54 protein-coding genes, 1 tRNA gene and 1 pseudogene (1 of these 56 cut by a window edge) are annotated in these 55999 nt (G+C 67.6%); 30 read left to right on the top strand and 26 right to left on the bottom strand.

Annotated elements, in window-relative coordinates; genetic code table 11:
• Positions 1–326, bottom strand: a pseudogene (locus tag J2X37_RS03995) (acyl-CoA dehydrogenase); the annotation flags it as partial.
• 242 nt (positions 327–568) lie between these two features.
• Here J2X37_RS03995 and J2X37_RS04000 point away from each other — a divergent pair.
• Entirely contained in the window at positions 569–1006 is a 438-nt protein-coding gene (locus tag J2X37_RS04000) for a cytidine deaminase (RefSeq protein WP_310018081.1), read from the top strand.
• A 1-nt stretch (position 1007) separates the two neighbouring features.
• Here the strand turns inward: J2X37_RS04000 and J2X37_RS04005 are convergent, their stop codons facing one another.
• Positions 1008–1577: a TIGR00730 family Rossman fold protein gene (locus J2X37_RS04005; RefSeq protein WP_310019479.1), complete on the bottom strand. Its 570-nt coding sequence runs from the start codon at positions 1575–1577 to the stop codon at positions 1008–1010.
• Between the two features lie 5 nt (positions 1578–1582).
• Positions 1583–2581, bottom strand: a complete 999-nt coding sequence (locus J2X37_RS04010) for an adenosine kinase (protein WP_310018083.1) — start codon at positions 2579–2581, stop codon at positions 1583–1585.
• A 163-nt stretch (positions 2582–2744) separates the two neighbouring features.
• Between J2X37_RS04010 and J2X37_RS04015 the strand changes: the two genes are divergently transcribed.
• The 3 genes from J2X37_RS04015 to J2X37_RS04025 all read left to right on the top strand — a co-directional run bounded on the left by J2X37_RS04015 (position 2745) and on the right by J2X37_RS04025 (position 5299).
• Complete coding sequence (locus J2X37_RS04015; RefSeq protein WP_310018086.1) at positions 2745–3422, top strand: queuosine precursor transporter; 678 nt, start codon at positions 2745–2747, stop codon at positions 3420–3422.
• A 126-nt stretch (positions 3423–3548) separates the two neighbouring features.
• A complete protein-coding gene (locus J2X37_RS04020; protein ID WP_310018090.1) occupies positions 3549–4001 on the top strand; it encodes a DNA starvation/stationary phase protection protein in 453 nt (150 codons plus the stop codon).
• Positions 4002–4087: 86 nt separating this feature from the next.
• On the top strand, positions 4088–5299 hold the full coding sequence (locus J2X37_RS04025) for a glycosyltransferase family 1 protein (RefSeq protein WP_310018092.1): 1212 nt from the start codon (positions 4088–4090) through the stop codon (positions 5297–5299).
• Positions 5300–5309: 10 nt separating this feature from the next.
• Here J2X37_RS04025 and J2X37_RS04030 read toward each other — a convergent pair whose 3' ends face one another.
• Positions 5310–5768 (bottom strand): hypothetical protein, encoded by a 459-nt coding sequence (locus J2X37_RS04030; RefSeq protein ID WP_310018094.1) that lies wholly within the window; start codon positions 5766–5768, stop codon positions 5310–5312.
• Positions 5769–5864: 96 nt separating this feature from the next.
• Between J2X37_RS04030 and J2X37_RS04035 the strand changes: the two genes are divergently transcribed.
• The 10 genes from J2X37_RS04035 to J2X37_RS04080 all read left to right on the top strand — a co-directional run bounded on the left by J2X37_RS04035 (position 5865) and on the right by J2X37_RS04080 (position 15188).
• A complete protein-coding gene (locus tag J2X37_RS04035; RefSeq protein ID WP_310018096.1) occupies positions 5865–7181 on the top strand; it encodes a replication-associated recombination protein A in 1317 nt (438 codons plus the stop codon).
• 16 nt (positions 7182–7197) lie between these two features.
• Entirely contained in the window at positions 7198–8076 is an 879-nt protein-coding gene (locus J2X37_RS04040) for a hypothetical protein (RefSeq protein ID WP_310018098.1), read from the top strand.
• A 29-nt stretch (positions 8077–8105) separates the two neighbouring features.
• Positions 8106–8181 (top strand) — tRNA-Thr (locus tag J2X37_RS04045).
• A gap of 314 nt (positions 8182–8495) precedes the next feature.
• Positions 8496–9833 (top strand): amidohydrolase family protein, encoded by a 1338-nt coding sequence (locus tag J2X37_RS04050; RefSeq protein WP_310018100.1) that lies wholly within the window; start codon positions 8496–8498, stop codon positions 9831–9833.
• Positions 9833–11053, top strand: a complete 1221-nt coding sequence (locus J2X37_RS04055; RefSeq protein WP_310018102.1) for a cytochrome P450 — start codon at positions 9833–9835, stop codon at positions 11051–11053. The genes J2X37_RS04050 and J2X37_RS04055 overlap by 1 nt, the downstream gene beginning before the upstream one ends.
• Positions 11053–12261, top strand: a complete 1209-nt coding sequence (locus J2X37_RS04060) for a cytochrome P450 (protein WP_310018104.1) — start codon at positions 11053–11055, stop codon at positions 12259–12261. Before J2X37_RS04055 ends, J2X37_RS04060 begins: the two co-directional genes overlap by 1 nt.
• Positions 12258–13001, top strand: a complete 744-nt coding sequence (locus J2X37_RS04065) for an SDR family oxidoreductase (RefSeq protein ID WP_310018107.1) — start codon at positions 12258–12260, stop codon at positions 12999–13001. The genes J2X37_RS04060 and J2X37_RS04065 overlap by 4 nt, the downstream gene beginning before the upstream one ends.
• Complete coding sequence (locus tag J2X37_RS04070; protein ID WP_310018109.1) at positions 13001–13678, top strand: ThuA domain-containing protein; 678 nt, start codon at positions 13001–13003, stop codon at positions 13676–13678. Before J2X37_RS04065 ends, J2X37_RS04070 begins: the two co-directional genes overlap by 1 nt.
• A complete protein-coding gene (locus J2X37_RS04075) occupies positions 13675–14415 on the top strand; it encodes an SDR family oxidoreductase (protein WP_310018111.1) in 741 nt (246 codons plus the stop codon). The genes J2X37_RS04070 and J2X37_RS04075 overlap by 4 nt, the downstream gene beginning before the upstream one ends.
• Positions 14416–14426: 11 nt before the next feature.
• Positions 14427–15188, top strand: coding sequence for an SDR family oxidoreductase (locus J2X37_RS04080; protein ID WP_310018114.1), 762 nt, complete (start codon positions 14427–14429; stop codon positions 15186–15188).
• Here J2X37_RS04080 and J2X37_RS04085 read toward each other — a convergent pair whose 3' ends face one another.
• Genes J2X37_RS04085 through J2X37_RS04100 form a run of 4 tightly spaced genes read right to left on the bottom strand, consistent with a single transcriptional unit; the run spans position 15189 to position 18850 of the window.
• The gene (locus J2X37_RS04085) at positions 15189–15968 is read right to left on the bottom strand and encodes an SDR family oxidoreductase (RefSeq protein WP_310018116.1); all 780 of its coding nucleotides are present in this window, start codon (positions 15966–15968) and stop codon (positions 15189–15191) included. It abuts the gene before it with no gap.
• Positions 15969–15972: 4 nt separating this feature from the next.
• On the bottom strand, positions 15973–17091 hold the full coding sequence (locus J2X37_RS04090) for an LLM class flavin-dependent oxidoreductase (RefSeq protein ID WP_310018118.1): 1119 nt from the start codon (positions 17089–17091) through the stop codon (positions 15973–15975).
• Complete coding sequence (locus J2X37_RS04095; protein ID WP_310018120.1) at positions 17088–18077, bottom strand: amidohydrolase family protein; 990 nt, start codon at positions 18075–18077, stop codon at positions 17088–17090. Before J2X37_RS04095 ends, J2X37_RS04090 begins: the two co-directional genes overlap by 4 nt.
• The gene (locus J2X37_RS04100; RefSeq protein ID WP_310018122.1) at positions 18074–18850 is read right to left on the bottom strand and encodes an SDR family oxidoreductase; all 777 of its coding nucleotides are present in this window, start codon (positions 18848–18850) and stop codon (positions 18074–18076) included. Before J2X37_RS04100 ends, J2X37_RS04095 begins: the two co-directional genes overlap by 4 nt.
• An 83-nt stretch (positions 18851–18933) precedes the next feature.
• Here J2X37_RS04100 and J2X37_RS04105 point away from each other — a divergent pair, with 83 nt between their 5' ends.
• Genes J2X37_RS04105 through J2X37_RS04115 form a run of 3 tightly spaced genes read left to right on the top strand, consistent with a single transcriptional unit; the run spans position 18934 to position 21251 of the window.
• Positions 18934–19470 carry a VOC family protein gene (locus tag J2X37_RS04105; protein ID WP_310018124.1) on the top strand — a complete coding sequence of 179 codons (537 nt, stop codon included), beginning with the start codon at positions 18934–18936 and terminating at the stop codon, positions 19468–19470.
• A 54-nt stretch (positions 19471–19524) separates the two neighbouring features.
• Positions 19525–20769 (top strand): MFS transporter, encoded by a 1245-nt coding sequence (locus tag J2X37_RS04110; RefSeq protein ID WP_310018126.1) that lies wholly within the window; start codon positions 19525–19527, stop codon positions 20767–20769.
• The gene (locus J2X37_RS04115; RefSeq protein ID WP_310018128.1) at positions 20766–21251 is read left to right on the top strand and encodes a MarR family winged helix-turn-helix transcriptional regulator; all 486 of its coding nucleotides are present in this window, start codon (positions 20766–20768) and stop codon (positions 21249–21251) included. Before J2X37_RS04110 ends, J2X37_RS04115 begins: the two co-directional genes overlap by 4 nt.
• A 17-nt stretch (positions 21252–21268) precedes the next feature.
• Here J2X37_RS04115 and J2X37_RS04120 read toward each other — a convergent pair whose 3' ends face one another.
• From J2X37_RS04120 to J2X37_RS04140, 5 genes are all read right to left on the bottom strand, one after another.
• Entirely contained in the window at positions 21269–21883 is a 615-nt protein-coding gene (locus tag J2X37_RS04120) for a carbon monoxide dehydrogenase subunit G (RefSeq protein ID WP_310018131.1), read from the bottom strand.
• A 19-nt stretch (positions 21884–21902) separates the two neighbouring features.
• On the bottom strand, positions 21903–22688 hold the full coding sequence (locus J2X37_RS04125; protein ID WP_310018134.1) for a xanthine dehydrogenase family protein subunit M: 786 nt from the start codon (positions 22686–22688) through the stop codon (positions 21903–21905).
• Positions 22688–25054 carry a xanthine dehydrogenase family protein molybdopterin-binding subunit gene (locus tag J2X37_RS04130; protein ID WP_310018136.1) on the bottom strand — a complete coding sequence of 789 codons (2367 nt, stop codon included), beginning with the start codon at positions 25052–25054 and terminating at the stop codon, positions 22688–22690. Before J2X37_RS04130 ends, J2X37_RS04125 begins: the two co-directional genes overlap by 1 nt.
• Positions 25051–25527: a 2Fe-2S iron-sulfur cluster-binding protein gene (locus J2X37_RS04135; RefSeq protein ID WP_310018138.1), complete on the bottom strand. Its 477-nt coding sequence runs from the start codon at positions 25525–25527 to the stop codon at positions 25051–25053. Before J2X37_RS04135 ends, J2X37_RS04130 begins: the two co-directional genes overlap by 4 nt.
• A 153-nt stretch (positions 25528–25680) precedes the next feature.
• Positions 25681–27585: a PQQ-binding-like beta-propeller repeat protein gene (locus J2X37_RS04140; RefSeq protein WP_310018143.1), complete on the bottom strand. Its 1905-nt coding sequence runs from the start codon at positions 27583–27585 to the stop codon at positions 25681–25683.
• A 127-nt stretch (positions 27586–27712) separates the two neighbouring features.
• On the opposite strand from J2X37_RS04140, the gene J2X37_RS04145 reads away from it, so the two are divergent.
• A complete protein-coding gene (locus J2X37_RS04145; RefSeq protein WP_310018145.1) occupies positions 27713–30067 on the top strand; it encodes a TonB-dependent receptor in 2355 nt (784 codons plus the stop codon).
• Between the two features lie 187 nt (positions 30068–30254).
• Positions 30255–31232: an asparaginase gene (locus J2X37_RS04150; RefSeq protein ID WP_310018148.1), complete on the top strand. Its 978-nt coding sequence runs from the start codon at positions 30255–30257 to the stop codon at positions 31230–31232.
• Between the two features lie 6 nt (positions 31233–31238).
• On the opposite strand, the gene J2X37_RS04155 is transcribed toward J2X37_RS04150, so the two are convergent.
• The 5 genes from J2X37_RS04155 to queF form a co-directional block, all read right to left on the bottom strand.
• Entirely contained in the window at positions 31239–32024 is a 786-nt protein-coding gene (locus J2X37_RS04155) for a S1/P1 nuclease (protein WP_310018151.1), read from the bottom strand.
• Positions 32025–32127: 103 nt separating this feature from the next.
• On the bottom strand, positions 32128–35562 hold the full coding sequence (locus J2X37_RS04160; protein WP_310018153.1) for a TonB-dependent receptor: 3435 nt from the start codon (positions 35560–35562) through the stop codon (positions 32128–32130).
• 297 nt (positions 35563–35859) lie between these two features.
• Positions 35860–36786, bottom strand: coding sequence for a 2-oxoglutarate and iron-dependent oxygenase domain-containing protein (locus tag J2X37_RS04165; RefSeq protein ID WP_310018155.1), 927 nt, complete (start codon positions 36784–36786; stop codon positions 35860–35862).
• Between the two features lie 66 nt (positions 36787–36852).
• Positions 36853–38169, bottom strand: a complete 1317-nt coding sequence (locus tag J2X37_RS04170) for a nucleoside transporter C-terminal domain-containing protein (RefSeq protein ID WP_310018157.1) — start codon at positions 38167–38169, stop codon at positions 36853–36855.
• Between the two features lie 119 nt (positions 38170–38288).
• Entirely contained in the window at positions 38289–38759 is a 471-nt protein-coding gene (queF, locus tag J2X37_RS04175) for a preQ(1) synthase (RefSeq protein ID WP_310018160.1), read from the bottom strand.
• 79 nt (positions 38760–38838) lie between these two features.
• Here queF and J2X37_RS04180 point away from each other — a divergent pair, with 79 nt between their 5' ends.
• The 8 genes from J2X37_RS04180 (at position 38839) to J2X37_RS04215 (ending at position 46009) form a co-directional block, all read left to right on the top strand.
• Positions 38839–39675 carry a sulfurtransferase gene (locus tag J2X37_RS04180; RefSeq protein WP_310018162.1) on the top strand — a complete coding sequence of 279 codons (837 nt, stop codon included), beginning with the start codon at positions 38839–38841 and terminating at the stop codon, positions 39673–39675.
• A gap of 1 nt (position 39676) precedes the next feature.
• Entirely contained in the window at positions 39677–40897 is a 1221-nt protein-coding gene (metC, locus tag J2X37_RS04185; protein ID WP_310018164.1) for a cystathionine beta-lyase, read from the top strand.
• On the top strand, positions 40894–42009 hold the full coding sequence (locus J2X37_RS04190) for a mechanosensitive ion channel family protein (RefSeq protein WP_404979600.1): 1116 nt from the start codon (positions 40894–40896) through the stop codon (positions 42007–42009). The genes metC and J2X37_RS04190 overlap by 4 nt, the downstream gene beginning before the upstream one ends.
• A 68-nt stretch (positions 42010–42077) precedes the next feature.
• A complete protein-coding gene (gene cobA, locus J2X37_RS04195; RefSeq protein ID WP_310018166.1) occupies positions 42078–42863 on the top strand; it encodes a uroporphyrinogen-III C-methyltransferase in 786 nt (261 codons plus the stop codon).
• Positions 42860–43156, top strand: a complete 297-nt coding sequence (locus J2X37_RS04200; protein WP_310018168.1) for a DUF2849 domain-containing protein — start codon at positions 42860–42862, stop codon at positions 43154–43156. Before cobA ends, J2X37_RS04200 begins: the two co-directional genes overlap by 4 nt.
• 1 nt (position 43157) lies before the next feature.
• On the top strand, positions 43158–44792 hold the full coding sequence (locus tag J2X37_RS04205; RefSeq protein ID WP_310018170.1) for a nitrite/sulfite reductase: 1635 nt from the start codon (positions 43158–43160) through the stop codon (positions 44790–44792).
• Positions 44785–45222, top strand: coding sequence for a DUF934 domain-containing protein (locus J2X37_RS04210; protein WP_310018172.1), 438 nt, complete (start codon positions 44785–44787; stop codon positions 45220–45222). The genes J2X37_RS04205 and J2X37_RS04210 overlap by 8 nt, the downstream gene beginning before the upstream one ends.
• Positions 45215–46009 carry a phosphoadenylyl-sulfate reductase gene (locus J2X37_RS04215; RefSeq protein WP_310018174.1) on the top strand — a complete coding sequence of 265 codons (795 nt, stop codon included), beginning with the start codon at positions 45215–45217 and terminating at the stop codon, positions 46007–46009. The genes J2X37_RS04210 and J2X37_RS04215 overlap by 8 nt, the downstream gene beginning before the upstream one ends.
• Positions 46010–46324: 315 nt before the next feature.
• Here the strand turns inward: J2X37_RS04215 and J2X37_RS04220 are convergent, their stop codons facing one another.
• From J2X37_RS04220 to J2X37_RS04245, 6 genes are all read right to left on the bottom strand, one after another.
• On the bottom strand, positions 46325–46519 hold the full coding sequence (locus tag J2X37_RS04220) for a hypothetical protein (RefSeq protein ID WP_310018175.1): 195 nt from the start codon (positions 46517–46519) through the stop codon (positions 46325–46327).
• 77 nt (positions 46520–46596) lie between these two features.
• Complete coding sequence (locus tag J2X37_RS04225) at positions 46597–46851, bottom strand: cold-shock protein (protein WP_310018177.1); 255 nt, start codon at positions 46849–46851, stop codon at positions 46597–46599.
• Positions 46852–47115: 264 nt separating this feature from the next.
• Positions 47116–48024: an NAD-dependent epimerase/dehydratase family protein gene (locus J2X37_RS04230; protein WP_310018179.1), complete on the bottom strand. Its 909-nt coding sequence runs from the start codon at positions 48022–48024 to the stop codon at positions 47116–47118.
• Positions 48021–49169, bottom strand: a complete 1149-nt coding sequence (gene proB / locus J2X37_RS04235) for a glutamate 5-kinase (protein WP_310018181.1) — start codon at positions 49167–49169, stop codon at positions 48021–48023. Before proB ends, J2X37_RS04230 begins: the two co-directional genes overlap by 4 nt.
• Before the next feature lie 43 nt (positions 49170–49212).
• Positions 49213–50307 carry a GTPase ObgE gene (gene obgE / locus J2X37_RS04240; protein ID WP_310018183.1) on the bottom strand — a complete coding sequence of 365 codons (1095 nt, stop codon included), beginning with the start codon at positions 50305–50307 and terminating at the stop codon, positions 49213–49215.
• 44 nt (positions 50308–50351) lie between these two features.
• The gene (locus tag J2X37_RS04245) at positions 50352–51881 is read right to left on the bottom strand and encodes a glycerol-3-phosphate dehydrogenase (RefSeq protein ID WP_310018185.1); all 1530 of its coding nucleotides are present in this window, start codon (positions 51879–51881) and stop codon (positions 50352–50354) included.
• Positions 51882–51961: 80 nt separating this feature from the next.
• Here J2X37_RS04245 and glpK point away from each other — a divergent pair, with 80 nt between their 5' ends.
• Both glpK and J2X37_RS04255 read left to right on the top strand, forming a co-directional pair.
• The gene (gene glpK, locus J2X37_RS04250) at positions 51962–53458 is read left to right on the top strand and encodes a glycerol kinase GlpK (protein WP_310018187.1); all 1497 of its coding nucleotides are present in this window, start codon (positions 51962–51964) and stop codon (positions 53456–53458) included.
• A gap of 170 nt (positions 53459–53628) precedes the next feature.
• Entirely contained in the window at positions 53629–54201 is a 573-nt protein-coding gene (locus J2X37_RS04255; protein ID WP_310018188.1) for a cytochrome c family protein, read from the top strand.
• Between the two features lie 76 nt (positions 54202–54277).
• On the opposite strand, the gene J2X37_RS04260 is transcribed toward J2X37_RS04255, so the two are convergent.
• Complete coding sequence (locus J2X37_RS04260) at positions 54278–54571, bottom strand: EthD family reductase (RefSeq protein ID WP_310018190.1); 294 nt, start codon at positions 54569–54571, stop codon at positions 54278–54280.
• A 39-nt stretch (positions 54572–54610) separates the two neighbouring features.
• Positions 54611–55189, bottom strand: a complete 579-nt coding sequence (locus J2X37_RS04265; protein ID WP_310018192.1) for a rhodanese-like domain-containing protein — start codon at positions 55187–55189, stop codon at positions 54611–54613.
• 91 nt (positions 55190–55280) lie between these two features.
• Between J2X37_RS04265 and J2X37_RS04270 the strand changes: the two genes are divergently transcribed.
• Positions 55281–55999: the 5' portion of a quinoprotein dehydrogenase-associated SoxYZ-like carrier gene (locus tag J2X37_RS04270; RefSeq protein ID WP_310018194.1), read on the top strand. 46 nt of this gene lie beyond the right edge of the window; only the first 719 of its 765 coding nucleotides appear in the window; it begins with the start codon at positions 55281–55283; its stop codon lies off the right edge, out of view.

The following is a 55999-nucleotide window of genomic DNA, read 5'->3' on the forward strand; positions in this document are numbered from 1 at the left end:
GACCCGACGTGGCCCAGGAGGTACATGTTGCCCTCGTCCGGCGCGTTGGTGTTGCACGCCAGCGGGCCCAGCGGCGACAGCCCCGACTTGATCAGAACATAAGCCGTCTCGAGCTGCGACAGGTGCGAACCGTCCTCCAGGATGTGCGGCGTCAGCACGCCCGCGGCCCGCGCCTTCTCCCGCATCTCGAACATCAGCTCGTCCATCGGCGCACCGTGGTGATCGCGCCGGCCGTCCCGCTCGTAGGCAAACACAATCTCCCGAACGAACGCCTCGACACGCGCGCCTATCGCAAGGGCCCGTTGCGGGATGGCGGGAAAGTTCATGTAATCTGCCCTCCTGAGCGTGCCGACCGCTCGATGCACCCATGCCGAACCGGCAGCCGGGCGCACGCGGTCATATTGCACGTGGTCATGACGAGGTCCAAGCCTTCCGCCCCGCCGCTCCACATCCTTTGCCGCCGGAACCGTGTCTGCGGACCCTAGCAAAAGTGCTGGATTTGCGTCTCGCGGCGGGGAGGAGACAGGTCGGACTTTTCCCGGCACCGGCGGGACGGTAAGGGACGATCATGGCCAGTACCCAGGATCTCGTCGCACGCGCCCGCGAAGCCGCGCAAAGGGCACATGCCCCCTACTCGCGGTTCCACGTCGGTTGCGCGGTGGAGGCGGCGGACGGCACCGTCGTTTCAGGCGCGAACGTCGAGAACGCCTGCTACCGGCTCGGCCTCTGCGCCGAACAGGCGGCGCTGAGCGCGGCGCAGCATGCCTTCGGGCTGCGGGAAGTCGCGCGGATCGCAGTGGCGGGCGGGCCGATGCGCGACGATATCATCGGCGGGGCAGAGCCGATCACCCCTTGCGGCGGCTGTCGCCAGGCAATCCTGGAAGCGGCGGCGCTGTCGGGCCGCGACATCGAGGTGATCTGCGCGGGCGCCGATGGCGACGACTGGGTCGTGACGACGATCTCGGCCCTGCTGCCCGCCGCCTTCGGCCCGGCAGCGCTCGGCTGACTTACCAGACCGGGCCGTCCTGAGCCGCGGCGGCGGCAGCCTCGAGCCGGTCCAGCGCATCCTCGATCGTATCGGCGCTCAGCAACTGGTCGCGGCGCGCCGCGCTCATGAAGCCCTCGTCGCGGACATGGTCGCAAAAGGCCATGAACTTGTCCCAGTAACCGGCGGTGTTGAGCAGGCAGAACGGCTTGGCGTGATAGCCCAGCGCGTTCCACGTCCACGCCTCGAACAGTTCGTCGAACGTGCCGATGCCGCCGGCGAGGCAGAGGAACCCGTCGGCCAGCTGGGTCATCTTGGCCTTGCGCTGATGCATGTCGGCCACCTCGTGCAGTTCGGTCAGGCCGAGATGCGCGACCTCGTGGCTGACGAGGGCCGAGGGGATCACGCCGTAGACCCTTCCGCCCGCGGCCAGCACCGCATCCGCGATCGCCCCCATCAGGCCCAGCTTGCCGCCGCCGTAGACGAGATCGATGCCCCGCGCTGCCATGATCGCGCCCAGTTCATGCGCCGCGTCGAGGTGCGCCGGATCGCGTCCCGCCGCAGCACCGCAGTACACCGCCAGCTTCGTGATGCCGCTCAATCGTTGTCTCCGTCCGCCGCCCCACCCGGCGCGACCGGTCGCGCCCCGATGCGGGTGATGATGTCTGCCGCCGCCGCCGCGCCGGACCGCAGGCTCGCCTCCACGTCGAGGCCCCGCACTTGCGCGGCGATGAAACCGGCGGCGAACTGGTCGCCCGCACCGGTCGTGTCGACGACCTTCTCGACCTGCAAGGCCGGGATCTCGATCCGCTCGCCCGCGTGGATCGCCATCGCCCCTTGCGCGCCGCGCGTCAGCACGAGGGTCGGCACCTGCGGCGACAGCCGGGCAATGGCCTCTTCGACCGTGGCCGTCGCGGCCATCAGGCACGCCTCGTATTCATTGGCGAACAGCACGTCGACGCCGCCGTCCGCGACCAGCGCGGCCAGGCTGTCGCGCCGGCCGGGCAGCGCGATCGAATCCGACAGCGTGAACGCGATGGCGCGGCCTTCGGCATGGGCCAGCTCGATGGCCCGGCGCATCGCGGCGCGCGGCTTATCCGGTCCCCAGAGATAACCTTCAAGAAAAAGCATCCGCGCAGCCCGCACCGCATCCTCGTCGAGCGTCTCCGCGGTCAGGCGGTGGCTGGCCGCGGGGTTGGTCTGCATCGTGCGTTCGCCGTCGGGGCTGACGAGGATGAGACAGCGTCCGGTCGGCACGTTTGCCAGCGGCGGAGTGGCGAAATCAATGTCGAGCGCGTGCATGTGCGCCGCGAACAGATCGCCCAGCCGGTCCGCGCCCGTCTGCCCGATGAAGGCACAGCGCGCGCCCAGCGCCGCGGCCCCTGCCAGCGTGTTGGCCGCAGAGCCGCCGGGCACTTCATCGACCGGCCCGCTGGCGTGCATCGCGGCAACCAGGGTGTCGGCCTCGGCATCGCCGAGCAGGCGCATCGTGCCCTTGACCACGCCGCATTCGTCGAGAAACCTGTCGCTGCGCTTGGCAAGCACATCGACGATGGCATCGCCCAGGGCAACGATGTCATAGGATTCGCGGGCCATCGGGCGGCGGCATCTTTCGGCAAGTGAAGGGGGTGAGAGGCGGTTTCGGCGGCAACTAGACGCGCACGCGAGCGCGGTCAATCGAAGCCGCGTCGCAGGCCTTGGGGACGCCGGCGGCAAAGCCCGCTTGCGGGCGGGCGCAAAGCCGCTATCGCTGCTGCGCATGACCAATTCCGCCACCGACACGACGCCCCAGTCCCTCATCGCCGTACCCCGCGGCCTCTTTGCCCCCGGCCTGTTCGCCATCGCGGTCTTCTACGGCGGAATGTGCACCTTTGCAGGTGTCCTGGGCAACAAGCAGGTCGCGCTCGGCCCGCTGGCGGTGGAGGCCGGGATGTTCGGCTTCCTGTTCCTCGTCGCGATGGGCGGTGCGGTGGCCGAGGTCTACGGCCGGGTCACTGCCAACAAGCTGGTGCTCTGGGGTTTTGTACCGATCCTCTTTTCCATCGTCTTGGCGGCCTTCGTGAAGGCAATGCCCGCCTCTCCGGAAATGGACCCCGACCGGCTCGCGGCGATTGATTCGATCCTGTCGTCGACATGGCGCATCTGGATCGCCGGGCCGATCGCCTACGGCACCTCGCAACTGCTCAACATCACGGTCATCAGCGCGATCAAGACCCGCTTCGGCGGCCCGGTCTGGTTGCGCGCGGGATTGGCCGGCGCGCTGTCGCAGGCCATCGACACCCTGCTGTTCGTGACCATCGCGTTTTACGGCGTCTTTCCTATCGGCGTGCTGCTGGCCGGCCAGATGATCGCCAAGGTTGTCTTGTCGCTCGTGCTGATCCCGGTGCTGGTGACCGGCTTTGCCGCCATCGCCCGCAAGCTCGATGCAAGGGTTTGATGTTGGCGACGATCCCCTGATCGACTGAGCCGAACGCCGTGTCCGGATTAATCGAAGAAACGGACAAAGCCCGATTGTGTTAGTAAGGTGCACACCTTTTCAACTGCGACCTGGAGATATCGGAACATGGGCGACAACGCGAAAAAGGCGCTGGTCGACGGCCTCAACGGCCTGCTGGCCGACCACCTTGCCCTCTACCTGAAAACCAAGAACTTCCACTGGCACGTGACGGGCCGCGAATTCCGCGATCTGCACCTCCTGTTCGACGAGCAGGCGGCCGAGATCTTCGCCAATGTCGACATCATCGCCGAACGCGTTCGCAAGAACGCCGCCGACACGCTCACCTCGATCGGCTCGGTCGCCGCGAAGACCAAGGTGGCGGACGAGGACAGCACCTCGCTCAAACCCCTGCAGATGGTCGAGAAACTGCGTGACGACAACGCCGCGCTGGTCAAGACGCTGAAGGAGCTGAAGGAACTGGCCGGCGAGGCCGGCGACAACGCGACCGACGGGTTGATCGACGACTGGACCGACCAGGCCGAGGAGCGGGTCTGGTTCCTCACTTCGATCCTGGGCTGACCGATCCGACCACGAGAGGCGCGGGCACGCCAAAATTGCCCGCCCCCTCTCGCCAAACCGGACCACCGCGAGTAAGGCCGCTTGCCATGCTCGACGCTGCCCATACCGATACGGCCACCGACGCAGGCGCCGGCACCTCGCCGGTGGCGGGCATGCGTATCGCGCTATTCAGCGGCAACTACAATTACGTCCGTGACGGTGCGAACCAGGCGTTGAACCGGCTGGTCGGTTATCTGCTGCGGCAGGGGGCCAGGGTCCGCATCTATTCCCCGGTCGTTGAAAACCCCGCATTCGAGGCGACGGGCACGCTGGTGCCGGTTCCGTCCGTGCCAATTCCCGGCCGCGCCGAATACCGCTTCCCGCTGGCGCTGGCGGGCGAGGCCAAGGCGGATCTGGAGGCTTTCGACCCCGATATCGTGCACGTCGCCAGCCCCGACGTGGTCGGCCACCGCGCCGTCACCTGGGCGCGCAAGCGCGGCAAGCCTGTCCTCGCCTCGGTCCATACCCGGTTCGAAACCTATCCCCGCTACTACGGCATGGCCTTCATGGAGCCGGTGGTCGAGGCTGGCCTTCGCCGCTTCTACCAGCGCTGCAATGCGCTGGTCGCGCCGTCCGAATCGATGGTTCGCGTTTTGCGGGACCAGGGGATGAACGACGATGTCTCGCTGTGGACGCGAGGCGTCGATCGCACGATCTTCCACCCCGATAAGCGCGACATGGCATGGCGCCGCTCGCTCGGCATCGCCGACAATGCGATGGTCGTCGGCTTCCTCGGCCGGCTGGTCATGGAAAAGGGTCTCGACATCTTCGCCGCCACGATGAAGGCTCTGCGCGACCGCGGCGTAGCGCATCAAGTGCTGGTCATCGGCGAAGGCCCGGCGCGCGGCTGGTTCGAGGACAGCCTGCCGCGCGGCGAGGCCGATGGCGCAGCCGTCTTCGTCGGGCATCAGAGCGGGGCGGACCTCGGCCGCGCGGTCGCCAGCATGGACATGCTGTTCAACCCTTCCGTGACCGAGACGTTCGGCAACGTCACGCTGGAGGTAATGGCCTGCGGGCTCCCGGTGGTCGCCGCGGCGGCGACGGGCAGCGAGAGCCTGGTGGCGGACGGCAAGTCCGGCCGCCTCGTCCCGCCCGCCGACGTCGAGGCCTTCGCCGATGCGCTGGCCGCCTATCTTACCGATCCGGCGCTGGCCCGCGCGCACGGCGCGGCAGGAGAGGCGCGTGCCGCCGAATTCGGCTGGGACCGTATCAACAGCGCGGTCGCGCGTGCCTATGCGCGGCTGGTGAAACGCGGCTGAGCCCGCGCGGTCAGGCGATCACCCGCCGTGCAATCATCTTTCGCGTGTAGAGAACGAGCGCGATCAGCACCGCGAAAAGGATCATGGTAAAGACGATCGGCATCGTCATGTCCGTCTGGCCGGGCAGCGGATCCACGAAGCCCAGGATGCTGGTCACGATCAGCCCGACCAGCGACACCAGGAAAGCGTGCAGCGCGAACCGGCTGCGCGCCAGGAGCAGCAGCGAACCGGCGACGGATCCCCAGACGCCCAGCGCCCAGAATGCATGGCCCCACCACGGCATGGCGCGCACGTGCGCGATCAGTTCGTCGACCGTAACGTTCGACGCCTGCGCCATCGAGGCGAGATAGTCGCGGTTTCCGGTTTGCGTCTGCAGATAGTCGAAGGCTCCGAACCCGTTCCAGATCAGGCTCAACACCGCGACGATCCAGAACATCGTCGGCGTCGGCACGCGTGCGCCGTTCGGCATCGGCTGGTCCCCTTCCCTCTTGTCCGGCGCGGAGCGTAGCGCGGCGGATGCCTGCTGGCAATTCGCCCGGCGCGCCCTAGATTGCGGGTGAACATCATGGCCGACCTCTTCGCAAACGACCCGCCCGCCGCCGCCATTCCGCCGATGGCCGGCGAGGATGCGCCACTGGCCGACCGGCTCCGCCCGGCGACGCTGGCCGACGTCGTGGGACAGGGCCACCTGACCGGGCCGGATGGCGCGATCGGGCGCATGGTGGCGGCTGGGCGGTTGACCAGCATGATCCTGTGGGGGCCGCCCGGCACCGGCAAGACCAGCATTTCGCGGCTTCTGGCCGACAGCGTCGGCATGCGTTTTGCCGCGGTGAGCGCGGTGTTTTCCGGCGTCGCGGACCTGAAAAAGGCCTTTGCCGAAGCCGAAGTCGCACAGAAGGCAGGGCAGCGCACGCTCCTTTTCGTAGACGAGATCCACCGCTTCAACCGCGCGCAGCAGGACGGTTTCCTGCCCTTCGTCGAACGCGGCACGGTCACGCTGGTCGGCGCCACGACCGAGAACCCCAGTTTCGCGCTCAACGCCGCGCTGCTCAGCCGGGCGCAGGTGCTGGTGCTCGAACGGCTGGACGAAGCGGCGCTCTCGGCCCTTCTCGACAAGGCGGAGGCGCTTGTCGGGCCCCTGCCCCTCGATCCCGACGCCCGCGCTGCGCTGGTGGCGAGCGCGGATGGCGACGGGCGGTTCCTGCTCAACCAGGCCGAGACGCTCTACGCCGCGAAGATCGACGTCCCGCTCGACACCGACGCGTTGCGCAAGTTCCTCCAGCGGCGACTGGCCGTCTATGACAAGGATCGCGACGGGCACTACAACCTGATCAGCGCGCTCCACAAATCGCTGCGCGGGTCGGATCCGCAGGCCGCGCTCTATTACCTTGCGCGGATGCTGACGGCGGGGGAGGAACCGCTTTACGTGCTGCGCCGCCTGGTCCGGTTTGCCAGCGAGGATATCGGGCTGGCCGACCCGCAGGCGCTGGTCCAGTGCCTTGCCGCCAAGGACGCCTACGACTTCCTCGGCAGCCCCGAGGGCGAACTGGCCATCGTCCAGGCCTGCCTCTACTGCGCTACCGCGCCCAAGTCGAACGCGGCCTACAAGGCGCAGAAAGCGGCATGGAAAAGCGCAAAGGAGACCGGCAGCCTTGCCCCGCCGCAGAACATCCTCAACGCGCCCACCAAGCTGATGAAGGAACTGGGCTACGGCAAGGGCTATGCCTACGACCACGACGCCGAGGACGGCTTTTCGGGCGACGACTACTGGCCCGAGGGGATGAGCCCGCAGACTTATTACAACCCCGTCCCGCGCGGGTTCGAGCGGCAGGTGATCGAGCGGCTGGAGTGGTGGGACAAGAAGCGCCGCGAGCGCCGATGACCCGGCGCGATCGCTGATGCGACGCTTCGGCACGTTCGTCGCCATCGACTGGTCGGGCGCGGCGGGAGAGCGACTGGGCGGCATCGCCCTTGCCATCGCGAGTGCCGAGGGCCCGCCCCGGCTGCTGGCGCGGCAGGGCGGATGGTCGCGCGCGGACGTGCTGGCGTTTCTTGCCAACGACCTGCCCGGCGATGCGCTGGTCGGCCTCGACCTCGGCATCTCGCTGCCGTTTGCCGATTGCGGAGCGTTCTTTCCCGGCCTTGCCGCAAGCCCTGCCGATGCCCGCGCGCTCTGGGCGCTGGTCGACGATGTCTGCGCGCCCGATTTGCACCTGGCCGCATCGAGCTTCGTCGCGCACCCCAGCTTCAGCCCCTATTTCCGGCGTCATGGCGGGCTGGAAGGGGCGCGCTTTCACGCACCCGGCGCAGCGCACCGCCGTGGGCGTTTCCGGGTGACGGAACGGGCGCAGGAAACCCTCGGTTGCAAGCCCTACTCCAATTTCAACCTGATCGGCGCGGCACAAGTCGGCAAGTCGAGCCTGACCGGGATGCGCGTGCTGCACCGACTTAACGGGCGTGTGCCGGTCTGGCCTGTCGATCCCCTGCCTTCGGACGGTCCGGTGATCGTCGAAATCTACACCGCGCTATCCGCCATCGCCGCCGCCCGCGCGGCGGGGCGCAGCAAGATCCGCGATCATGCCTCGCTCGACACCGCGCTGGCGGCACTGGGCTCGCCTGCGCTGGGCGGCAGCGGCCCGATCGACGATCATGCCTCCGACGCATTGCTCACCGCGGCCTGGCTGCGCACGAGAGCAGGCGACGCCGCGCTCTGGTCGCCGGCAGGCCTTTCGGCGCAGATTGCCGCAACCGAGGGCTGGACCTTCGGCGCGCCGTGAGGCAGAGGCAAAGCCACGCCAATCGGCGCGCCGGCTTAGCTCAGTTGGTAGAGCACCTGATTTGTAATCAGGGGGCCACGGGTTCGAATCCTGTAGCCGGCACCATGTCGCAACATTGCTTCATCACGCTCTGGCGCGCGCTATTGGAACCGAGCAACGGCAACCTGCCTCGCGCCACCGCCGGGGTCTCACCCTTTTTCCTGATGCTCCGGAATGTCGCCGAACCGGTTGTCCATACGCTCGCGCCGCCTTGTCGAAGCCGGTTCGTGCTATCGACCGACCGGCTGGACGGCCGCTGAAGCGCGGCTTTCTGCCGTCGATGAGCTGCCCGCAATCTTCGAGAGCGCGCCACGCCCGACACCCTTGCATAAAATATCGATCTCGATATAAAACTTGCAGGGAGGAGACTGGAAAACCGGATGTCTGATCGCGCGACCTTGATCGAAAACGGGCTGGTGTTCGACGCGACGGGCTCGGCGGCGGTCGTTCAGCCGATAGCCTTCGACGGCGAAATCGCCGCGACGGGACAGGCCGCGCTCGACTGGGCCGACGGTCGCAACGATGTCGTCCGCATCGATGCCCGCAGCTGCACCGTGATGCCGGGCCTGATCGATGCCCACTGCCACATCAGCTTCGACGAACCCCATTCCAACGACGAGCTTTTCTTCCACCGGCGCGAAGGGCTATCGGCGCTGGTCGCCGCCCACAACGTCCGCAAGGTGCTGCGCGCGGGGGTGACCAGCTTCTTCGACGCGGACACGATCTTCAGCGTCTCGCTCGATCTGCGGGACGCCATCGAAGGCGGCGTCTGCGAAGGCCCGCGGATGACCTGCGGCGGCAACGCGCTGTTCACCTCCGTCGGCGGAACGGCGGGCATCCTGGTGCCGGACGAAGGCGCGATCGGCTATCTCAAGGTCACCCGCACGAAGGACGAGATCGTCACCGAGATCCGGCGACAGGCCAAGCGCGGCGTCGACTGGATCAAGATTCACGTCACCGGCCTCATCCCGCGCCAGCGCGCCGAAGGGGAGATCCAGGTCTGGAACCTGGACGAACTCAAGCTCGCAGCGGACACCGCGCACGAACTGGGCCTTCCCATCACCGGCCATTGCCGCAACGCGTCCTCCACTCGCGACGCGGCGCGAGCGGGCTTCGACATGATCCTTCATGCCACCTACATGGATGAAGAGGCGCTCGACGCGGTGATCGAACGCAAGGTGCCGATCGTGCCGACGCTGACGTTGCAGGCGGTGCTCGCCGATCACGGCGACAAGATCGGTTCGAGCGCGTTTCTGAAAGACCTGTTCGCCAAAGAGATCGCCGAAAGCTCGATCCAGCTCAAACGGGCCTACGATGCGGGCGTACCCTTCCTGTGCGGCACCGAAAGCGGGTTCTCGCTCACCCCTTATGGCGAGTGGCATTGGCGCGAACTGCAGATTTTCGTCGAGAACATGGGCCTGACGCCCGAGCAGGCGCTGATCTGCGCGACGCGAGAGGGCGCGCGCGCGATCAAGCAGGAAGGACGGCTCGGCACGCTCAAAAAGGGGCGCATTGCCGATGTCATCGTGGTCGATGGCGACGTGACCCGGGATGTCACCCTGCTCGGGCGGCCTGGCGCGATCCGGCACGTCTTCAAGGGCGGGCGGCCCGTCGATATCGATACGCCCCTGCCCGAGCGTACGGCACTGCCCTCGTGGCGTGTGTCGAACTATTCGGCGATCCCCGCCACCCGCGCGGCGACCCTGGGCTGGCGGTGATGGGCGAGCATTCGGTCCAAACCTACGAAGGCTGCGTCCACGCGCTGAAACAGCCGGACCTGCGCCAATCGCTTTACGATGCGGCGGCGATGATGATGAGCGACGTTCTCGTCAACCTGCACGGCGCCGAACATCGCGCGCGCCGACTGGTCGAAGGGACGATCTTCCGCAAGGACGTGTTCCTCCACTACGAGAAGAACTTCCTTCCGCGCACGCTGGACGAGACGATCCGCCCCTTCCTCAAGGCCGGCCACGGCGATCTCGTCGATATCGGCTACCGCGTCATGATGAACCTGACGGTCGATTTCGCCGGGATCGATCGTCCGCAACGAAGCCCCGAGGAGACCGGAGAGCTGCTCCGCCTGCTCAAGGAATTCAGCCTGGCCCCGGCGCTCGGCCAGTCGCTGGAGGACGATGTCGAGCCGAAGAAGGCCCGCATCCGCGAGGCCATGGCGCAATTCGACGCGCAGTTCCTCGGACCCTCGCGCCGCCGCCGCGAGGGCCTTCTGGCCGAGGTCGAGGCGGGACGCATGGACAAGCGGGACCTGCCCGACGACGTGCTCATGGCGCTCGTGCTGGGGCAGGACAAGTTGCGCCTGACCGACGCGCAGTTCCTGCAGGAAGGCATCTTCTACATGCTCGCGGGCGCGCACACGACCATCCATTCGCTATCCCACGCGGTGCACGAACTGTTCGAGTGGCTGGACGCACACCCCGAAGACATCGCCCTGCTGAAGGACGATCCCTTCTTCATCCAGCGCTGCGTCTTCGAAAGCCTGCGGCTGCATCCGTCCAGCCCGGTCGCCAAGCGCCGCGCGATCTGCCCGCTGACCCTTGCCGAAGGAACCGAGGTCGCGGCAGGCGAAGAGGTCGCCGTCGACTTGCGCCAAGCCAATCGCGACCGCGCCTATTTCGGCGAAGATCCCGACCGCTACAATCCCCACCGAAGCGTTGGCGGCGGCAAGACGCCCTATGGGCTTTCGATGGGCTATGGTATGCACGCCTGCATCGGGCGAAACCTGGCCATCGGCGTGGAGCCGCGCCCGAACAGCAAGGCCGCCGATCACCAGTACGGCACGGTGCCGCTCATCGTCGAGGCGCTGCTCAAGTTCGGCGTGCAGCGCGACCCCGACAAGCCGCCCAGGAAGGACGAGACGATCACCCGGATCACCTGGTCGGAATACCCGGTGATCTTCAGGCCGGAAGAGGCGCTGATCTGATGCCGGCGAACCGTATCGAACGCTATCGCGAGTGCGAGGCGGCGCTGCGCAATCCCGATCTGCGCCAGGCGATGTACGACGCGGGCGATGTCATCACCCGAGGCACCCTGCTGACACTGCACGGCAAGCCGCATCTGAAACGCCGCGAAATCGAATCCCGCGTCTTCCGCAGGAACTTCTTCCGGTATTACGAGACCGAGGTCTTCCCCACCACGCTGGAGCAGACCATCGCGCCGTTCATCGCGGCCGGCGGGGGCGACCTGATCGATCTCGGCTATCGGCTGACGGTCAATCTCACGGCGGACTTTGCCGGCGTCGACCGCCCCTCGAAAACGGGCGAGGAGACCGAGCAGCTCATCCGGCTCACCAAGAAGTTCTCGGAAGCGGCGACGATGGTCCACTCCACGCGCGACAGGCTCGAGCTGGAGGCCGAGGTCCGCGACGCGATGGCCGAGTTCGACGAGGCGTTCCTCTCTCCCTCGATCGCGCGGCGGGCAGACCTGCTTGCCCGGTTCGAGGCGGGCGAGATCGGCGAGGACCAGCTTCCCCGCGACATCCTGACGGTGATCCTGCGCGCGCAGGACGAATTGCAGTTCGACCATGCCCAGCGCGTGCGCGAAGTCGGCTTCTACATGCAGGCCGGGTCGCACTCGACGGCCAACTCGGTCGTCCATGCGCTGGACGAGATCCTGAACTGGGCGGGTGAGGACGATCTTCGCTGGCAGCGGCTACGCGATCCGGTCTTCGTCCAGCATTGCGTGCACGAGAGCCTGCGCCTGCACCCGGCGAGCCCCGAGGCCTGGCGCGAGGCGACGTGCCCGATGCACGTCGACGGAGCGGGGAGCCTTGCCGAGCACGACATGGTCTACCTCGACTTCTTCAAGGCCAATCGCGACCCGGAGGTCTTCGGCCCCGATCCCGAAAGGTTCGATCCCGATCGCATCGCGCCCAAGGGCAAGATGAAGACGGGCCTCAGCTTCGGCTTCGGAACCCATCATTGCCTCGGGCGGGAACTGGACGGCGGTGTCCTTGCCGAACCCGGCACGCCGCCGGAAAAGGTGCAGTTCGGCATTGTCCCGTCCGTCGTCACCCGCCTGCTGGCGGCCGGCGCCCGCAGGATCGCCGAGGATCCGCCCACGCCCGATCCGAAAACCGTCCGCCCCAACTGGGGCCGCTACCCCGTCGCCTTCGTCAAGGAGCGTTCATGAGCCGCAGCGCCATCATCACCGGCAGCGCCAATGGCATCGGCGCCGCGATCGCCGCGCTTATGGCCGCGAACGGCTACAAGGTAGGCATCCTCGATCGCGACGAAGCCGCGGTCGAAGCACGCTGCGCGGCCATCGACGGTGCCGTGCCGCTGAGTTGCGACGTGTGCGACCCGAAGGCCGTCGAAAACGCCTTCGACCGGTTCGGCGGAGCGGTCGACCTCCTCGTCAACAACGCCGGGATCGTGCGCTTCGGGCAACTTGCCGACCAGAGCGACGAGGACATTCGCGCCGCGCTTGAGGTCAATTTGTTCGGCGTGTTCTGGGCAACCCGGTCGGCGGTTCGCCGGATGGCGCCGCGCGGCAACGGTCACGTGATTTCGCTCACCTCGATCAACGCCTACGGCCCCGGGCCGGGGTCCGGCGCCTATCCGGCCAGCAAGGCCGGGGTGAAGCAGCTGATGCGCCAGTTCGCGCTTGAATACGGCGAGGCGGGCCTGCGGTTCAATTCGATCGCCCCCGGCTTCATCGATGGCGGCATGTCGACCCCGATCTACGCCGACCCCAAGATACGCGCCTTGCGCACTGCGGGCGTCCCGCTGGGCAGGCTCGGCACGCCGGAAGACATCGCGCAGGCGGTGCTGTTTCTCGACTCGCCGCAGGGCGCCTACATCAACGGGCATGACCTCGTCGTCGACGGCGGTGTCACCCACGCCGTGCTCAAGAACCTGCCGCGCGAATAGTGGATCCGTCCGCTGTCATCCTGAGCGGCGGTTACTCGCATCCGTTTGCCGAAAGCTCGGCCGCACTGGCGCGGATCATCGGCGAGGCCGGCTATGCCGTCCGCGTCGAGGAGGATATCGACGCGGCCATCGCCTCCCTGCGGGAAAAGCCGGCGCTGCTGGCTGTCAACGCCCTGCGCTGGTCGATGACGCAGCACGAGAAGTACGCAGCGGACAGGGCGCAATATGCCTATGAACTGCCCGACGCGCACATGGATGCCCTCGCCGATTATGTCCGGGGCGGCGGGCGGTTTTTCGTCCTGCACGTTTCGACGATCTGTTTCGACCGCCAGCCGCGCTGGCGCGAGGTAATGGGCGGCGGCTGGGAATGGAACCGCTCGCATCACCCGCCGATGGGTCCGATCGAGATCGCGCTCACGGTCGCGGGCGCGGCCATCTCGCACGGGCCAGACCGTTTCGAACTGTGGGACGAGGCTTATCACAACCTCGATCCGTCCGGCGATTGCGAGGTTCTCGCCACGTGCACGATGGCAGAAGGTCCGCAGCCGGTCGCCTGGGTGCGGAACTACGGCAACGGGAGAGTCGCGGTCGATGCGCTCGGGCACGATGCGCGCTCCATCGGTGCGACGGGCCACCGTGAACTGATCGCGGGCCAGCTCGCGTGGCTGGCGCGATGAGCACGCTCACCGGCAAGACCATCCTGGTCAACGGCTGCACGAGCGGAATCGGCGCGGCGACATTCAGGCTCGCGGCGGGCCTCGGCGCCGAAGTCATCGGCACCGGCAGGAGGCGCGAGGAAGGCGAGGCGCTGGCGCACGAGACGGGTGGGACCTTCGTCTGTCTCGACCTTACCGACGATCCTGCCCTGAAAAACATGTTCGATCGGCTTCGCGATGGCGGGGTGACGCTCCACGGCGCGGTCAACAACGCGGCCATGACCCAGGCCGCCCTGCCCATCAACGCAATAGACGGCGAGCTTTTCGACCGGCTCATGGCGATCAACCTGCGCGCCACGTTCCGCTGTCTCCAACTCGAGATGACAGCGATGCGCGGTCAGGGCGGCTCCATCGTCAATGTCGCCTCGATCGCGGGAAAACGCGGCTTCAAGGGTCTTGCCGCCTATACCGCCAGCAAGCACGCGGTCATCGGACTGACCCGATCCGCCGCGCTTGACGGCGCGGCCGACAACGTGCGCGTGAACGCGGTTCTGCCCGGAACGACGCGAACCGGGATGTTCGACGAACAGATGCGGACGCGTCCCGGCGGCGAGGCCGCGACGGTGGCGGCCATTCCGCTGGGCCGGACGGCACGGCCCGAAGAGATCGCGCAGGCCATCGTTTGGCTTCTGTCCGATGCGTCCGGCTTCGTCACCGGCGAGTGCATCACCGCCGATGGCGGCCGGACGGTTACTTAGGGAGGACGGCCATGCGGGTCATAGAGAACCAGGGCGTGCTGATCACCGGCGGCGGATCGGGCATCGGCGAGGCGACGGCGCGCTACCTGACCGAGCGCGGCGCACGCGTGACGATCACGGGGCGCAGGGCCGACCGCATCGCGGCCAAGGCGTCCGAAATCGGGTGCAACGCGATCGCCGGGGACGTCACCCGTGCAAGCGACCGCGAGGCGATGATCGCCGCGGCACTGGACCATGCGGACGGACGGCTCGACTGCCTGTTCAACAACGCCGGCAACATGCTGAGGGGCCCTGTCGAAACGCTCGACGAACAGGCGGTGCTCGACATTTTCCATGTGAACGTGGTGGCCGGCATGATGCTGACCGGCCTTGCCGTTCCGGCGCTTTCGCGGACCCGCGGCCTGGTCGTGTTCGTCGGATCGGTCCATGCGCAGCGCGCGTTTCCGGGCGCATCGCCCTACGCCGCGACCAAGGCCGCGGTTGAAACGCTGAGCAAGGTCTATGCTGCGGAACTGGGCGACCGGGGCATCCGGGTGAACTGCGTCGTGCCCGGCAGTGTCCTTACCGAGATCAACGTGCGGGCAGGCCTGCTATCGGAGGCGGAGGCCAGGGCCCGTTACGAAACGCTCAATTCGATCCAGACGATCGACCGCCTGGGACAGGGCGAGGACATCGCCCACGCGGTGGCCTATTTCATGGAAAGCGACTTCGCGACCGGGGCGGTGCTCACGGTGGATGGCGGCATGGGGCTCGGCATCACGCGCGGAACCTGATCATTTCCCCTTGCCGGCCACACCGGCGGACACGCCCAGGCCGATCCCGCCATCGACCTCCAGCGCGACGCCGGTGACCCATTCCGCCCGGACGAGATATTCGATGGCTTCGGCGATTTCGCGGGCGGTGCCGATGCGGCCGAGGACATGTTCCTGCGCGATGGCCGCGTAGCGCTCCTCGATGTCCTCGGGCCTCATCACCCCCGCACTGGTGTTGAGCTCGGTAATGACCGCCCCCGGCAGGACGCAGTTGACCCTGACCTTGCGGGGGCCAAGCTCTGCCGCCATCACCCGCGTCAGCCCCTCGACGGCGGCCTTGGTGGTCGCATAAGGGCTGGCCCCGGCAAAGGCGCGGCGCGTGTGGGTCGAGCCGATGAAGATGATCGCACCCTCGCCCCGGGCAAGGTGGTCGAGCGCGATGCTCGACAGCATCATGCCGGAAATGACGTTGGTTTCGAAGGCCTGCCGCAGGTGATCCTCGGTATAGCCCGCGACCGGCTGGCGAAACATCGCCCCGGCATTGTTGACGAGCGCATCGATCCCGCCGCCATGGTCCAGCGCCGCGTCCACCATGGCGATGCGATCGGCCTGCACCGTCACGTCGCCGGCGATGACCCTACAGTTCGGGCCGACTTCGCGGGCAAGGTCGTCGAGCCGGTCCTGCCTGCGCGCCGAAGCGGTGACCCTGGCGCCTTGCGAGGCAAGGTGGCGAACCGTTTCCGCGCCGATGCCGGAGCTTGCCCCCGTCACCAGCACCGACATTCCCTCGATCGCGCGCATCCCGCTACTCCCGCAATCCGGCCTGCCGCATCAGCGGCAGGATCTCCTCGCCGAACTGAGCCAGCCCGGCATCGTAATCGATCCAGCTGAGGGTGATCCCGTCGAGGCCCGCATCGGCGAACCGCAACATGCCCTCGACCACCTGCTCCTTCGTGCCGACCAGCGGGATCGCGCCGTAGCCAGCGATGAGGTTCGCGGCCATCGCCTCCCACCCCTCGCCAAGCGCGCTCTTCGAATTGGGAATCAGCACGTCGAGCAGGTTGCGCACGCCTTCCCAGTCGCCACGCTTCTCCACCGCCTCGCGGATGAAGTCCCGCGCCTCGCGCTCGGTTTCCCGGCAGACGACATAGGCCTGCCCGAACACCTGCATCCTGCGACCGAACTTCTCCCGCGCGAGCGTGCGACCGGCCGCGGCGATCTTGCCGGCCTGGGCGATGTCCTGCGCAACGACGAAATTGACGTCCGTATGCCGCGCGGCGAATTCCTGCCCCCGCGCGCTGTTCCCCGCGCTCATCAGGGCGGGCCACGGCCTCTGCACCGGCTTGGGCTGCGAATAGAGCTGCGGCGACTGGAGATAGGGCCCGTCGTAGTCGAACGGCTCTTCCCGCGTCCACAGCGCCTTGCACATCTCGATCCAGTCGTCGGAGTAGTCGTAGCGATCGTCGTGTTCGCGCTGCTCCAGCCCGAACATGGCGATTTCCTTGTAGTTCCAGCCGGCGACGATGTTGAGCCCGAAGCGCCCGCCGGAGATGTGATCGATCGTCGCGACTTCCTTGGCCGCCCGCACGGGATGAACGGTGGGTACGTGGAACGTGGCGAAGATCGCCGAATAGTCGGTGACGGCCGCAAGCCCCGCCGCCCAGGTGAACGTCTCGAAATTGCGGTGGTTGAAATTGACCTTGCCGCCCATCCCCTTCCACCGCGCCACCGGGATGATCGCCTCGATGCCAAGCCGGTCGACGGTCTGGGCGATGCGCTTGCTCTCTTCCCAAGTGATCTCCAGCGTGGCCGGATCGTCGATCATCGAACAGCCGTTCGACACGTTCAGGCCGAACACCCCGAGCTTCAGGCGGTTGCGGCTCGACAGGATCGGATTGCCGGTGCGGCCTTCGTCTTCGGTCATGCTCTCAGCAACCTCCTCGCGTTGTCGGCAAGCGGCAGGTCCGTCGTCGGCATGTGGAACGTCTCGGGCGCGTCCCAGCCGGCGAAGTTCGTGCCGTAGACGAGCCGCGACGTACCGACCCGCTCCACGAGAAGATCGACCGCCCGGTCGTCGTGCATGTGGATGTCGTACCATATCCGGCGCAGCTGTTCGGCAAAGGCCCCGTCCCGCCGCAGATGGTCCGGCGCCCAGGCCCGCTTCTTCGCCGCCTGCTCCAGCCGGCCCCAGACAAGCGCCACCGCCCCGCCGCCATGGCTGATGCAGATGTCGAGCGCGGGATGGCGATGCAGCACGCCGCCGAACAGCAGGGTGGCGACCGCGATCGACTCCTGCATCGTGAAGCCGAGCATGATGTCGAGCTCGTATTTCGCGAGCGCCGGGCTCGCCGCCGGCCCGTCGATACCGGCAGGTGCGGGATGAATGAAAAGCGGCACGTCCAGCGCGCAGACCGCCTCGTAGAACGGGTCCATGCACGGATCGTCGAGCCCGTGCGGCATGTCGGTGCCGATGTAGGCGGCCACCAGGCCCAGCTCGGTGACGGCCCGGCGCAGTTCGGCGATCGCCGCGGTCACGTCCTGCATCGGCAGTGCCGCCGCCCCGCCGAAACGGTCGGGCCGGGTTCGCACCAGCGCCGCCATGATGTCGTTGTGCCTGCGGCAGAATGCGATCGCCTCGGCCGCCGGGATGAAGTGGAAATAAGTGAGCGGGTTGGGCGACAGCAGCTGCCAGTCGATCCCAGCGCGATCCATCGCCGCGATGCGCACCTCGGGATCCATGAACGCGCTGCCGCGATAGCGGACGCCGCGCAGCTTGTAGCTGCCGATGCGGAAGACCGGCACGCCGTCCTCTTCGGTCAGCGCCGGTCCGTATTCCCCCGCGGTGCCGAACGTCTCCTCCAGCACCGCATGGGCGTGGATGTCGATGACCCTGGCGTCGGTGATGCTCATGCGTAGCCCTGCGATACGCCGCCGTCGACGGCTATGGCGGTTCCGGTCATGTAGGCGGCGGCCTCCGAGCCCAGAAAGACGACGAGGTTGGCCACCTCCTCGGCCACGCCGGTTCGGCGCAGCGGTATGTCCTTGACCAGCGCCGCCTCGATCTCGGCAGGGGTCCTGCCGCTTTCGCGCGACTGCTGCGCCAGCAGCTTCTCCACCCGCGCGGTGCGTGTCCATCCCGGGCAGACGGTGTTGACGGTGATGCCGTCCGGGCCGACCTGGTTGGCCAGAGTCTTTGCCCAGCCCAGCACCGCCATCCGGACGCTGTTGGACAGGGTCAGGTTGGGCACCGGCTGCTTCACGCCGAAGCTGGAGATATTGACGATCCGGCCCCACGATCGCGCCTTCATGCCCGGCAAAACCGCGCGGGCGGCGCGAATTGCGGACATCAGGGTGAGCTCGAACGCCTGCATCCATTGCGCGTCGTCAAGTTCGGAAAACGATCCGGGCGGCGGCCCGCCCGCGTTGTTGACCAGCACATCGACCGCGCCGAAACGGCGCTGCGCGGCGTCGATGAAGGCAGTGATCCCGCCTTCGTCCGTCACGTCGGCGGTCATCGCGAGGCAGCCGGGCATGCTGGCCGCCGCTTCGTCGAGCGCGTCTTGCGAGCGCGCGCAGATGGCGACATTGGCACCCGCCGCGTGAAAGCCCCGGGCCGAGGCGAGCCCGATGCCCTGGCTTGCGGCCATGACCACCGCGGTGCGCCCCTCCAGACCCAGTTTCATGCTCTTTTGCTCTCCCTCACGCCTTTATTGACATCAATCGCCAACGAGGTGAAGTATTGATTTCGATATATCTGGAGGGATGCGTGCGACCGCCACTGAGCAGCCCCGGGCGCCAGCACTTCGTGCAGGTGGCCTACCATGTCGCCAACATCGACGAGGCCATGCCGCGATTTGCCGCGCTGATGGGCATCGGCCCGTTCCTCGTGCGGCGGCACATCGGCCTGTCCCCCGTCTTCTATCGCGGGCAACCCGTGACGCTCGACATCAGCGCCGCCCATGCGCAGGCGGGGCCGGTCCAGATCGAACTGGTCATGCAGCATTGTGCCAACCCGTCGGCCTTTCGCGACATGTACGCACCCGACCAGGAGGGGGTCCACCACCTCGCCCTGTTCCCGGAAAGCTACGACGCGATGGTGCGTCATTACCGCGATCGGGGCTGCGACATCGCGACGGAACTCGTCACCGCCGAACAGCGCGGCGCGGCCTATGTCGATACCGTCGCGAGCCTCGGCCACATGGTCGAGATCTACCGCGTCAACCAGTCGCTCCATGATTTCTACGCCGCCGTGGCCGATGCCGCCCGGACCTGGGACGGCCGCACTCTCGCCATCGAGGTCTAGCCCGATGGATCGGCACCGAACCGGGCGCGCCCGCATGCGGATCGGGGTCGGGCCGTGACCGGCGCCGGCGACATGGGCGAACTGCGCGATGGCTGGCGGCTGCTTGTCGCCTGCGCGGTCGGGGTCGGCCTCAGCGCGATAGCCCTGCCGTTCTATGCGATCGGTCCCCTGACCCGGCCCATCGAGGCCGAGCTTGGCTGGGCGCGGGCCGACATCCAGCTTGCCATCCTGTTCAGTTCCGGGCTGGGCGCGCTGACCGCGCCGGTGACCGGCTGGATGATCGACCGGTTCGGCAGCCGCACGGTCGCGCTGCCAGCCATCGTCGGGGTGTCGCTGGGACTGCTGATCGCGTCCTTCGCCACCAGCCTGGCCGTTTTCTACGCCGGGTTCGCGCTCACCGCGATCCTGGGCGCGGGCACCAACCCGGTGCTCTGGTCACGCGTGGTTTCGGGCAGTTTTGAAAAGACCCGCGGTGCCGCGCTCGGCCTGGCGCTGGTGGGCACCGCGCTCGTCGCACTGCTGCTGCCGAGCTTGATCGTGTGGCTGGTCGAACAGGCCGGCTGGCGCATGGCGATACGCGGGGTCGCGCTCCTGCCGATCGTCGTGTCGTTGCCCCTTGTCTACTTGTGGCTGCGTCCCCGTCGTCGCGACCACGGCGCAAGCGAGGCGCGCGGCGACCTTGTCGGAGCCACGGTATCGGAAGCGCTTCGCGACTATCGCTTCTGGGTCCTCTCGCTCTCGATCCTCCTTGGTTACCTGGCGATATCCGGCACCATGACCAACCTCGTTCCGGCGCTGGTCGATCGCGGCATCGGCGCCCAGGCCGCCGCGGCCTTCGCGGGGGCGGTCGGCATCACGATGATCCCGGGTCGCGTGCTGGTCGGGTTCGTCGTAGACCGAGTCTGGGCACCTGCGGTGGCAACCACGGTCCTGCTGCTGCCCGCCATCGCCAGCCTATTGCTTCGCGACGCGACCGATCCCGCGTTGCTGCTGCTCTCCTGCGCCCTGCTCGGGCTGGCCGCCGGTGCCGAGCTCGACCTGCTCGCCTTCCTGACCGCGCGCTATTTCGGGCTCGCGCACTATTCGAAGATTTATGCCCTTGCCTATGCCGCGCTGGCGACGGGAAGCGCGACCGCGCCGTTCCTGTTCGCCTGGCTCCACGACCTGACCGGAAACTATGCCGCGAGCTTCATGGTGTCGGCGTTATTCTTCGCTGTTGCCGCCGGGCTGATGCCCCTATTGGGCCGCTATCCGAACTTCGCCGCAAAGGGTTGCCCCACAGGGATGGAATCAAGATGACCGAGCCCAGCACTGAGCCTATTACCGAGCCTGTCGCGCTCCCCCCCTTGTTGGAACGGCCGTCGTTTCTCGTCCATCGCATCAACGCGCTGATGATGCGGGCGTGCAATCCCTATTTCCAGCAATGGGGTGTCGACCTGGTGATGTCGCGCATGATGGTCGTGATTCTGGAGGAAGGACCGATACCCGCCGGCAGGATCGTCGAGGTCATGGCCCTGCCGCAATCGACGATTTCGCATCAGATCAAGCGCCTCGAAAAGCTGGGCTACGTGAAGCGGGAGCAGGGCAAGGAGGATTCGCGGATGGTGATCGCCTCCCTGACGGCCAAGGGGCGCAAGGTGGCGACCAAGGCCAATCACCTGAGCCGGCAGGTAAGAGACCGGCTCATGGAAGCCATCGGCGAGGACGATTACGACACCGTCCGCCTGGCGCTGATGCGCGCGGACGATGCGCTCAGGTCGTTCCAGCCCTCGTCCGGCTAATTACGCCTGGACGAGGATCACGCGAGCCAGAGGATAATCAGGACGACCGCCAGAACGGCAAGGCCGACCAGCCACGCCCGGCCCGGGCCGCTCTTGGCTTCCGCCGCGCTCGATGCCGGGACCACCTCGGGCGCATTCGCCGGGGTGGCGGCTTCGGGTGCGGGCGACGCTGCCGCGTTCGTGTCCGCCCGTTCCGCAGCGAGCGCCGCCGAAAACGCGCCGAAGAAATCCTCGGCCATCGATCGCGCCGTACCCTCGACCAGGCGGGCGCCCATCTGCGCGAGCTTGCCGCCGATCTTTGCATCGGCATCGTAGGACAGCCGCGTTCCGCCCTCTGCCTCGTCCAGCGTGACGTCGGCCGAGCCCTTGGCGAACCCGGCAACGCCCCCCTGCCCTTCGAAGACCATCGTGCAACGATGCGGCGCCTCGACGTCGGTCTGGGTCAGCGATCCGTTGAACCGGGCGCTGACCGGTCCGACCCTGGCCTGCACCGTCCCCTCGAAACGATCGTCCGCCGTCTTCTCCAGCCGTTCGCAGCCCTTCAGGCAGCTCTTGAGCAGTTCGGGGTCGTTGAGCGCTTCCCACGCGCGCTGCGGCGTGCACGGCAGAAGATAGGAGCCCTTGATTTCCATGCTTTCTCGATCGTCCCAGTCAGTGGATTTTCGCCAGCGCGCGCTGCGCCATGACGCGGGTCAGGTGCATGCGGTATTCGACGCTGGCATGAAGATCGCCGGTGAAACGGCCCTCATCAAGGGCAGCCTCCGACAGGTCGCCGTTGCCGTCCGCCGCCCGCTCGCCTTCGTGCCAGCGGAACACCCCCGTGCCGCCGCCGGTGACGGCCAGCCGCGTCTCTCCCGCCAGTCGCGCGGCGAAGACCGCGATCAGGGCGAAGCGTGAGGCGGGATTGGGAAACTTCTCGTAATGCGCCCCGCGGCAGGCGGGGAAGCTGACCGCGGTGACGATTTCCCCCGGCTCAAGCACGGTCTGGAACATGCCGGAAAAGAAGTCGGGCGCAGCGATGCGCCTGCGATCGGTCCGGATTTCGGCATCGAGCGCGAGGCACGCGCTGGGATAGCAGGCGGCGGGATCGTTGTTGGCGACCGAGCCGCCGATGGTGCCGCGATGGCGCACCTGCGGATCGCCGATGCCCCCCGCCAGCGCGGCGAGCGCGCGGCAGTGTTCGCGGACCGTGCCGCTCGCCGCGACTTCGGCATGCGTCGTCGCGGCGGGAATGAGGATGCGTCCACCCTCCGCGGCGATGCCCTTCAGTTCGTCCAGCGCGGTGAGATCGACAAGCACGGCCGGCATGGCGAGCCGCGCCCGCAGAACCGGGATCAGGGTCTGCCCGCCGGACAGCGGCTGCGCGCCTTCGTCCCCGGCCAGGATTGCCCTCGCTTCCGCCAGGTCGGCGGGTCGACGATAGGTGAAGTCGTACATCAGCCCGCCTTTCCCTGCCGGCACAGGCGCCAGATCTTTTCCGGGGTCGCCGGCATGTCCACATGCCGGACATCGAGCGCGTTGCAGACGGCGTTGATGATCGCCGGCGGAGCGCCGATCGCCCCCGCTTCGCCGCAACCCTTCATGCCCAGCGGATTGCTCGGCGAAGGAACGCCGCTGAAGACCAGCTTGTAATCGGGCACGCCCTGGGCGCGCGGCATGCCGTAATCCATGAAGCTCGCCGACATCAGCTGGCCGGTATCCGCGTCGTAGAGCGCGTTTTCCCAAAGCGCCTGGCCGATGCCCTGGGTCACGCCGCCATGAACCTGGCCCTCCACGATCATCGGATTGGCGACGTTGCCGAAATCGTCCGCGGCGCAGAAGCTGGCGACTTCGACGGTGCCGGTATCGGGGTCGATCTCCACCTCGCAGACGTAGACACCGGCGGGATAGGTGAATTCCGGCGGATCGAAGAAGCTCGTCGCCACCAGCCCCGGCTCGATCTCGTCGGTCGGGAAACTCGCGGCGGCATGGGCGGCATAAGCCATCTCGGCAAAGGCGATGGTGACGTTGCTGTCCTTGCTCGAGAACAGCCCGTCGTCGAACTCGACCGCGTCGTAGTCGACCCCCATCAGGTGCGCGGCGATCCTCTTTCCCTTGTCGATGATCCGGTCGCAGGCCCGCAGCGTCGCCGACATGCCGACCGATGCGCGCGAACCGTACGTGCCGGTCCCCGCCTGGACCCGCGCGGTGTCACCCTGGATCACCGAGACGTTCTCGATCGGTATGCCGAACCGGTCGGAAACCACTTGCGCGAAAGTCGTCGCGTGGCCCTGCCCGTGCGAATGGGCGCCGGTCAGAACCTCGACCGTGCCGATCGGATGAACCCGCACCTCGGCCGATTCCCACATGCCCGCGCCGCTGCCCAGCTTCGCCAGCTTGGCCGAAGGGCCGATGCCGCAAGCCTCGACATAAGCGGCAAGACCGATTCCGCGCAGTTTGCCATGACGTTCGCTCTCGGCCCTGCGCCCGGCGAAGCCGGCGTAATGGGCCAATTCCAGCGCGGCATCGAGGCTCTTTTCGTAATCGCCGGAATCGTACTGGTAGACGACCGGGGTCTGGTACGGAAATTCGCGGATGAAGTTGCGCCGCCGGATTTCCGCCGGATTGATCCCCAGTTCCCGCGCCGCGACATCGACGATCCGCTCGATCACGTAGGCGGCCTCGGGACGCCCGGCACCGCGATAGGCGTCGACCGGACACGTGCTCGAATAGATCGCCCTCACCCGCGCATGGATGGCAGGGATCGCATATTGGCCCGACAGCATCGTCGCGTACATGTAGGTCGGCACCAGTGAGCCGGAGCTCGACAGATAGGCTCCCACATTGGCCCGCGTGTCCACCCGCAGCGCCAGGAAGCGACCCTGCCCGTCCAGCGCGAGCTCCACGTCGGTCAGGTGATCGCGGCCATGCGCGTCGGTCAGGAACGCCTCGCTGCGGTCGGCGGTCCACTTCACCGGGCCATCGACCAGCTTGGCGGCAAAGGTCACGGCCACCTCTTCGGGATAGTTGTGCGCCTTCGATCCGAACCCGCCGCCGACATCGGGCGATACCATCCGCAGCTTGTGCTCCGCCGCCAGCCCGAAGGCGGCGGCATAGAACATCCGCATGCCGATGGGGTTCTGATGCGTCATGTAGACGGTCAGCTCCTCGCTCGAACCGTCCCAGCCGGCGTTGATGGCGCGCGGCTCGATCGCGTTGGGCACCAGCCGGTTGTTGCGCAGGGTCAACGCTATGCGGTGCGCCGCCCCGGCAAAGGCGGCCTCGGTCGCCGCGGCGTCGCCGATCTCCCAGTCGAAGGCGCAGTTGGCGTCGATCTCGTCATGGATCAGCCCCGCACCTTCCGCCATCGCGTCGAGCACGTCGACCATCGCCGGCAGGTCGTCGTAGTCGACGATCACCGCCTCGGCCGCGTCCTTCGCCTGCGCCTGGGTTCGCGCCACGACCAGCGCGACCGGCTCTCCGACATAGCGGACCTTGTCGAGCGCGAGCGCATGCCGGACGCCGACCTTCATCGGCGTGCCGTCGCGCGAGGTGATCGCCCAGCCGCAGGGGAGCGGAGGCAGCCCGGCCGCGACTAGATCCCGCGCGGTGAGGACGCGTTCGACCCCCGGCATCGAGGCAGCATGATCGGCGTCGATGCCGGTGATCCGGGCATGGGCCATCGGCGATCGCACGAAGGCGGCGTAAAGCTGGCCCGGCAGGATCATGTCGTCGACATACCTGCCCTTGCCGCGCAGGAAACGGCCATCCTCCTGCCGCTTGACCGACTGGCCGAACTTCACGCGCGATGCGGTCAGGTTCATGGCCGGGTCTCCATCCTGCCCGCCCCGTCGACGATGGCCGCGACGATGTTCTGGTAGCCGGTGCAGCGGCACAGATTGCCCTCCAGCTCCGCGCGCACGGTGGACGGATCGGGCCGCGCGTGACGGCGGGCGATGTCGAGGCCGATCATCACCATGCCGGGGGTGCAGAAACCGCATTGCAGCCCGTGATTGTCATGAAAGGCCTGCTGCATCGGATGAAGCGGCGCATCGTCGCTTGCCAGCCCCTCCACGGTGGTGACCCGGCGACCGTCGGCCTGCACGGCCAGCATCGCGCAGCTTTTCATCGCCATCCCGTCGACATGGACGGTGCAGGCGCCGCACTGGCTGGTGTCGCAACCCATGTGCGCGCCGGTCAGCCGCAGGTGATCGCGAAGGGCGTGGATCAGCAGGGTGTTGTCCGGCAGGTCGAGCGTCCTCGCCTTGCCGTTTACCTCCAGCGAGATGGTAGCCATTGCGTCGCCTTCCCGAATGCAGCCTCGTCCCTGCCGGCGACCCTATGGGATGTCGCGGACGATGCCAATACCTATCGATATCGATATAATGCCCGGCGGTCACCCCGCATTTTACGCGCCGCGGCCGGTTCGCAGGCAGCATTTCGCGAACGGCTAGGGCTTCCTGGCGAAGACCAGCAACAGGTTCCCCGCCTCGTGCTGATACAGGCCGTAGCCCGAATTGATCACCAGGAAGCCGTCACCGACCGCCGCGCCCGGCCCCGACATGCTGCCACCGTGCCCCGGCATCGCGTTCGTCGTCGCGAACTTGCGGGCGGTGTCGAACTCCCACAGTCGCGTGCCGGTGTCGCGCGCATAGGCGCGGATCCAGCCGTCCATGTGGCCGGCGATGACGGCGCCGGGCACGGCTGTCACCGCCGCCGAGACGCCGGGATCGCAGAAGGGTCGATCCTTGCCGCAGACGTTGGTCTGGACCTGGCTCCACAGCTTCTTGCCGGTGCGCGCGTCCACCGCGTGCATCCCGGGCCGCGCCAGCGTCGGATCCAGCACGCTGCCGTTGCGGGTGTTGTTCATGTCGTTGATCGGCACGTAGATGGTCGTGCCCTCGGCGGCCATGCCAAAATGCACCCCGCCCTGGATGCTGCCGCGCCCGATCTTCGTTTCCCACAGCACGCGGCCGCCGGCATCCGGGTCAAGGCCATAGACGACCCCGTTCTTGTGCCCGACGGCGAGCACCTCCTTGCCGCCGCCGACATCGACCAGCAGCGCCGAGGACGAGTGATCGAAGTCCGGCCCCCTTTCGGGCGGGCAGTTGGGATTGTCGGCCATCATGCAGGCGACGTTCCACGCATCGCCCTGGATCGTCTGGCGGTGCCACACCCGCCCCCCGGTCTTGAGTTCGATGGCGAAGATCGAATCGCTGTTGGCGTCCGCGGGGGTCGAATAGTTCTCGCCCGTTCCGGCATAGAGCACGCCCCGCCTGGCATCGATCATCGGGCTGGCCCACATCGGCGCTCCGGACGGCGCGATGCTGACGCGGCCGTCGATCTCGGTCCGGCGCGGCTCTTCCGGTATGGCCCAGAACTGCCATTGCCGTTCGCCGGTGGCGGCGTCGATCGCGTCGAGATGGCCGCGGAACGTGCAGCATTCGTAGTCCGGATCCGCGGCAGGCACGACCTCGAGCGAGGAGACCGGCACGTAGAGCATGCCCTCGTGATAGGCAGGCGTGGCGGTCAGTGTCGCGCTGGGATGGTCGTCCATGCGGCGCGACCAGACGAGTTCGCCGGTCAGCGCATCGACGGCATAAAGCTTGCTGGTCAGGTCGCCGAAGTAGGCCATGGGCCGCTGGCCGTCGACCAGCACGATCCCGGTGCGAACTTCGGCCGAAGCCTTGAAGGTCCAGCGCCCGCAGCCGGTTTCGAGATCGAAGGCATAGACCGTTCCGTCGTCGCTGCCGACGAAGGCGGCGCCGAAGCCGATCGCGGGCTGCGAACGGGCCTTCGTGGCATTGGGGAAGGCGTAGGCCCACTTGAGCTGCAGACCATCGATGTCCGCAGCGGTCAGGCCGCCAGGCGATGCCGGAACGAAGCGACGGATGTCATGCCCCCAGCCTGCCTTCACCACCGGCCTGGTGCGATCGAAGGCGGCGGCGCTGCCGCTGCACCGTGCCGCGTAGGCAACCGGCGGCAGGCCGGCGGACAGGTCGACCCTGGTGATGTATTCGGCGACGCGCAGCTTTTCGTCGGCAGACAGCATGGCGCCCTGCTCGGCCATCACCCCAGCGGTCAGCGCCGCCACGATCGAGGCGGGCGACATCATCTCCAGCCACTGGAAGTGCGGTGCCTTGGCGACTCCGCCGTCGTGGCAGGCCGCACAATTTTCGGCGTAGAGTTTTGCGCCAGGCAGGCTGTCACGATCGGCGATCAACCCGGCGGACGTGGCAAAATCGTCGGTCGAGGACAGCGATGCGCCGCCGACGCCAGGTTCGCGACCGGCGCATCCGCTGGTCAGCAAGGCCAGCGCGCCGATCACGATCTGCCCGAGGTGAAATCGCCGCATCGCCCGCCTCTCGCCTGTCCTGCCCTGTCGATCCTGGCGGCATCAAGCCACCATGACGAGCATCATTGACATATATCGAGATCGATATAGTCTTCATCCCAGAAAAGCGTCAATGGGGAGGATTGTCATGCAGTTTCGTGCCTTGGCTCGTTGTACGACCTCGGTTAGCGCAATCGCGCTGCTGGCCATGGCGGCGCCTGGCTTCGCGCAGGACGCGGCGGGGCAGGAAGCCTCGCAATCGGAAAGCGGCTTCGGGCAGATCATCGTCACCGCCAACCGCCGCGCGGAAAACGTCCAGGACGTCGCCGTGCCAGTCACCGCGCTCAACGAGGAACTGATCGAGCAGAAGTTCAGCCGCGACCTCCTCGATCTCGGCAGCATCGCCCCGAACCTGATCGTCGATCCGATCCTCGGCAACGGCACCGCCGCGATCGCGATCCGCGGCATCCAGCTCAACGACGTGGAAAAGAGCTTCGATCCGCCCGTCGGCGTTTTCCTCGACGGCGTCTATCTCGCGTCGACCACCGGCGCCCTGCTGAACATCTTCGATGCCGAGACGATCGAAGTGCTGCGCGGGCCGCAGGGCACCCTGTTCGGCCGCAACACCATCGGCGGCCTGATCCATGTCCGCCGCAACCGGCCCACCGGCGAACTTGGCGGCAAGCTGTCCGTCACCTACGGCCGGTTCGACCAGTTCGACATCAAGGGGGTCCTCAACCTGCCCGCCTTTGCCGATGGCGCGATCAAGGCCAAGGTCGCGGCGGTCCGGCTGGACGGTGGCGGCTATTTCCACAACATCACGCGCGACAAGCGCGAGGGCAACAACGACCTCATCATGGTCAGCCCGATGGTCGAGTTCGGACTCGGCAATCGCGGTGAACTGACCCTCGTCTACGACTACATCCGCGACCGGACCCCGACCCGCCCGGTCACCTCGCTGACGGAAGCCAACGAACTGTTCGGTGGCCTGGGCGGGCTTGGCGCACCGGCCAGCGACGCTTCCTATCATCGCCGCCCGACCACCGCGCTCGACCAGAAGGCGAAACTGGACACCCATTCGATCACGGCCAACGGCCGCTACGAATTCGCCGACGGGCACGAATTCCACGCGGTGTTCAACTATCGCGACACCAGGGAGAACGCGATCCAGGAATTCGACGGGGTGGAGGCACGCCTGTTCGACACGATCAGGCCGCAGGATATCGACCAGATGTCGGCCGAATTGCGCTACCAGGGCGATCTCGGTCCGGCAAAGGTCGTCGCCGGCGTCTATTATTTCGACAGCAATTACAACATCAACCAGCAGACGTTCTTCTTCGGCGGAGAGGTCGGTGGCACCGATTACCAGCAAAGCGCGAAGAGCTACGCCGCGTTTGCCCAGGTCGACTGGGAAGTGGTCAGCGATCTCGTCGTGACGCTGGGCGGACGTTACCTCGTCGACAAGAAGACGGCCTGCGGCGGCCTGGGACAGGGCCCGCGGGACAACCGCACCTATCTCGTATCCTACGGCGATTGCAGCGAAGAGCGGCGCAACGACCCCAGCTTCAGCAATGCCATCCCCGGCGGCGGAACGGCGACCGGGCGCGAAACCTGGAAGAAGTTCACGCCCAAGATCGGGGTGAGCTACGATTTCGGCGACCAGCTGGTCTACGCCTCCTACTCGGAAGGCTTCCGTTCGGGCGGTTTCAACGGGCGCGGCAACGATGTGCTGACACTCGGGCCCTACGATCCCGAAGCGGTCGAGAACTGGGAAGTCGGCTTCAAAAGCGAGTGGCTGGACAATCGCCTGATCGTCAACGGCTCGTTCTTCAACACCAAGTACAAGGACAAGCAGGAGGACGTGGTCTTCCCCGATCCGCGCGGGGCGACCGTTACCATCGTGCAGAACGCCGGGCGCGCCACCTTGCGCGGCTTCGAGCTGGAATCGCGGCTCATGCCGGTCGAGGGTCTGACCTTCGGTCTCGCGATCGGCCATCTCGACGCCAAGTACGACGAGTGGTTCGATCAGGCCCCGCTGCTGTCCGGCCCGAACGCCGGCCAGCTCGCGCCGATCGACAAGTCGGACTTCGAACTGCGCCGCACGCCCGACTGGACCGTCCAGGCCGACGTTAACTACGAATACATGCTCGACAACGGCAACTCGCTGATCTTTGCCGCCGACTATTCGTGGAAGGATGACTATTACATCGTCGCCAACACGCTCAATACCCACACCAACCTGCCCGGCGGCCGGAACCCCGGCCTCATCGACAGCTACGGTCTGCTGAACGGCTCGGTCTCGTACAAGGCGGAGAACTTCAAGGTTTCCGTCTTCGGACGCAACCTGACCGGCACCGACTACTTCCAGCACGTTCTGGACGTGGGCACGACGTTCGGGGTGGAGCCGGGCTCCACGATGCCGGTCCCGACCGGGGCGCTCTGGACGTTCGGGACGATCAACGCGCCGACCACATACGGCGCGGAAGTGACGTTCGAGTTCTGAGCGGAGCGGCCTGTCCAGAGGGGGAGGTCAGGCCGTTCGACGATCCTGCCGTCGTATGAAGACGGCAGAGCGGCGAGTTTCGGATGGAAATCGGGACAAAGCGGCCTAGATGGCATGCCTGGGTACGGGGCATGTCTCCAGACCCTGCGCCCGCATCCCGATCCTGATTCCGCAAAGTGCCCGCTCCATGACCGATAAGCCCGTCCGCATCCGCCTGATCGCCATGGGCGGCACGATCGCCATGCGGAGCGAGGAAGGACGCGGATCGACGCCGCAAGACGGCGCCGAGGAACTGGCCGGCAGCACGCCGTTGCCATCCGGCGTCGTCGTCGAGCGGCAGGACCTGACGCTCAAGCCCAGCGCGAGCGTGACGCTGGCCGATGTCGCCGACTTGTGCCGCGCGATCGCCGGGGCGGAAGCCGAGGGTGTCGCCGGCGTCGTCGTCACCCACGGCACCGACACGCTGGAGGAAACGGCCTTCGCCCTTGGCCTGATGCGCCGCGGGGGCATTCCGGTGGTTGTCACGGGCGCAATGCGCAGTGCCGACAGCATCGGCGCGGACGGTCCGGCCAACCTTGCCAACGCGATCCGCGTCGCCAGCCATTCGCAGGCCGGGCAACATGGCGTCATGGTCCTGTTCGGCGACGAGATCCACGCCGGACATTTCGTGCGCAAGGTGCACAGCGGGCGCCCGCACGCCTTTTCATCCGAACCCTACGGCCCGATCGGCCACGTCACCGAAGACGTCGTGCGCTTCGAGATGGCCTCGCTGGTCGATCTGCCGCACCTGACGTTGGGCGAGGCGTCGGCCCGCATTCCGGTCGTGCCGATCCTGCAGGCGGGGCTGGACCTCGAGCCAGAGGCCATCCGCCTGTTCGAGGCGCCCGAGATCGACGCGCTGGTCATCAGCGGCGTCGGCGGCGGCCATGTCTCGGCGCGCGCGGCGCAGGAACTGGAACGGCTGGCGCGTCTGAAGCCGGTGGTCATGACCAGCCGGGTCGGCATGGGCCCGACCCTCAGCAACAGCTATGCCTATGCGGGCGGCGACATCGACCTTGGCAAGCGCGGCATCCTCAACGGCGGGCGCTGGCGTCCGGCGCAGGCGCGGATCCTGCTGCAACTGCTGATCAGCCGCGGCATGCGGTTCGAGGATATCCCCGTCTGAACCCGTTCAGTCGGCAAAGGCCTTGTCGAGATAGGCGGCAAGGCGGATGCCGGCCTGCGCCATCCGCTCCTCGGCTGCCGGGCGCCATTGCCACTGGTAGAGATAGCCGAGATCGCGCGCGTTTTCGGCGGGGTAGATCCGATCGCGCAAGGCGATGCTCTCGCGGTTCCAGACAAGCGGATCGGCATTCCACCACGCAATCGTCCGGTCCGGGGTCATGCGCCGCTCCAGCCGCGCGACATATTCGGTGTAGCTCAGGCCGTTGCCGTCGATCAGCTTGCTGTCCCAGACGCTGTGCAGGTTGGCCCTTTCGCCGAACCAGGTGACCGCGACTTCGTTGCCGCCGCGATCGTCGCCCTTCCCGTTGTGAAGCGGCTGGTGCAGGTCGCCGACGATGTGGACGATGAAGCGCAGAGCCAGCGCCCTGTCGGCCCGGCTTGCCTTCGGATCGCGCAAGGTGGCGGTGAAGGACTGCAGCGCGGTCATCGCATCGCCCTCCTTCGGCGCGTCGGTGGGGCGCCACTCGGGGTGCCCGGTGACGGTAACGTAGTGCCAGGGGGTAGAGGTCTTCTGCCAGAACGGATCGGGGTCCGACCGCTGCTCGTCGGGCCAGGTCGCCGCTTCGGCCAGTCCCTCGCCGGGGTCGAGAATCAGCGCGATTTGCGCCTTCGTCCGCCCGTTCACGTTGTCGGCGGCGATCTGGCCGACGACGCGGTGGCCGGTCGGACCCCAGGCATGCGCCGGGATTGCGAACGAGATGGCGAGAAGAAGCGAGAGGATGACCTTGTGCATGGTGCGGTCCTGCCGTGGGAACGAGGGAAACGCAAACGGCGGCACCCGTTTCGGGATGCCGCCGCCAGCGCACTCAACGATTGTCGTCAACAAGCGCTATCGATCAGAAGTCGTAGCTGACGCCGATTTTCAGACGCCACACCGAAGCGGTTGTCTTGATCTCGTTGTCGCTGTCGAACGCGCCGGTGTTGAAGGCGGAGATGATGTAGCGGCCTTCGCTGTCGATGCCCGAAAGGCTCGCCATGTCCTGCACGCCCGCGAAGTTGCGGCGACGGCTGACGTTCCAGTCCTTGTCGAGGAAGTTCAGGAAGTTGTCGAACATCGCGTAGACCTTCAGCTTGTCGTCGCGGCCGAAGAGGCGGCCCGGCCCGGGCAGCTCCTGCGACAGCGAGAGGTCGACGTCGAAATACCAGTCGTTCTCGCAGGTGTTGCGAGCGATGGTGCTGCCCGCGTACTTCTTCGCGCAGCCAAGGCCCTGCGTGAATTCGTACAGAGCCTCTACCGCCGAAGCGTTCGACGAGGGCGAGATGTTCGCATCGTTCAAACCTGCCGGGATGTAGAGCAGCGCGTTGTCGTTGCCCGAAGCGGAGTCGTTGAAGACGCCGCCGCCGGTGAAGGTCAGGCTGTACGGACGGCCCGAGCTGGCGACGAACGAGACGTTGAGGCGGGTCGCGAGGTCAGCGAAGAACTCTTCCTTGAACGAGGTGTTGACGCTGAAATTGTGCTTGCTGCCATAAAAGCCGCGTGACACTTCGGGATTCTGGCGATTGAACGCGGCAACATAGTCGTAGTTCGACGTGGCCGTCGAATTGTACATGTTGCGACGATCGTTGCTGTCGGTGAACGCGTAGCCGAAGCTGAAATCAACCGAACCGTTCGGAGTGAACAGGCCGCCTTCGGTATGGCGCGACAGGATGAACGAAGCGATCTGGCTGCTGTAGCTGCCGGCATTGGTCAGCATGATCTCGTCATCGCGCGACGTGCCGAAGCACGAGGCCGTCACGCCTTCCCAGGTGACCGTGCCGGCATCGACCAGCGTCGCGTCGCAGCCCGATCGGGTAGGGTCGATCGCGGCGTAGATCGGGCGGCCGTCGATGGTGTAGCCATCGACGCCGCGCGCCGGGTTCACCGTCTGCGACAGGTCGACGACCGACAGCGGATTGCGATAGCGGCTGTAGATGTAGTCGACGTTGACGTGCCAAGCGCTGAACAGGCCTTCTTCGGCAAAGTCGATGTCCGAGGCGAAACCGAGGTTGGCGCGGATCACCGTGGGCATCTTCAGGTCGGGGTCGATCGACTGCGTATCGGCGAGGCCCGCCGCACCCTGTGCCGCCGCCGAATTGAGCACGCACTGCGGGATGCCGGTGAACTGGCCGCCTTGGAGCACGTTGAGATCCTGGCCGGCGCAGGCGGCATCGTTGCTCGTCGTCTGGCCATAGTTCGCGCCGTTGTTCTGGTAGGCGTTGCCGAACCAGACCAGCGGATCGCCACCCGAGAACACGCCGACACCGGCGCGCAGCTGCGCACGGCTGAACGCACCGAAGTCGTCGAGGTCATACGTCGCGGCAAGGCGGGGCATGATGACCGGATCGAGGTTCGAGAAGCTCGTGGTATTGGGGAAGCCGTAGCGCGCCACGAAGTTGGGGTTCAGGGCCGGCTGCTCGTTGGTGTCGTACCAGTCGACGCGAACGCCGGCGGTCAGCGACAGGGCATCGGTCGCCTGCCATTCGTCCTGCGCGAAGACCGACCAGATATCGCGCTTGAACGCGGCGGCCGCGGTCGTCACGTCGCCGGTCGGGGTGTAGCTGGCGAAGGCACCCGCGGTGTTGCCGGGGATGACGTTGGCCGGCGTGGTCGAGGTGTTGCCGTTGCCCGACAGGCCCGGCGAGATCACGCCGTCGCGCAGATCCTCGACGTTGCGGAAGACCAGCGTGCCGGTCGCGTTGAAGACGTAGAGGTTGTTGATCGCCGCGCGGTTCAGCTCGGCGCCGAACTTCAGCTGATGGTTGCCCGCATCGAGCCTGCCGGCGAAGCGGAACTGGTCGATCCCGGTGCTGAGCGAGTTGGCCGAGCGGTTGAGGCCGGGGCCGGCGAGGATCGTGCCATCAGGGCCGGTCGGGTTGTCGATGCCGACGATGATGCGGGGCGTCGGGTTGCTGCCCTGCGCCTCGTAACCGCCGATCGGGTCCTGCTTGTCGGTCACTTCCGAACGCGAATAGCGCGCTTCGGTCGAGAACATGTCCGACCACTGCGAGTAGAGACGGACCGAGTAATAGTCCGACTTCGTGCCGCTGTTGTAGAAGGTGTTGACGCCGGTCAGCTGCGACGAGCTGGTCGAGGTGAAGAAGTCGTCAGTCTTGACGGTCTGTTCCTCGAGGTGCTGGTAGGTCGCCTCCAGACGGTGATCGTCGTTGATCTGGAGATCGCCGCGCACGAAGTAGCGGTCATTCTCGTAAGGCAGCGAATAGGCGACCGGACCGGTCTCGACGCCGTAGACGCGCGACAGGATCTCGGAAACTTCGTCGAACTGGTCCTGCGAGATCGACCCCAGCTCCTTGGCCGCACCCGAGCCGCGCGGGCCGTATTCCTGCGGGCCGCCGGCCTCCTGGTGCTCGTAAGCGCCGAACAGGAACAGGCGATCCCTGATCACCGGGCCGGAGAGATAGAAACCGTAGCGCTTCTCGGGCTCGATCGCGCCGACGGTCTGGTCGGCGACCTTCTTGCCGCGCATGCCGTTGTCGGAATATTCGAAGAATCCGCCGAAGTGGTAGTCGTTCGAGCCCGACTTGGTGACGACGTTGATCGCGCAGCCGGTGAAATTGCCGTAGTCGACATCGAAGGGCGCGAACTGCACCTGCGTTTCGCGCACCGCGTCATAGGGCAGCGGCGCGGACGAACGCGAGGCGAAGCCGTTGTCGTTGAGGCCGTAGACGTCCGACTGGCTGATGCCGTCGATGGTGAAGGCGTTCGAGCGGTCGTTGCCGCCCAGGCAGGAGATGCGATCCTGCCCCGACAGATCGTCGCGGGCGAGGTTGACGCGCGGATCGAGGCGCAGGACGTCGCGGATGTCGCGGTTGAAGGTGGGCGCGGTTTCCAGCAGCTGCTCGCCAAAGCTGGTGCCGGGGCCGACGGCGAGCTGGGTGACTTGCACGCGCGAGCCGCTGACGACGATGACGTTCTCTTCGCCGGCGGCGGGGGAAAGGCGGAACGTGAAGGCGGTGTTGCCCTGCAGGCTGATGGTCTGGTCGGGAAGGCTCTGGCCCTCGTAACCGGGCGCGGTGACCGTGATCGTGTAGGGGCCGCCGGTGGTCAGCGAATCGGCTCGGAAGCTGCCGGCCATGCTGGTGGTGACGGTGCGCGCGGCGCCGGTGCGCTCGTCCTTCACCACGACCGTCGCGCCGGGGATCGCCGTGCCGTCCTCGGCAAGGACCGTGCCTTCGACGCCCGAGGTGATCTGCTGCGCCATGACCGGCGCGGGGAGCACGACCGCCCCGGTGAAGCCCGCCACCGACGCGGCGAGAAGATACTTGAATTTCATTGCGACACTGTCCCCAGATAGACGATCCGATGGCACCTCGCCGACAATCGCGGCGGTGCTGGCGAGGCCTTTGGGGCGGTATTTTTTCTGTTTCGCGACTGCAATGCCGCCGGTGTCGCGCAAACGCCGCAATCCCGGCCGCATGCGAGAATTAACATCTTGATCTACAAGGTATCGTCTTGATTTATTGACACAAATGCAAGCTGTTGCCGCAATGCAACATGAGCGGCGAAAATGATTTCCACCGAAACCATCTGACAGAATTGTGACCGATCCCGCCGAACCGACCGGTCGATGTCACATCAAGCCGATCTCGCGCAGGCGGATGGCGAGGAAATCGTGCGCCGTCAGCGAATCGGGATACTGGTCCGGATGCGCCGCATCAATGCACGACGGCAGCGTCTCGATCACGAAGTCGGGACGGAAGTGCAGGAAGAATGGCATCGAGTAGCGCGACCGCGTCGCCCCCTCGCCCACCGGATTGCGAACCTGGTGGATGGTGGAGCGCAGCCGATCGTTGGTCAGGCGGCTGAGCATGTCGCCGATGTTGACCGCCAGCGCGTTCTTGGGTGGCTGCACCGGGATCCACTCCCCTTTCTGCGAGAGCAGTTCCAGCCCGGCTTCCTCCGCCCCCAGCAGCAGCGTGATGGTGTTGATGTCGCCATGCGGAGCGGCACGGACCGCGCCGTCGGCATTCTCGATCGGCGGGTAATGCAACAGCCGCATCACCGAATTGCCCTTCTCGATCGTCGGGTCGAACCAGTCGGGCGCAAGGCCGAGGTGAACCGCGATGGCCGACAGGATCCGCGCCCCCGCCTTCTCGAACGCGGCGTAGAGCGTCTCGAAGGTCTCCCGAAAACCGGCGATCTCGGACGGCCAGACATTGGACAGCATGAACGCTTCCAGCGGATCGCCCGCGGGAAGGGTGCGACCGACGTGCCAGAACTCCTTCAGATCCTTCTTGTCGTACCCTTTGGCGACCTCGGTCTTGAACGGGGTATAGCCCCGCGCCCCGCCGCCGCCGGGGATGAAATAGGCACGTTTCACGTCCTCGGGCAGCGCGAAGAAGGCCCGCGACATCGCCTCCGCCCGCTCGATCAGGGCCACGTCGATGCCGTGGTCGGCGACGATGGCGAAGCCGAATTCCTCGAAGCTCGCACCCAGCCGGGCGGCAAGCTGCTCGACCGGTTCGTCGAGGGAGACAGCAGCGATCTGGTCGGTCATGGCAATCGGATTCCGTTGGACTGTCAGTTTCCGGTGAAACTTGTTTCGTGGCGCTTAGCCGCCCCGTCAGGCGATGAAAAGCCCGGCCAGCGCCGCACTCATCAGATTGGCGAGCGAGCCTGCCGCCAGGGCGCGAAGGCCCAGCTTCGCGACGACCGGCCGCTGGCTGGGGGCAAGCCCGCCGATGACCGCGATCTGGATCGCAATCGACGAGAAGTTGGAAAAGCCGCAGAGCGAAAAGGTGACGATGGCCCGCGCCCGGTCGCTCAGCACCCCGGCGCCGATCTGGCCCAGGTCGATGAAGGCGACGAATTCGTTGAGCACGATCTTGGTGCCGAACAGGCCGCCCGCCACCCGCGCCTCTTCCCAGGGAATGCCGAGCAGGAACATCACCGGCGAGAAGATCCAGCCGAGCATCCGCTGAAAGGTCAGCCCCTCCAGCCCGAAGAGCGATCCCGCGCCCGAAAGCAGCCCGTTGGCTAGCGCCACCAGCGCGACGAAAGACAGCACCATCGCGCCGACCGCAACCGCGATCTTGACGCCGGTCTGCGCGCCTTGCGCCGCAGCCATCAGGATGTTGGCGGGCTTCTCCTCGTCGTCATGCGCGTCGGGCACGTCGTGGGCGCGGCCGTCCTCCGGCATCAGGGCGGCTCCCGCTTCCCCCGCGCGGCGCGATTCCGGAAGGGCCAGTTCGCCCTGCTCCGGCTCTGCCGCGTCGTCGAGATCGGGCATGATGATCTTGGCCATCAGGATGCCGCCCGGCGCGCTCATGAACGCGGCGGCGAGCAGGTAGGGCAGGTATTCCTCGCCCAGAAGCGAGGCATAGGCGGCCAGGATCGTGCCGGCGACACCCGCCATGCCGACCGCCATCATCGTGAACAGGCGGCTGGGCGCGAGGCCGGCGAGGTAGGGCCGCACCACGAGCGGGCTTTCCGACTGGCCGACGAAGATGTTGGCCGCCGCCGCCAGAGCCTCGACCCGGCTGATCCCGGTGACCCAGCCGATCGCGCCGCCGACCCAGCGGATCACGAGCTGCATGATGCCGAGGTAGTAGAGCACCGAGACGAGGCTGGCGAAGAAGATGATCACGGTGAGCGCCGCGATGGCAAAGGAATTGCCGCCTATCTGCGGATCGGCGAGCGGTCCGAAGATGAACTTGGTGCCCTCGCCCGCATAACCCAGGAGGTGCGAGACCCCCCGGCTCATCGCCGCGATCACCGCCGCGCCCCACGGAGTGCGCAACACCAGCAGCGCCATCAGCGCCTGCAGCGCGAAGGCCGCGCCCACGACGCGAAGGCGGATGCGCCGCCGCGCGGTGGACAGCGCGAAGGCGATCGCCAGGATGACGACGATGCCCGCCAGGCTGATGATATGGGTCGACATGGACGAAGGGGTGACTCGCGCAGGAGGAGATAGTCGCGGGCGAAACCTTTAGCCGGGTGCGGACGCACCTGCCAACCCGCCATCTGCGCCGGTTGGCGAGCCTTTGAAGGCCGGGCCGGTCAGCCCCGCCCGCGATAGGGCGCGACGCCCTGATCGGGCACCCACAGGCCCGTCGGCGGCGCCGCTGTCTGCCAGAACACGTCGATGGGGATGCCGCCGCGCGGGTACCAGTAGCCGCCGATGCGCAGCCACTGCGGCTTCATCTCGTCGGCCAGCCGCTGGCCGATGCCGACCGTCACGTCCTCGTGAAAGCCGCAATGGTTGCGGAACGAGCCGAGGAACAGCTTCAGCGATTTCGATTCGACGATCTCTTCGCCCGGCGCATAATCGATGACCAGGTGCGCGAAGTCGGGCTGGCCGGTCACCGGGCAGAGCGAGGTGAACTCGGGCGCAGCGAAGCGCACGGTATAGAGCGAGCCGCGGCGCGGGTTTGGCACGTAGTCGAGCACCGCCGCGTCGGGCGAGGCGGGCAGCGCGCTCGCCTGGCCCAGGTGCAGCGGGTTCAGCGGGCTGGTCGGTTCGTCGGTCATGGTCGCTGCCTTTCGCACGGGCGAGCCGCTTGCTCAAGCGGGCAAGGGCGCGCTAACGCTGATGCAAAGGAGGCCGATCATGGCGCAACTCGTTTCCACTGCCTGGCTCGCGGACCGGCTGGGCGATCCCGCCCTCGTCGTGTTCGACGCCAGCTATCACCTGGCCGACACCGGGCGCGATGCCGCCGCCGAACATGCCGCCGGGCACATTCCCGGCGCGCGCTTCGTCGATTTCGCCACCATCGCCGACCCGTCCTCGGGCCTCGACAACACGGTGCCCACGGCAGAACAGTTCGCCCGCCGGATGGGCGAACTCGGCGTGGGCGATGACAGCACGGTCGTCCTCTATGATGACAGCGCGCTCCATTCCTCCGCCCGGCTATGGTTCCTGTTCCGCCTGTTCGGCAAGGATGTCGCGGTGCTCGACGGCGGTCTCGCCAAGTGGAAGGCCGAGGGGCGGCCCGAGAAACAGGGCACGTCACGATGGCAAGCCGCCACCTTTACCGCGCGGCAGAACGATACCCTGCTGCGCGACAAGTCCGACATGCTCGCCAATGTCGACAGCCGCGCCGAACAGGTCGTCGATGCGCGCGGCGCGGCGCGCTTTACCGGAGAGGGCGAGGAAATCCGCCCCGGCCAGCCCGCAGGCCACATCCCCGGCGCGCGCAACCTGCCGATCGGCATGCTCTACGAGGCGGACGGCACGATGAAGGACGCTGGCGGCATCGAGGCCGAGTTCATCGGCGCAGGGCTGGATCTGTCGCGCCCTGTCGTGACAAGCTGCGGATCGGGCGTGACGGCGGCAGTGCTGTCGCTGGCGCTGGCCCGCATCGGCAAGGACAGCGCGCTCTACGACGGAAGCTGGAGCGAGTGGGCCGCCGATCCCGCCACGCCCAAGGCGACCGGCCCGGCGTGACATGGCGAACGACGATCCCGGCCTAAAACCGGCGACCAAGGTTGTCACCGGCGGACGGCGCGATGAATGGACCGGCGTGCCCGGCCAGCCCGGCCGCACCGTCAACCCCGCCGTCTGGCGCGCCAGCACGCATCTTTACGCCGACTGCGCCGCGCTGGCGGAGGGCAAGGGCGCGGCGAACGAGGACGGGCGGTTCTTCTATGGCCGGCGCGGCGGGCCGACGCAATGGGCGCTGGCAGAGGCGCTGACCGCGCTCGAACCGGGCGCTTGCGGCACGATCCTTTACCCTTCCGGCGTGGCCGCCATCGCGGGTGCGCTGATGAGCGTGCTGCGCCCCGGCGACCGGCTGCTGGTCACCGACAACGCCTACGACCCCACCCGCAACATGGGGCTGGGCCTGCTGCGCCAGTTCGGGGTGCGCACGACGTTCTTCGACCCGCTCGACCTCGACGCCTTCCGGGCGCTGGTGGCAGAGGGCGCGCAGGCGGTCTTCCTCGAGGCGCCCGGCTCGCTGTCGTTCGAGGTCTGCGACTTGCCCGCCCTTGCCGCCATCGCCAGAGAGGCGGGCGCGTGGGTCATGCTCGACAACACCTGGAGCGGGCCGACCGGCCTTGCCGCGCTGGCCATGGGGATCGACGGCACGGTCAATGCGCTGACCAAGCATGTCGGCGGCCATTCCGACCTTATGATGGGCGCGGCGACCGGCAACGAGCGGCTCTATCCCCGGTTGCGCCGCACCGCACAGCAAATGGGGCAGGTCGTCTCGCCCGACGATGCGGCGCTGGCCCTTCGCGGCCTGCGCACGCTCGACGTCCGGCTGAAGCGCGAGAGCGAGAGCGCGCTGGCCATTGCCACGTGGCTAGCCGCCCGGCCCGAAATCGCCGCCGTGCTCTGCCCGATGCTACCCGGCGCGCCGGGGCACGACCTGTGGGCGCGCGATTTCAGCGGCGGCTGCGGCCTGTTTTCCTTGATCCTCAAGACCACCGACCCCGCCGCCCGCGCCCGTTTCGTCGACGCGCTGGCGCTTTTCGGCATCGGCTATTCGTGGGGCGGCTTCGAAAGCCTCGCGCTCCCCGTCGATCCGGCCAGGGACCGGTCGGTCAGCCCCTGGCCGCCCGCCGGGGTGGACCCGGCCGCCACCCTGGGGGTACGCTTGTCGATCGGGCTGGAAGATACCGGCGACCTCATCGCCGATCTCGAACAGGCCCTCGACAGGATCTGACCGCGCCCGTGACCATCGCCCCGTCCCTGCCTGCCGCCTCGCCCTCTGCCAGCGCCATCGCCGTCGCCCCAGTCACGCCCGCCGCCACTGCCGCCGCCACCCAGACGGACGATGCGGTAAAGGGCGCGGACCAGATCCGCGACGCGGTGTCCGAACAGTCGATGACGGTGGGCCAGGTCGTCGACTGGCTCGATTCGATGGGCTTCACCATCGGCGACACGCACCTCTCGCTGTGGGGCCTGCTCGTCGTGATCATGGTGATCGCCGCGGTGATCGTTTTCGCCCGCGTCGCCAGCAAGGGCGCGCACATCGCGCTGGGCCGCATGACGCGGCTGTCCCCGACGCAGAGCCTGCTGGTGGAGAAGCTGGTCACGCTCGCCGTCTGGGCCTTTGCCATCCTCGTCGGGGTCGACCTGCTCGGCATCGACCTCACCGCCTTTGCCGTCTTTTCCGGCGCCTTCGGCCTGGCCATCGGCTTCGGCCTACAGAAGACCTTCGGCAACCTGATCGCCGGCATGATCCTGCTGATGGACCGTTCGATCAAGCCGGGCGACGTCATCGCCGTCACCGACATGGCGGGGAACGAGACCTTCGGCCAGATCCGCAAGATCGGCATCCGCGCGATCTCGGTGACCACCCGGGACGAGCGCGAATACCTGATCCCGAACGAGAATCTGATGATCAACCAGGTCGAGAACTGGTCGTTCTCCAGCCGCAACGTGCGCATCCAGGTACCGGTCGGCATCAGCTACCACTGCGACATCCACGTGGCCGAGGACCTGATGCTGGAGGCGGCGAAGGCCTGCAAGCGCGTGCTGGAATTGCCCGCACCCTCGGTCTGGCTCAACGGGTTCGGCGACAGTTCGGTCGATTTCACCATTCACTGCTGGATCCGCGACCCGGAAATGGGCGTCGGCAACGTGAAGTCCGAAGTGCTCAAGAAGCTGTGGGACCTGTTCAAGGAAAAGGGCATCGAGATCCCCTTCCCGCAGCGCGACATCAACCTGCGCGGCAACGAACAGTTCGACCGGCTGGTCGATGCCATCGCGCAGCGGGTCGATGGCCTGAACGCCGCAGACCCGCGGCCAGCGGGCGATGAAGGGGGCGGCTAAAGCGCAGCTAAGCCCCCGCCAAACCATTCTGGCTGGCCTTCGCGCCGGCAAGGGGCCATCTGCCCCCCATGGCACATTCCGGCACCACCCAGCCGTCCGCAAGGATCGGCCGCGTTTTCCTCGTCGGGGCGGGGCCCGGCGACCCAGACCTGCTGACCCTGCGCGCCGCGCGCCTGCTGACCGAGGCGCGGCTCATCGTCCATGACGGCCTGGTCGAACCGGCGATCCTGGCCATGGCGCACTCGCGCGCGCGGCTGGTTTCGGTCGCCAAGCGCCGGGCCCATCACACGATGCCGCAGGAAGACATCTGCGCCCTCCTGGTGCGGGAGGCGCTGGCCGGTAACGACGTCGTCCGCCTGAAGGGCGGCGATCCGCTGGTCTTCGGACGCGGCGGCGAAGAGGCCGAGGCCTGCCGCGCCGCCGGCGTCCCGGTGGAGATCGTGCCCGGCATTTCCGCCGCCAACGCCGCCGGCGCGGCCGCACAAATCGCCCTGACCCACCGCGACCATGCCAGCGTCGTCAGCTTCGTCGCCGGCCAGTGCAAGGGCCTGTCCGACCAGAACTGGTCGGGCCTTGCCGGCGTCGGCCGCACTCTCGTCATCTACATGGGCGTGAAGACCGCGCCGCAGATCGCCGAAAAGCTGATGGCCGACGGCCTCGCCCCGGACATGGCGGTCGCGGTCATCGAAAATGCGGCCCGCCCTGAAATGCGAGTCCTTCGCGGCGTTCTGGCGGGCCTTCCCGCGCTGGTCGAGGGTCACAAGGTCAGGAGCCCCGCGCTCATCGTCATCGGGGAAGTCACCCGCGAACGGGACGCCACGCTCGCCGCCATAGCCGTGAAAGCAGAACAATGAAGATTCTCACCGGAAACGATCTCAAGACCGGCGACGTCACCTGGTGGGACGGCCAGGGCTGGTCGCGCCATGTCAACGACGCCGTCGACGTGGGCGACAAGGCGGACGAGATCATCGCCCGCGAGGAAGCGATGCGCCATGTCGTCAGCGCCTATGCCATCGACGCGACGAGCGACGCGAACGGCGTGCGCCCCGCCCACATCAAGGACCGCATCCGCGCCCTTGGCCCCACGGTCCGCCCCGACCTGACCCTGAAACCCGCCGATCCCGAAGCCGGCAACTGGGTGATCTGACATGTATCGCTACGACAACTACGACCAGCAGATGGTCGACACCCGCGTCGAGGAATTCCGCGACCAGACCCGCCGCCGACTGTCGGGCGAACTGTCCGAAGAGAAGTTCCGCCCGCTGCGCCTGATGAACGGTCTCTACCTGCAGCTCCACGCCTACATGCTGCGCGTCGCGGTGCCTTATGGCACGCTGTCGGGTGCGCAGATGAAGGTGCTGGGCGACATTGCGGACAAGTACGACCGCGGCTACGGCCACTTCACCACCCGCCAGAACATCCAGTACAACTGGATCAAGCTGGAGGATGCGCCCGACATCCTCGCCGACCTGGCGAAGGTCGAGATGCACGCGATCCAGACCAGCGGCAACTGCATCCGCAACATCAGTTCGGACCATTTCGCCGGCGCCGCCGCGGACGAGCTGATCGACCCGCGGCCCTATGCCGAACTGCTGCGCCAGTGGTCGAGCTTTCACCCCGAATTCACCGCCCTGCCGCGCAAGTTCAAGATCGCGGTCATCGCGTCGGATACCGATCGCGCGGCGATGCGCCTGCACGACATCGGCATCCAGATCGTGCGCAATGATGCAAGCGAGATCGGCTGCGCCTTCTACGTCGGCGGCGGCATGGGCCGCACGCCGATGGTCGCCCCGCTGATCCGCGACTTCGTGCCGCTCGACCAGCTGATCACCTATTCGGAGGCGTGCCTGCGCGTCTACAACCGCTACGGCCGGCGCGACAACAAGTACAAGGCGCGGATCAAGATTCTCGTCCACGAGCTGGGCAAGGACGAATACGCCCGCCAGGTCGAGGAGGAGTTCGCGCATCTCCTGTCGCAGGGCATCGAGCCGCCGCAGGCCGAGCTGGAGCGGATCAAGCCCTTTTTCGCGGACCCCGCCTTCAAATCGGGCCTGTCCGAAGAGATCGACCGCAGCGATCCGGACTTCGCGCTGTGGGTCGACAACAACACCGTCGCGCACAAGGCGCCCGGCTACGTCAGCGCGGTCATTTCGCTCAAGCCCGTCGGCGGCATCCCCGGCGATGCCAGCGCCGACCAGATCCGGCTGATGGGCGATCTCGCCACCGAATACTCGTTCGACGAGTGCCGCGTGACGCACACCCAGAACATCGTCCTTCCCCACGTCGAGAAGGCGCGGCTAAAGGACCTGTTCGACGTGCTCGACGCCAACGGCCTTTCGGCGGCCAATCTCGACACGATCGAGGACATCATCGCCTGCCCCGGCCTCGACTACTGCAGCCTTGCCAACGCGCGCTCGATTCCCGTCGCGCAGAAGATCGCGCAGCGCTTCGCGAGCACCGGCAAGACCGGCGAACTGGGCGAACTGAAGCTGAAGATCAGCGGCTGCATCAACGCCTGCGGCCATCACCACGCGGGCCACATCGGCATCCTCGGCGTCGACAAGAAGGGGGTGGAGAACTACCAGCTCCTGCTCGGCGGCAGCGAGGCGGCGGACACCTCGCTCGGCAAGATCACCGGGCCGGGCTTCGACGAGGACGGCATCGTCGATGCGGTCGAAAAGGCCACCGACGTGTACCTCGCGCAGCGGACCGAGGGCGAGCGTTTCCTCGATACCTACCGCCGCATCGGCATGGATCCGTTCAAGGAGGCCATCTATGGCTGAGCTTCTCCGCTTTCGCGACGACGAACCGTCTGAAAGCCCAGCCGTCACCGTCGACAGCTTCGCCGAGCAGACCAATGCGGGCGCGGTCCGGATCGAGCCGGGCGACGACGCGCGCGAACTCCTGCCCCACCTCGCCCACATCAGCCGCGTGGAAATCAATTTCCCCGTGTTCAGTGACGGGCGCGGCTATTCGGCGGCGCGCATCCTGCGCGAAGCCGGCTTCACGGGCGAGATCCGCGCCGTCGGCGACGTTGCGGTGGACCAGCTGGCCGCGATGCGGCGCTGCGGCTTCGATGCGTTCGAGCCGGAAAAGCCGATGAACGACGCCGACGTGAAGACCGCGCTCGAACGCTGGGACAACGTCTACCAGAAGACCACCGACGGCCGCATCCCGATCTGGGACCTGCGCCACGGGAAGGCCGATGCCTGAAGCCGCCCGCCGCCTCGACCGGATCGACACCGGTGCGCGCTTCACGCCGGAGGATGCCGCCGCGCTCAACGCGCGCTATGCGCATGCCTCGGCGCTCGACGTGCTGCGCGCCGTGCTGGTCGACGAGGTCGCGGGGCGCGTGGCGCTGGTCTCCAGCTTCGGCGCGGAAAGCTCGGTCCTGCTCCATCTGGCAGCACAGGTCGACAAGGCCGTGCCGGTCCTGTTCCTGGAAACCGGCAAGCATTTCCCCGAAACCCTGGCCTATCGCGACCGGCTGATCGAGACGCTGGGGCTGACCAACGTCATCAACCTGACGCCCGATGCCGCCGACCTCGCCGCCAAGGACGAGAGCGGGTTGCGCTGGTCGTACGATCCCGACGGCTGCTGCGAGATCCGCAAGGTCATTCCGCTGGCGAGGGCAATGGCGCACTACGATGCGTCGATCACCGGCCGCAAGGCGTTCCAGTCGGCGACCCGCGCCGACTTGCCGATCTTCGAGATCGACACCGCCGACACCGCCGGTCGGCTGAAGGTCAACCCGCTGATCGGATGGAGCCGCGAGGACCTCCTCGCCTACATGGACGAGCAGGACCTGCCCCGCCATCCGCTGGTGGCGCAAGGCTATCCCTCGATCGGCTGCATGCCCTGCACCAGCACCGTCGCGCCGGGCGAAGACCCCCGCTCGGGCCGCTGGCGCGGGTGGGACAAGACCGAATGCGGCATCCACCAAGTGCCCGGCCTCACCCCTGACGGCGACCTGCGGCCGGACTTCGATCCGGTGTTCTGAGGCTGGCTGGAGTGGCGAGCGGGCCGTTATCGGCCATGGGGTTGTCCGCTGTCAGCGTGCATTCGCACAAAAGCCATCGCTGACTGCCGCAGCTGAACCTATCGGGTTTGTCTGCCCGTCTGGCGAGCGTGCTCCGCCAACGCGTCTTCCAGCTTGGAATAGGAGTAATATCCGACGCGATATCGGACGGAGGTGACGGCAACGACTCCGTCGGGCAACGGCGAGGGATCTGGCGCGTTCAACGCACCACCCTCGTTCTCCCATCTGCCCGTTTGCGGCTGGTCGGGAGCTGCTGCGGTTGGCAGGGCGCTCATGTCAATCGTCCTCCTTATCTGAGTTTCGCTCGTCTTGAGGCCAACCGAGACCCGAGAGGCCATTCGCCGTCCGCCAGGTGGCCATTCGCTCTGCACGCCGTCCTATCAGGTCCGCGGCCTCCTTGCGCTCTTCGGCCGTTCCCGAACGGTCGACCTTCATGGCCGCAAGCTGGTGATCGAAGAGAAATCGGTTCATTGGCATGGCAACAATCCTTGGAAGGTGGATCGAGCGTGAGCCGGGGAGTGGTCAGCGCCCCGGCCCCGCGGTCGTGATCAGCCGTGCTGGGTGCGCGCCTGATCTTCGCGCGTTTCGCCAGCGCTCTGCTGATGCTGCAGGTTCACGGCACGCTTCCTGCCACCGTCGACCTCGCTGGTCGCGTAGCTGAACCGCTGATCGACCTTGGGAACCTGACCCTGCTGCTGCAGGTCGGCCTTCTTGAAGCGGAGTGCCTCGCCGCCTTCTTCCGGAGAGATCGAGCCCGTGCCGGAGCTGCTGTCGTAGCTCTTGATCTTGCCAAAATGAGTCATGTTTCATTCCTTCGGTTTGCGTGCAGGGCGCCAGAATTGACCCCGCTGCGACTATGAGGCGAAACTGAAGGAAAGGGCTTCCCGGTGCGGGGAGCGGTGACCGTCGATTGCGACTGGTAGCTACACCTTAAATGGTGTCTGCGGGCAACCATTACAACCGTGGCACGGTGCTATGTTCTCGCGCGTTGCCACGCCCGTTGACGGCTCGGCGTGCAAAAGAGCAGCGGGGACGCGATGGACCGCAAACCGTCATCCGGCCTCGCCCTAAAGCCATCCCTCGCACCGATACCACGCGCCCGTCGCCCTCAACCCCTCGCGCGTATCGATCCGTGCCTGCCAGAACTCCGGCGCGGGCTGCATGCCGGGCGTCGCGACCCAATCGGGATGCACCATGTAGCTGGCCCGATCCGGCGTCAGCTTGGCCTTCGGCCCGCGCAGCAGCCGGTCGATCTTTGCCGCACCCTTGACCAGCGCGGCGGGCATCGACAGCGGCAAGACCTTGCGCCCGACCGCATCGCCGATGGCACGGGCCATGTCCTCGTGCCGCCAGCCGCCTTCGCGCCCGTCGTCCACTTCGTAGACCTGCCCCGCATGCGCGCCGCCGTCAGTGGCGAGCGCCAGCAGCAGTTCGGCCAGGTCCGCGACGTGGATCAGAGAGGCGCGGCCTTCGGGCGGCAGCGGGACCACGCCCCACTTCGCCGCCTTGAACAGCTCGAACATCTCGGTATCGCGCGGGCCGTAGATCGCGGGCGGACGCACGATGGTGGTGGGGATCGGCGACTGCTCCGCCGCGACCTCGCCGCCGAATTTCGACTGGCCGTAATCGGACAGCATCGGCTCGCGCGCGGAGAGCGAGGAGACGTGGACCAATCGCGTCACCTCCGCGCCGGCCGCCGCCGCCAGCACGTTCCTGGTGCCCGTCACGTTGCCCGCCACGAACCCGGCCTTGTCGGGCGCGTTGACCACGCCCGCGACGTGGACCAGCGCTTCTGCCCCCGTCGCCAGCTCGCCCAGCGCCGCGGTATCGGCTAGGTCGCCGCGCACCCAGGTCACGCCGTCCCGCTCCGGTTGTGCGCGGCGCGTCAGGGCGCGGACCGCGTGGCCCCGTTCCAGCGCAAGGTCGAGCAGGGTCGAGCCGACGAAGCCCGTCGCGCCGGTGAGCGCAATGTTCACAAGAGGACCATCTGGTCGCGGTGGATCACCGCGTTGCGCGGGGCATAGCCCAGCACGTCGGCCTGTTCGTCGGTGTGCCGCCCCATGATCGCCGCGCATTCGGCGCCGTCGTATTCGGCCAGCCCCTTCGCCAGCGCCATTCCACCGGCATCGCGCACCTCGACCACGTCGCCGCGCGCGAAATCGCCGGAAACGCCGGTCACGCCCTTGGCCAGGAGGCTTCGTCCCGATCGCAGCGCGCCCGCCGCCCCGTCGTCGACGGTCAGCACGCCCTTGATTTTCATCCGTCCGCCCAGCCACGCCTTGCGCGCAGGATCGCGGCGGCGGGGCAGGAACAGGGTGCCGATGCCCTCCCCTCCACTAAGCCCCAACGCCCTCCCGATGGGCGCATCGTGGGTGCCGTTGATGATGGCGAGCGCGATGCCGGCCCGTTCGGCGATCTCGGCGGCCTGCAGCTTGCTGGTCATCCCGCCGGAGCCGAGACCGGATGCCGAACCGCCGTCGGCCATCGCGTGGATATCGGCGCTGACACCGCGCACCAGCGGGATCATCGTCGCGCCGGGGTCCCTGGGATTGCGATCGTAGAGCCCGTCGATGTCGGACAGCAGCAGCACCGCGTCCGCCCTCCCCGCCTGCGCCACGCGGGCAGCCAGCCGGTCGTTGTCGCCGAAGCGGATTTCCTGCGTCGCGACCGAATCGTTCTCGTTCACCACCGGCACCGCACCAGCCTCCAGCAGGCGATTGAGCGTCGCCGAGGCGTTGAGATAGCGCCGCCGGTCCTCGAGGTCATCGAGCGTCAGCAGCAGTTGCGCCGCGGTCAGCCCGTGTTCGCCGAGCAGTTCGGCCCAAAGCCCGCCCAGCCCGATCTGACCCACGGCGGCGGCGGCCTGCGCGTCGGCCAGCGACCCGCGCCCGCCTTTCGCCAGCCCCAGCCGCGCCGCGCCCAGCGCAATCGCGCCCGAGGACACGACGATGACCTGCTGCCCACGAGCCTGCGCCGCGGCGATCTCGCCCGCCAGCCCCGCCAGCCATTGCCGGCGCGGCTCTCCGCCCTGTACCAGCAGCGCCGAGCCGACCTTGACGACCAGCCGCGCACAGGTCTGCGCGCGCGCGAGGTCGGTGAGCGTGGCGATCGTTCCGGTCATGGGCAGAGCGCCTAGACCAATCGCGCGCCGCAGAAAAGCGGGCTTAGAGCGGCGACCAGGCGTCCGCTTCGGGTGGGCTGTCCTCGTCCCCGTCCGCATCGGGCCCTTCGCGTTCGGCGCCCTTGGTCTCGGTCCGCGTCCGTTCGGGCAGGTATTGCAGCACCTCGTCCATCAGCGCGTCGATGCCGGCGCCGGTCGCGCCCGATATCGCGAAGACCTTTTCCGCCCCGGCCTCGCGCAGTTCGGCGGCGAATTCGGCGGCAAGGTCCGCGTCCGCCAAGTCCACCTTGTTGAGCGCGATCAGGCGCGGCTTGTCCTCCAGCCCCTCGCCGTACGCGGCGAGCTCCTCCTCGACGATCTGCAGCGCCTCGGCGGGGTCCTGCTCGCCGGTGCCCGAAATGTCGATCAGGTGGATGAGCACGCGGCACCGCTCGATATGGCCGAGGAACCGGTCGCCGATCCCCGCGCCGTCGGCGGCGCCCGCGATCAGGCCCGGAATGTCGGCCAGCACGAATTCGCGGTTCTTGTGGCGCACGACGCCCAGCTTGGGCACCAGCGTGGTGAAGGCGTAGTCGCCCACCTTGGCCCGCGCGTTGCTGACCGCGTTGATGAAGGTCGACTTGCCCGCGTTGGGCAGCCCGACAAGGCCGACGTCGGCCAGAAGCTTCAGGCGCAGCCAGACCCACATCTCCTCGCCCGGGATGCCCGGCTGGTGCTGACGCGGGGCGCGGTTGGTGCTGGTCTTGTAGCTGGCGTTGCCGCGCCCGCCCATGCCGCCTTCGAGCAGGACGACGCGCTGGCCGACCTCGGTAAAGTCCGCCAGCACCGTCTCGCGGTCCTCGTCGGACACGATCTGTGTGCCGACCGGGACCTCGATGACGAGCGGCTTGGCCGATGCGCCGGTGCGGTCCTTGCCCATGCCATGGCCGCCGCGGCTCGCCTTGAAGTGCTGGGTGTAGCGGAAGTCGATCAGGGTGTTGAGGCCCTCGACCGCCACGAAGACGATGTCGCCGCCGCGCCCGCCGTCGCCGCCGTCGGGCCCACCGTATTCGACGTACTTCTCCCGCCGGAACGAGACGGCGCCGGGGCCGCCGCCGCCCGACTTCACATAGATCTTGGCCTGGTCGAGGAAATGCATGGGCGCCATGTAGGCGCGCCGGGCCGGAATGGCCAGCCCCGCGGCTACGGCGCGGTTAGCCGGGGCGCCATGGCCAGCGCGCAATAGTCGTCGAGCGCACGCTCGGCCGAGGGCGGCAGGTGCAGGCCGAGCTTGGAGCGCCGCCAGAGGATGTCCTCGCCGCAGGTCGCCCATTCGTGCGCGATCAGGTAGTCGACCTCGGCCTGGTGCAGCCCCCCGCCGAAATCCGCGCCGAGATCGTCCGGCGCGTGCGCATCGCCCAGAATGGTCTCCGCGCGCGTGCCGTAGGCCCGTGCCATCCGCCGCAGCATGGCGTGGGGAAAGCCGGGATAGCGCCGCGCGAGGCCGATCAGGAAATCCTCGAACGAGGCGAAGGCCCCGCCGGGCAGGACCGCCCCGGCCGTCCACGCGCCGCCCCCGGCGCCGATGGCATCGACCAGCCGGTCCATCGCCTGCTCGGCCAGGCGGCGATACGTGGTGATCTTGCCGCCGAAGACGTTGAGCAGCGGCGCCTCGTCCCTATCCCCCAGGTCGAGATCGAGCACGTAGTCGCGCGTCACGGCAGAAGCATTGGCCTTCTCGTCATCGAACAGCGGCCTGATCCCCGAATAGGTCCAGACGATATCGCCGCGCGTCACCTGCCTGGCGAAGACGGCGTTCGCGGCGGCGAGCAGGTAGTCGATCTCCGCATCTGAAATCGCGACCTTGCCGGTCGGCAGTTCGCCAACAGGCACGTCGGTGGTGCCGATCAGGGTATGGGCCCCTTCGTAGGGGATGGCGAAGATCACCCGCTTGTCGGGATTCTGCAGGAGAAAGGCATGGTCGCCCGGATAGAGCCGCGGCACGACGATGTGGCTGCCCTTGACCAGCCGCACCGCGCCCTTGGTCCGCGCCCCCGCGATCGCGCCCGCCACTTCGCCGACCCACGGCCCTGCGGTATTGACGATGGCCTTCGCGGTCAGCGTCTGCGACCCGCCGCCGTCGCCGCCGATCGTGGCCAGCCAGGCCCCGCCCTCGCGCCGGGCCCTTGCGAACCGGGCGTGGGTGCGGATCGCCGCGCCGCGCGCCGCCGCGTCCATGGCGTTCAGCACCACCAGCCGGGCATCGTCGACCCAGCAATCGGAATAGACGAAGGCCTTGCCGCCGCGCCGTGCCAGCCCCTCGCCCTTGGGCGCGTCGGCCAGCCGCACGGTCTGCGTTGCCGGCAGCCGCTCGCGCCCGCCGATGTGGTCGTAGAGAAACAGCCCGGCCCGCACCATCCAGCCGGGCCGCGTCGGCATGGGCGGCACGACGAAGCGCATCGGGCGGATGATGTGCGGCGCCATGCCCCACAGCCGCTCCCGCTCCTGCAGCGATTCGCGCACCAGCCGAAACTCGCCGTATTGGAGGTAACGCAGCCCGCCGTGGATCAGCTTGGTCGAGGCCGAGGAGGTATGGGCGGCAAGGTCGTCCTTCTCCACCAGCGCGACCGAAAGACCCCGCCCGGCCGCATCGCGCGCCACGCCGACCCCGTTGATGCCGCCCCCTACGACCAGCAGGTCGACCGTGTCGGGAAGCGGATCGTGAAGCGGCATCGCATCAGCCTACGCGCAGCCGCGCACCGATGCCAAGGCGGCACTTGACCGCTCGACCGGCGCGGGCAAGTTTCGCGGCCATGACCAGCGGCCCGCGCATCCTCGCCATCGACCAGGGAACCACCTCGACCCGCTCGATCCTCTTCGATGCCCGCCTGGAAAAGCTCGCCACCGCGCAGCAGGACATCGTCCAGCACTATCCGCAACCCGGCTGGGTCGAACACGATGCGGAGGAGATCTGGGCCCGCACCCTCGCCACCGCCCGCGCCGTGCTGGCCGAAACCGGAACGCCCGCCGCCCGCATCGCCGCCATCGGCATTACCAACCAACGCGAAACGACGGTGATCTGGGACCGGGCTAGCGGCAGGCCGATCCATCACGCCGTGGTCTGGCAGGACCGGCGCACCGCCGATGCGTGCGAGGCGCTGCGGGCGGCGGGACACGAGGCCGGGGTGCGCGCCGCGACCGGATTGTTGCTCGATCCCTATTTCTCCGCCACCAAGATCGCCTGGCTGCTCGACCATGTGCCGGGCGCGCGCGAACGGGCCGAACGGGGGGAACTCGCCTTCGGCACGATCGACTGCTTCCTCCTCTGGCGCCTGACCGGCGGGCGGGTCCACGCGACCGACGCGACCAACGCCAGCCGGACGCTGCTCTACGACCTGGCCGCCGGGACCTGGAGCGAGACGCTGTGCGACCTCTTCCGCGTGCCGATGGCGCTGCTGCCGCGCATCGCCGACAACGCCGCGATCTTCGGCGAGAGCGAGCGGGACCTGCTCGGCGCCGCGATCCCGATCGCGGGCATGGCCGGGGACCAGCAGGCGGCGCTCTTCGGACAGGCGTGCTTCGCGCCCGGCATGGTCAAGTCGACCTACGGCACCGGCTGCTTCGCGGTGATGAACACCGGCCCGCAGCCGCTCGCCTCGCGCAACCGGCTGCTGACCACGGTGGGCTATCGGCTGGGCGGAGAGACGACCTATGCGCTCGAGGGGTCGATCTTCGTCGCCGGTGCGGCCGTCAAGTGGCTGCGCGACAGCCTCGGCCTCGTCGCCAGCGCGGAAGAAACGGCACGGCTCGCCGCCTCCATTCCCGACAACGGCGGGGTGGTGATGGTCCCCGCCTTTACCGGCATGGGCGCACCGCACTGGGACCCGCACGCCCGCGCCGCGATCCTGGGCATGACGCTGGGCACCGGCCGCGCGCAACTGGCCCGCGCGACACTGGAATCGGTGGCGTACCAGACGATGGACCTGCTGGCCGCGATGGCGGCGGACGGATCGCCGGCGCCCGATGCCCTGCGCGTCGATGGCGGCATGGCGGCGAACGACTGGTTCTGCGGCTTTCTCGCCGACATGCTGGGCGCGCGGGTGGAGCGGCCGGCGGATCTCGAGACGACCGCGCGCGGGGCGGCGGCGCTGGCCGGGCTTGGCGCGGGGCTGTTCGCCGATCCGGGCGCGATTGAGGAACTGGTGGCGATGGACCGGCGCTTCGATCCGCGCATGGCCGAACCGGCCCGCGCCGATCTCGCCCGCGCATGGCAGGCCGCGCTCGACAGGATCGTCGCGGCCCCGACGTGACCGACTTGGCCGACTTGGCCAGGCGTGGTGCGAAGGCCTTGTCGCTCTTGGCTTTTTGACGAGTGGGACCGGCGCGATCGGGGCTTTAGGGCGATCGACCAAAGTGCAATGGCCCGTCGCGCCGATTCGTTGCAGACCATGCCGCAAAGCCGTCGATCGAGAGGAACGTCATGAAATTCGCGTCCATCACCCTGACCTCCGCCCTTGCCCTCGCTCTCGCGGCCTGTTCCGGCAGCGAGGACCCGGCAGCGGCCCCTTCGGAAACCGAGGCCGCGGCGACCGATGCCGCAACCGGACCAGCTACCGACGCGGCGAGCGAGGCCGCCACGGACGCCGCCACCGATGCGCCCACCGAAGCCGCGAGCGCGACGCCGACGCCGACCGCCGCTGCCTCGGCACCCGCCAAGACGGCGGACGCGAAGCCCGCCGCCGTGGCCGTCGCCGCGGCAGAGCCGCCGTCGTCCTACGCCCGCTGCCAGGCCTGCCACACCTACGAAAAGGGCGGTGAGAACGGGCTCGGCCCCAACCTGTTCAATGTCTTCGGCAAGCCCGCGGGCATCAAGGCCGGTTTCAACTATTCGGATGCGCTGAAGCAGTCGGGCCTGACCTGGAACGAGGCGAACCTCGACAAGTGGCTGGAAAACCCGCGCGCGCTGGTGCCGGGCAACCGCATGAGCTTTCCGGGGCTGAAGGACGCGGCCAAGCGCAAGGAACTCATCGACTGGATGAAGACCAACAGCTGATCGGGAAACGGCAGAACTGCCAGGAACAGGAGCCGGTCGCGGCGAGCGGCCGGATTCCTTGCGCCGGGGCTGCTAATCAGGCCGTGCGATAGACCAGCGGCTGGATGTCGGTGAACCGCGCGACATCGGCCAGCACGCCCGGCGTTGCCGCGCAGCCCAGCGAGGCATCGATGGCAGCCTGATCCGGAAAGTCTATCGCGATCATGCAGGCAAAGGGCTGCGCGTCGTCGATCGGCCACATCACCTCGGCACCGGTCATCCCCATCCCGCCCCACGCGGCATCGACCACGCCCATATGCGTGTCGAGGTAATACTCCCGGTCAAAATGGCAGCCTTCGTGGCGGGGATAGGTGACGATCAGTCGGGGCATGGCGGCATCCTCTTGCTGGTTGTGTATCGCGTGCGGAAACTAACGGGCCGGAACGCGGACGGGAACGGCGGTCACGAGCGGCCGGTCGCGGCGCCAGCCGTCGATCCCTTCCGCCAGCCACCAGACGTTGCCGAACCCTTGTCGCGCCAGCCGCCGGGCGGCGTTCCAGCCCATCCAGCAATCGGTGCGGCAGAACAGGACGACCGGCAGGCCCGGGCGCTGGCGGCGGGCGCGGCGCACCTCTTCCTCCAGCGCGTGCCAAAGGGCCGGATCGGGCGGCGCGCGCCCCGCCTCCGGATGCCAGACCGCGCCAGGGATCGTCTGGTGCTCCTCGCCCAGCCGCCAGCGCCCGGTCTTCGCATCCCGCACGCCGCCCATCGCGGGCAGCACGTCGATGAACAGGGCGTCGCGCCCCGGCGTCAGTCGTTCGGCGGCAGCGAGGGCAAGGCGGTCCGCAGGGACCGGGTCGCGGTCCACCGGCGCGCGGTAGCGAGCGGCGCGATAGCCCTCGGCATCGAAGTCGTCCGTCGTCGATGTAACATCCGAGCCTGCGGCAAGCGGCACCGGCGCGGCGGCGAGCGGCAGGACGGAAAACGCCAGCAGGGATGCGCGCAGCATTCTCGTCCTCATTCCCGCCCTTTCTCACGCGCCTCGTACCAAGGTGCAATGTGGCGCGCCGCGCGGATCGGATACATGGTCCTTTGGTACCATGCGACATTTGGCCGTCCTTTTCCCGCTCCTCGCCCTTGCCGCCGTGCCGGCGGAGGCGAGACTGCCTGCCGATCCGCTCGGCTCCCCGATGTGGGATTACCACGGCGCGAGGCTGTTCGGCGATGCGCCGGTGGTGTTCGATAACCGGGTCAGGGTGATCCTGCCGGTCATCGCCGAGGACCAGCATGTCGTGCCCGTGACCGTCGATGCCCGCGGGCTGGAGGGCGTCGAGCGGATCGTCCTTTTCGCCGACCTCAATCCCATCCCCGTTGCCATCGACTATCGCCCGATTCACGCGGAGCCGTTTGTCGCGACCCGCATCAAGCTCGACCAGCGCACCCCGGTGCGCGCCGCCGTGCTCACCTACGACGGCACCTGGCACGTCGCGGGCGGCTGGATCGACGCGGCGGGTGGCGGCTGTTCGGCCCCGCCGGTCAGCCGGGTGAGGGGCGACTGGGCCGACCACTTGGGCGAAATGCGCGGCGCCAGCTTCGCCAACGGCGGATCGACCCGGCTGCGCTTCGGTTTCCGGCACCCGATGGACACCGGGCTGGTCGAGAACATCCCCGCCTACAACATCGAGGAGCTCGCCGTCACCGACGCGGGCGGCGCGAAAGTCGCAGCGATGAAGGTCTACGGCTCGGTCGCGGAAGACCCGTCTTTCACGCTCGAGCTTCCCGGCGCGCAGGGGCCAATGAACGTGGCCGCCCGCGACAG

The organism is Croceicoccus sp. BE223 (assembly GCF_031457155.1).
GTDB lineage: Bacteria > Pseudomonadota > Alphaproteobacteria > Sphingomonadales > Sphingomonadaceae > Croceicoccus.

What these genes read in the sequence shown, in the direction of transcription:
- J2X37_RS04000 (WP_310018081.1), top strand. Translation starts at nt 569, where the DNA reads ATGGCCAGTACCCAGGATCTCGTCGCACGCGCCCGCGAAGCCGCGCAA.
- J2X37_RS04010 (WP_310018083.1), bottom strand. Translation starts at nt 2,581, where the DNA reads ATGGCCCGCGAATCCTATGACATCGTTGCCCTGGGCGATGCCATCGTC.
- J2X37_RS04015 (WP_310018086.1), top strand. Translation starts at nt 2,745, where the DNA reads ATGACCAATTCCGCCACCGACACGACGCCCCAGTCCCTCATCGCCGTA.
- J2X37_RS04020 (WP_310018090.1), top strand. Translation starts at nt 3,549, where the DNA reads ATGGGCGACAACGCGAAAAAGGCGCTGGTCGACGGCCTCAACGGCCTG.
- J2X37_RS04025 (WP_310018092.1), top strand. Translation starts at nt 4,088, where the DNA reads ATGCTCGACGCTGCCCATACCGATACGGCCACCGACGCAGGCGCCGGC.
- J2X37_RS04030 (WP_310018094.1), bottom strand. Translation starts at nt 5,768, where the DNA reads ATGCCGAACGGCGCACGCGTGCCGACGCCGACGATGTTCTGGATCGTC.
- J2X37_RS04035 (WP_310018096.1), top strand. Translation starts at nt 5,865, where the DNA reads ATGGCCGACCTCTTCGCAAACGACCCGCCCGCCGCCGCCATTCCGCCG.
- J2X37_RS04040 (WP_310018098.1), top strand. Translation starts at nt 7,198, where the DNA reads ATGCGACGCTTCGGCACGTTCGTCGCCATCGACTGGTCGGGCGCGGCG.
- J2X37_RS04050 (WP_310018100.1), top strand. Translation starts at nt 8,496, where the DNA reads ATGTCTGATCGCGCGACCTTGATCGAAAACGGGCTGGTGTTCGACGCG.
- J2X37_RS04055 (WP_310018102.1), top strand. Translation starts at nt 9,833, where the DNA reads ATGGGCGAGCATTCGGTCCAAACCTACGAAGGCTGCGTCCACGCGCTG.
- J2X37_RS04060 (WP_310018104.1), top strand. Translation starts at nt 11,053, where the DNA reads ATGCCGGCGAACCGTATCGAACGCTATCGCGAGTGCGAGGCGGCGCTG.
- J2X37_RS04065 (WP_310018107.1), top strand. Translation starts at nt 12,258, where the DNA reads ATGAGCCGCAGCGCCATCATCACCGGCAGCGCCAATGGCATCGGCGCC.
- J2X37_RS04075 (WP_310018111.1), top strand. Translation starts at nt 13,675, where the DNA reads ATGAGCACGCTCACCGGCAAGACCATCCTGGTCAACGGCTGCACGAGC.
- J2X37_RS04080 (WP_310018114.1), top strand. Translation starts at nt 14,427, where the DNA reads ATGCGGGTCATAGAGAACCAGGGCGTGCTGATCACCGGCGGCGGATCG.
- J2X37_RS04085 (WP_310018116.1), bottom strand. Translation starts at nt 15,968, where the DNA reads ATGCGCGCGATCGAGGGAATGTCGGTGCTGGTGACGGGGGCAAGCTCC.
- J2X37_RS04090 (WP_310018118.1), bottom strand. Translation starts at nt 17,091, where the DNA reads ATGACCGAAGACGAAGGCCGCACCGGCAATCCGATCCTGTCGAGCCGC.
- J2X37_RS04095 (WP_310018120.1), bottom strand. Translation starts at nt 18,077, where the DNA reads ATGAGCATCACCGACGCCAGGGTCATCGACATCCACGCCCATGCGGTG.
- J2X37_RS04100 (WP_310018122.1), bottom strand. Translation starts at nt 18,850, where the DNA reads ATGAAACTGGGTCTGGAGGGGCGCACCGCGGTGGTCATGGCCGCAAGC.
- J2X37_RS04115 (WP_310018128.1), top strand. Translation starts at nt 20,766, where the DNA reads ATGACCGAGCCCAGCACTGAGCCTATTACCGAGCCTGTCGCGCTCCCC.
- J2X37_RS04120 (WP_310018131.1), bottom strand. Translation starts at nt 21,883, where the DNA reads ATGGAAATCAAGGGCTCCTATCTTCTGCCGTGCACGCCGCAGCGCGCG.
- J2X37_RS04125 (WP_310018134.1), bottom strand. Translation starts at nt 22,688, where the DNA reads ATGTACGACTTCACCTATCGTCGACCCGCCGACCTGGCGGAAGCGAGG.
- J2X37_RS04130 (WP_310018136.1), bottom strand. Translation starts at nt 25,054, where the DNA reads ATGAACCTGACCGCATCGCGCGTGAAGTTCGGCCAGTCGGTCAAGCGG.
- J2X37_RS04135 (WP_310018138.1), bottom strand. Translation starts at nt 25,527, where the DNA reads ATGGCTACCATCTCGCTGGAGGTAAACGGCAAGGCGAGGACGCTCGAC.
- J2X37_RS04140 (WP_310018143.1), bottom strand. Translation starts at nt 27,585, where the DNA reads ATGCGGCGATTTCACCTCGGGCAGATCGTGATCGGCGCGCTGGCCTTG.
- J2X37_RS04145 (WP_310018145.1), top strand. Translation starts at nt 27,713, where the DNA reads ATGCAGTTTCGTGCCTTGGCTCGTTGTACGACCTCGGTTAGCGCAATC.
- J2X37_RS04150 (WP_310018148.1), top strand. Translation starts at nt 30,255, where the DNA reads ATGACCGATAAGCCCGTCCGCATCCGCCTGATCGCCATGGGCGGCACG.
- J2X37_RS04155 (WP_310018151.1), bottom strand. Translation starts at nt 32,024, where the DNA reads ATGCACAAGGTCATCCTCTCGCTTCTTCTCGCCATCTCGTTCGCAATC.
- J2X37_RS04160 (WP_310018153.1), bottom strand. Translation starts at nt 35,562, where the DNA reads ATGAAATTCAAGTATCTTCTCGCCGCGTCGGTGGCGGGCTTCACCGGG.
- J2X37_RS04165 (WP_310018155.1), bottom strand. Translation starts at nt 36,786, where the DNA reads ATGACCGACCAGATCGCTGCTGTCTCCCTCGACGAACCGGTCGAGCAG.
- J2X37_RS04170 (WP_310018157.1), bottom strand. Translation starts at nt 38,169, where the DNA reads ATGTCGACCCATATCATCAGCCTGGCGGGCATCGTCGTCATCCTGGCG.
- queF (WP_310018160.1), bottom strand. Translation starts at nt 38,759, where the DNA reads ATGACCGACGAACCGACCAGCCCGCTGAACCCGCTGCACCTGGGCCAG.
- J2X37_RS04180 (WP_310018162.1), top strand. Translation starts at nt 38,839, where the DNA reads ATGGCGCAACTCGTTTCCACTGCCTGGCTCGCGGACCGGCTGGGCGAT.
- metC (WP_310018164.1), top strand. Translation starts at nt 39,677, where the DNA reads ATGGCGAACGACGATCCCGGCCTAAAACCGGCGACCAAGGTTGTCACC.
- cobA (WP_310018166.1), top strand. Translation starts at nt 42,078, where the DNA reads ATGGCACATTCCGGCACCACCCAGCCGTCCGCAAGGATCGGCCGCGTT.
- J2X37_RS04200 (WP_310018168.1), top strand. Translation starts at nt 42,860, where the DNA reads ATGAAGATTCTCACCGGAAACGATCTCAAGACCGGCGACGTCACCTGG.
- J2X37_RS04205 (WP_310018170.1), top strand. Translation starts at nt 43,158, where the DNA reads ATGTATCGCTACGACAACTACGACCAGCAGATGGTCGACACCCGCGTC.
- J2X37_RS04210 (WP_310018172.1), top strand. Translation starts at nt 44,785, where the DNA reads ATGGCTGAGCTTCTCCGCTTTCGCGACGACGAACCGTCTGAAAGCCCA.
- J2X37_RS04215 (WP_310018174.1), top strand. Translation starts at nt 45,215, where the DNA reads ATGCCTGAAGCCGCCCGCCGCCTCGACCGGATCGACACCGGTGCGCGC.
- J2X37_RS04220 (WP_310018175.1), bottom strand. Translation starts at nt 46,519, where the DNA reads ATGAACCGATTTCTCTTCGATCACCAGCTTGCGGCCATGAAGGTCGAC.
- J2X37_RS04225 (WP_310018177.1), bottom strand. Translation starts at nt 46,851, where the DNA reads ATGACTCATTTTGGCAAGATCAAGAGCTACGACAGCAGCTCCGGCACG.
- proB (WP_310018181.1), bottom strand. Translation starts at nt 49,169, where the DNA reads ATGACCGGAACGATCGCCACGCTCACCGACCTCGCGCGCGCGCAGACC.
- obgE (WP_310018183.1), bottom strand. Translation starts at nt 50,307, where the DNA reads ATGCATTTCCTCGACCAGGCCAAGATCTATGTGAAGTCGGGCGGCGGC.
- J2X37_RS04245 (WP_310018185.1), bottom strand. Translation starts at nt 51,881, where the DNA reads ATGCCGCTTCACGATCCGCTTCCCGACACGGTCGACCTGCTGGTCGTA.
- glpK (WP_310018187.1), top strand. Translation starts at nt 51,962, where the DNA reads ATGACCAGCGGCCCGCGCATCCTCGCCATCGACCAGGGAACCACCTCG.
- J2X37_RS04255 (WP_310018188.1), top strand. Translation starts at nt 53,629, where the DNA reads ATGAAATTCGCGTCCATCACCCTGACCTCCGCCCTTGCCCTCGCTCTC.
- J2X37_RS04260 (WP_310018190.1), bottom strand. Translation starts at nt 54,571, where the DNA reads ATGCCCCGACTGATCGTCACCTATCCCCGCCACGAAGGCTGCCATTTT.
- J2X37_RS04265 (WP_310018192.1), bottom strand. Translation starts at nt 55,189, where the DNA reads ATGCTGCGCGCATCCCTGCTGGCGTTTTCCGTCCTGCCGCTCGCCGCC.